At 72.4% G+C, this 55,184-nt stretch carries 53 protein-coding genes and 1 riboswitch; of the genes, 22 read left to right on the top strand and 31 right to left on the bottom strand.

Annotated features, from left to right (window positions below):
- Window positions 1-146: 146 nt before the first annotated feature.
- From ABZ923_RS19045 to ABZ923_RS19020, 6 genes are all read right to left on the bottom strand, one after another.
- Window positions 147-914 carry a hypothetical protein gene (locus tag ABZ923_RS19045; RefSeq protein ID WP_361472794.1) on the bottom strand — a complete coding sequence of 256 codons (768 nt, stop codon included), beginning with the start codon at window positions 912-914 and terminating at the stop codon, window positions 147-149.
- A gap of 372 nt (window positions 915-1,286) precedes the next feature.
- Window positions 1,287-1,904 (bottom strand): RNA polymerase sigma factor, encoded by a 618-nt coding sequence (locus ABZ923_RS19040; RefSeq protein ID WP_361472791.1) that lies wholly within the window; start codon window positions 1,902-1,904, stop codon window positions 1,287-1,289.
- A 129-nt stretch (window positions 1,905-2,033) separates the two neighbouring features.
- Window positions 2,034-2,381, bottom strand: a complete 348-nt coding sequence (locus ABZ923_RS19035; RefSeq protein WP_361472841.1) for a hypothetical protein — start codon at window positions 2,379-2,381, stop codon at window positions 2,034-2,036.
- A gap of 202 nt (window positions 2,382-2,583) precedes the next feature.
- The gene (locus ABZ923_RS19030; RefSeq protein WP_361472789.1) at window positions 2,584-3,159 is read right to left on the bottom strand and encodes a hypothetical protein; all 576 of its coding nucleotides are present in this window, start codon (window positions 3,157-3,159) and stop codon (window positions 2,584-2,586) included.
- Window positions 3,160-3,251: 92 nt separating this feature from the next.
- A complete protein-coding gene (locus tag ABZ923_RS19025) occupies window positions 3,252-3,971 on the bottom strand; it encodes a DUF4328 domain-containing protein (protein WP_361472787.1) in 720 nt (239 codons plus the stop codon).
- Window positions 3,972-4,123: 152 nt separating this feature from the next.
- Window positions 4,124-5,734, bottom strand: a complete 1,611-nt coding sequence (locus tag ABZ923_RS19020) for a family 20 glycosylhydrolase (RefSeq protein ID WP_361472838.1) — start codon at window positions 5,732-5,734, stop codon at window positions 4,124-4,126.
- Between the two features lie 216 nt (window positions 5,735-5,950).
- On the opposite strand from ABZ923_RS19020, the gene ABZ923_RS19015 reads away from it, so the two are divergent.
- From ABZ923_RS19015 to ABZ923_RS18965, 11 genes are all read left to right on the top strand, one after another.
- The gene (locus ABZ923_RS19015; RefSeq protein ID WP_361472784.1) at window positions 5,951-6,526 is read left to right on the top strand and encodes a 2-oxo-4-hydroxy-4-carboxy-5-ureidoimidazoline decarboxylase; all 576 of its coding nucleotides are present in this window, start codon (window positions 5,951-5,953) and stop codon (window positions 6,524-6,526) included.
- Window positions 6,527-6,717: 191 nt separating this feature from the next.
- On the top strand, window positions 6,718-7,098 hold the full coding sequence (gene sdhC, locus ABZ923_RS19010) for a succinate dehydrogenase, cytochrome b556 subunit (RefSeq protein WP_043195476.1): 381 nt from the start codon (window positions 6,718-6,720) through the stop codon (window positions 7,096-7,098).
- 5 nt (window positions 7,099-7,103) lie between these two features.
- The gene (locus ABZ923_RS19005; RefSeq protein ID WP_361472781.1) at window positions 7,104-7,586 is read left to right on the top strand and encodes a succinate dehydrogenase hydrophobic membrane anchor subunit; all 483 of its coding nucleotides are present in this window, start codon (window positions 7,104-7,106) and stop codon (window positions 7,584-7,586) included.
- Between the two features lie 19 nt (window positions 7,587-7,605).
- Window positions 7,606-9,360: a succinate dehydrogenase flavoprotein subunit gene (gene sdhA / locus ABZ923_RS19000; protein WP_361472778.1), complete on the top strand. Its 1,755-nt coding sequence runs from the start codon at window positions 7,606-7,608 to the stop codon at window positions 9,358-9,360.
- A complete protein-coding gene (locus tag ABZ923_RS18995) occupies window positions 9,360-10,139 on the top strand; it encodes a succinate dehydrogenase iron-sulfur subunit (protein ID WP_361472776.1) in 780 nt (259 codons plus the stop codon). The genes sdhA and ABZ923_RS18995 overlap by 1 nt, the downstream gene beginning before the upstream one ends.
- 119 nt (window positions 10,140-10,258) lie before the next feature.
- Window positions 10,259-11,626 (top strand): FG-GAP and VCBS repeat-containing protein, encoded by a 1,368-nt coding sequence (locus tag ABZ923_RS18990; RefSeq protein ID WP_361472773.1) that lies wholly within the window; start codon window positions 10,259-10,261, stop codon window positions 11,624-11,626.
- Between the two features lie 89 nt (window positions 11,627-11,715).
- Window positions 11,716-12,126: a VOC family protein gene (locus ABZ923_RS18985; RefSeq protein ID WP_361472770.1), complete on the top strand. Its 411-nt coding sequence runs from the start codon at window positions 11,716-11,718 to the stop codon at window positions 12,124-12,126.
- Between the two features lie 88 nt (window positions 12,127-12,214).
- The gene (locus ABZ923_RS18980) at window positions 12,215-12,622 is read left to right on the top strand and encodes a hypothetical protein (RefSeq protein WP_361472768.1); all 408 of its coding nucleotides are present in this window, start codon (window positions 12,215-12,217) and stop codon (window positions 12,620-12,622) included.
- Window positions 12,623-12,627: 5 nt separating this feature from the next.
- Window positions 12,628-13,137 carry a DCC1-like thiol-disulfide oxidoreductase family protein gene (locus ABZ923_RS18975; protein ID WP_361472766.1) on the top strand — a complete coding sequence of 170 codons (510 nt, stop codon included), beginning with the start codon at window positions 12,628-12,630 and terminating at the stop codon, window positions 13,135-13,137.
- Between the two features lie 11 nt (window positions 13,138-13,148).
- Window positions 13,149-13,895, top strand: coding sequence for a TetR family transcriptional regulator (locus ABZ923_RS18970; protein WP_361472763.1), 747 nt, complete (start codon window positions 13,149-13,151; stop codon window positions 13,893-13,895).
- 90 nt (window positions 13,896-13,985) lie between these two features.
- A complete protein-coding gene (locus ABZ923_RS18965; RefSeq protein ID WP_361472760.1) occupies window positions 13,986-14,603 on the top strand; it encodes a Uma2 family endonuclease in 618 nt (205 codons plus the stop codon).
- On the opposite strand, the gene ABZ923_RS18960 is transcribed toward ABZ923_RS18965, so the two are convergent.
- The 3 genes from ABZ923_RS18960 to ABZ923_RS18950 form a co-directional block, all read right to left on the bottom strand.
- Window positions 14,604-16,148 (bottom strand): ABC transporter substrate-binding protein, encoded by a 1,545-nt coding sequence (locus ABZ923_RS18960; protein ID WP_361472758.1) that lies wholly within the window; start codon window positions 16,146-16,148, stop codon window positions 14,604-14,606.
- 132 nt (window positions 16,149-16,280) lie between these two features.
- On the bottom strand, window positions 16,281-17,987 hold the full coding sequence (locus ABZ923_RS18955) for a metallophosphoesterase (protein WP_361472755.1): 1,707 nt from the start codon (window positions 17,985-17,987) through the stop codon (window positions 16,281-16,283).
- A gap of 16 nt (window positions 17,988-18,003) precedes the next feature.
- The gene (locus tag ABZ923_RS18950) at window positions 18,004-18,243 is read right to left on the bottom strand and encodes an SCO4848 family membrane protein (RefSeq protein WP_100827849.1); all 240 of its coding nucleotides are present in this window, start codon (window positions 18,241-18,243) and stop codon (window positions 18,004-18,006) included.
- A gap of 91 nt (window positions 18,244-18,334) precedes the next feature.
- On the opposite strand from ABZ923_RS18950, the gene ABZ923_RS18945 reads away from it, so the two are divergent.
- Complete coding sequence (locus ABZ923_RS18945; RefSeq protein ID WP_361472753.1) at window positions 18,335-19,588, top strand: D-alanyl-D-alanine carboxypeptidase; 1,254 nt, start codon at window positions 18,335-18,337, stop codon at window positions 19,586-19,588.
- Here the strand turns inward: ABZ923_RS18945 and ABZ923_RS18940 are convergent.
- The gene (locus ABZ923_RS18940; RefSeq protein ID WP_361472750.1) at window positions 19,536-20,444 is read right to left on the bottom strand and encodes a YihY/virulence factor BrkB family protein; all 909 of its coding nucleotides are present in this window, start codon (window positions 20,442-20,444) and stop codon (window positions 19,536-19,538) included. The genes ABZ923_RS18945 and ABZ923_RS18940 overlap by 53 nt on opposite strands.
- A gap of 85 nt (window positions 20,445-20,529) precedes the next feature.
- Between ABZ923_RS18940 and ABZ923_RS18935 the strand changes: the two genes are divergently transcribed.
- Window positions 20,530-21,285, top strand: a complete 756-nt coding sequence (locus ABZ923_RS18935; protein WP_361472747.1) for a decaprenylphospho-beta-D-erythro-pentofuranosid-2-ulose 2-reductase — start codon at window positions 20,530-20,532, stop codon at window positions 21,283-21,285.
- Window positions 21,286-21,304: 19 nt separating this feature from the next.
- Here ABZ923_RS18935 and ABZ923_RS18930 read toward each other — a convergent pair whose 3' ends face one another.
- The 3 genes from ABZ923_RS18930 to ABZ923_RS18920 form a co-directional block, all read right to left on the bottom strand.
- On the bottom strand, window positions 21,305-21,886 hold the full coding sequence (locus ABZ923_RS18930; protein WP_361472745.1) for a 2'-5' RNA ligase family protein: 582 nt from the start codon (window positions 21,884-21,886) through the stop codon (window positions 21,305-21,307).
- 134 nt (window positions 21,887-22,020) lie between these two features.
- On the bottom strand, window positions 22,021-23,034 hold the full coding sequence (trpS, locus tag ABZ923_RS18925) for a tryptophan--tRNA ligase (protein ID WP_361472742.1): 1,014 nt from the start codon (window positions 23,032-23,034) through the stop codon (window positions 22,021-22,023).
- Window positions 23,035-23,135: 101 nt separating this feature from the next.
- A complete protein-coding gene (locus tag ABZ923_RS18920; RefSeq protein WP_361472739.1) occupies window positions 23,136-24,590 on the bottom strand; it encodes a glycine hydroxymethyltransferase in 1,455 nt (484 codons plus the stop codon).
- Between the two features lie 33 nt (window positions 24,591-24,623).
- Window positions 24,624-24,712, bottom strand: a riboswitch (ZMP/ZTP riboswitch).
- Window positions 24,713-24,814: 102 nt separating this feature from the next.
- Between ABZ923_RS18920 and rocD the strand changes: the two genes are divergently transcribed.
- A complete protein-coding gene (rocD, locus tag ABZ923_RS18915) occupies window positions 24,815-26,023 on the top strand; it encodes an ornithine--oxo-acid transaminase (RefSeq protein ID WP_361472736.1) in 1,209 nt (402 codons plus the stop codon).
- Window positions 26,024-26,029: 6 nt separating this feature from the next.
- Here rocD and ABZ923_RS18910 read toward each other — a convergent pair whose 3' ends face one another.
- Window positions 26,030-26,491 (bottom strand): nuclear transport factor 2 family protein, encoded by a 462-nt coding sequence (locus ABZ923_RS18910; protein ID WP_361472733.1) that lies wholly within the window; start codon window positions 26,489-26,491, stop codon window positions 26,030-26,032.
- A gap of 84 nt (window positions 26,492-26,575) precedes the next feature.
- Here ABZ923_RS18910 and ABZ923_RS18905 point away from each other — a divergent pair, with 84 nt between their 5' ends.
- Window positions 26,576-27,172, top strand: coding sequence for a TetR/AcrR family transcriptional regulator (locus tag ABZ923_RS18905; protein WP_361472730.1), 597 nt, complete (start codon window positions 26,576-26,578; stop codon window positions 27,170-27,172).
- 14 nt (window positions 27,173-27,186) lie between these two features.
- Here ABZ923_RS18905 and ABZ923_RS18900 read toward each other — a convergent pair whose 3' ends face one another.
- Window positions 27,187-28,371 carry a glutathionylspermidine synthase family protein gene (locus ABZ923_RS18900; protein ID WP_361472728.1) on the bottom strand — a complete coding sequence of 395 codons (1,185 nt, stop codon included), beginning with the start codon at window positions 28,369-28,371 and terminating at the stop codon, window positions 27,187-27,189.
- 13 nt (window positions 28,372-28,384) lie between these two features.
- The gene (locus ABZ923_RS18895; RefSeq protein ID WP_361472726.1) at window positions 28,385-28,798 is read right to left on the bottom strand and encodes a hypothetical protein; all 414 of its coding nucleotides are present in this window, start codon (window positions 28,796-28,798) and stop codon (window positions 28,385-28,387) included.
- Between the two features lie 118 nt (window positions 28,799-28,916).
- On the opposite strand from ABZ923_RS18895, the gene ABZ923_RS18890 reads away from it, so the two are divergent.
- Both ABZ923_RS18890 and ABZ923_RS18885 read left to right on the top strand, forming a co-directional pair.
- The gene (locus ABZ923_RS18890) at window positions 28,917-29,759 is read left to right on the top strand and encodes a hypothetical protein (RefSeq protein WP_361472835.1); all 843 of its coding nucleotides are present in this window, start codon (window positions 28,917-28,919) and stop codon (window positions 29,757-29,759) included.
- A gap of 267 nt (window positions 29,760-30,026) precedes the next feature.
- Complete coding sequence (locus ABZ923_RS18885; RefSeq protein ID WP_361472724.1) at window positions 30,027-31,013, top strand: Gfo/Idh/MocA family oxidoreductase; 987 nt, start codon at window positions 30,027-30,029, stop codon at window positions 31,011-31,013.
- Window positions 31,014-31,019: 6 nt separating this feature from the next.
- On the opposite strand, the gene ABZ923_RS18880 is transcribed toward ABZ923_RS18885, so the two are convergent.
- The 4 genes from ABZ923_RS18880 to ABZ923_RS18865 form a co-directional block, all read right to left on the bottom strand.
- The gene (locus ABZ923_RS18880; RefSeq protein ID WP_361472721.1) at window positions 31,020-32,471 is read right to left on the bottom strand and encodes an SIR2 family protein; all 1,452 of its coding nucleotides are present in this window, start codon (window positions 32,469-32,471) and stop codon (window positions 31,020-31,022) included.
- 42 nt (window positions 32,472-32,513) lie between these two features.
- Entirely contained in the window at window positions 32,514-33,980 is a 1,467-nt protein-coding gene (locus tag ABZ923_RS18875; RefSeq protein WP_361472718.1) for a GMC oxidoreductase, read from the bottom strand.
- Between the two features lie 18 nt (window positions 33,981-33,998).
- A complete protein-coding gene (locus tag ABZ923_RS18870; RefSeq protein ID WP_361472715.1) occupies window positions 33,999-35,339 on the bottom strand; it encodes a hypothetical protein in 1,341 nt (446 codons plus the stop codon).
- 112 nt (window positions 35,340-35,451) lie between these two features.
- The gene (locus ABZ923_RS18865; RefSeq protein ID WP_361472713.1) at window positions 35,452-36,849 is read right to left on the bottom strand and encodes a PLP-dependent aminotransferase family protein; all 1,398 of its coding nucleotides are present in this window, start codon (window positions 36,847-36,849) and stop codon (window positions 35,452-35,454) included.
- Between the two features lie 47 nt (window positions 36,850-36,896).
- Between ABZ923_RS18865 and ABZ923_RS18860 the strand changes: the two genes are divergently transcribed.
- Both ABZ923_RS18860 and ABZ923_RS18855 read left to right on the top strand, forming a co-directional pair.
- Window positions 36,897-37,397 (top strand): carboxymuconolactone decarboxylase family protein, encoded by a 501-nt coding sequence (locus ABZ923_RS18860; RefSeq protein ID WP_361472710.1) that lies wholly within the window; start codon window positions 36,897-36,899, stop codon window positions 37,395-37,397.
- A complete protein-coding gene (locus ABZ923_RS18855) occupies window positions 37,394-38,128 on the top strand; it encodes an isocitrate lyase/phosphoenolpyruvate mutase family protein (protein ID WP_361472707.1) in 735 nt (244 codons plus the stop codon). The genes ABZ923_RS18860 and ABZ923_RS18855 overlap by 4 nt, the downstream gene beginning before the upstream one ends.
- A 6-nt stretch (window positions 38,129-38,134) precedes the next feature.
- Here the strand turns inward: ABZ923_RS18855 and ABZ923_RS18850 are convergent, their stop codons facing one another.
- Genes ABZ923_RS18850 through ABZ923_RS18830 form a run of 5 tightly spaced genes read right to left on the bottom strand, consistent with a single transcriptional unit; the run spans window position 38,135 to window position 45,375 of the window.
- Window positions 38,135-39,088, bottom strand: coding sequence for an ABC transporter substrate-binding protein (locus ABZ923_RS18850; RefSeq protein ID WP_361472704.1), 954 nt, complete (start codon window positions 39,086-39,088; stop codon window positions 38,135-38,137).
- Window position 39,089: 1 nt separating this feature from the next.
- Window positions 39,090-41,027 carry an ABC transporter permease subunit gene (locus tag ABZ923_RS18845; RefSeq protein ID WP_361472702.1) on the bottom strand — a complete coding sequence of 646 codons (1,938 nt, stop codon included), beginning with the start codon at window positions 41,025-41,027 and terminating at the stop codon, window positions 39,090-39,092.
- The gene (locus ABZ923_RS18840; protein ID WP_361472699.1) at window positions 41,027-42,265 is read right to left on the bottom strand and encodes a glycine betaine/L-proline ABC transporter ATP-binding protein; all 1,239 of its coding nucleotides are present in this window, start codon (window positions 42,263-42,265) and stop codon (window positions 41,027-41,029) included. Before ABZ923_RS18840 ends, ABZ923_RS18845 begins: the two co-directional genes overlap by 1 nt.
- Window positions 42,262-43,794 carry a GMC oxidoreductase gene (locus ABZ923_RS18835; RefSeq protein ID WP_361472696.1) on the bottom strand — a complete coding sequence of 511 codons (1,533 nt, stop codon included), beginning with the start codon at window positions 43,792-43,794 and terminating at the stop codon, window positions 42,262-42,264. Before ABZ923_RS18835 ends, ABZ923_RS18840 begins: the two co-directional genes overlap by 4 nt.
- 60 nt (window positions 43,795-43,854) lie before the next feature.
- Entirely contained in the window at window positions 43,855-45,375 is a 1,521-nt protein-coding gene (locus ABZ923_RS18830) for an aldehyde dehydrogenase family protein (protein WP_361472693.1), read from the bottom strand.
- 200 nt (window positions 45,376-45,575) lie between these two features.
- Here ABZ923_RS18830 and ABZ923_RS18825 point away from each other — a divergent pair, with 200 nt between their 5' ends.
- Together ABZ923_RS18825 and ABZ923_RS18820 are read left to right on the top strand one after the other, a co-directional pair.
- Window positions 45,576-46,340 (top strand): hypothetical protein, encoded by a 765-nt coding sequence (locus ABZ923_RS18825; protein ID WP_361472690.1) that lies wholly within the window; start codon window positions 45,576-45,578, stop codon window positions 46,338-46,340.
- 109 nt (window positions 46,341-46,449) lie between these two features.
- Window positions 46,450-47,271, top strand: coding sequence for a serine hydrolase domain-containing protein (locus ABZ923_RS18820; protein WP_361472688.1), 822 nt, complete (start codon window positions 46,450-46,452; stop codon window positions 47,269-47,271).
- Window positions 47,272-47,502: 231 nt separating this feature from the next.
- On the opposite strand, the gene ABZ923_RS18815 is transcribed toward ABZ923_RS18820, so the two are convergent.
- The 6 genes from ABZ923_RS18815 to ABZ923_RS18790 all read right to left on the bottom strand — a co-directional run bounded on the left by ABZ923_RS18815 (window position 47,503) and on the right by ABZ923_RS18790 (window position 53,881).
- Entirely contained in the window at window positions 47,503-48,492 is a 990-nt protein-coding gene (locus ABZ923_RS18815) for a malate dehydrogenase (RefSeq protein ID WP_361472685.1), read from the bottom strand.
- 389 nt (window positions 48,493-48,881) lie between these two features.
- Window positions 48,882-50,378 (bottom strand): DUF2690 domain-containing protein, encoded by a 1,497-nt coding sequence (locus ABZ923_RS18810; protein WP_361472682.1) that lies wholly within the window; start codon window positions 50,376-50,378, stop codon window positions 48,882-48,884.
- Window positions 50,379-50,479: 101 nt separating this feature from the next.
- Window positions 50,480-51,145 (bottom strand): response regulator transcription factor, encoded by a 666-nt coding sequence (locus tag ABZ923_RS18805; RefSeq protein ID WP_361472679.1) that lies wholly within the window; start codon window positions 51,143-51,145, stop codon window positions 50,480-50,482.
- A gap of 33 nt (window positions 51,146-51,178) precedes the next feature.
- Entirely contained in the window at window positions 51,179-52,348 is a 1,170-nt protein-coding gene (locus ABZ923_RS18800; RefSeq protein WP_361472677.1) for a sensor histidine kinase, read from the bottom strand.
- 215 nt (window positions 52,349-52,563) lie between these two features.
- On the bottom strand, window positions 52,564-53,037 hold the full coding sequence (locus tag ABZ923_RS18795) for a DUF3017 domain-containing protein (RefSeq protein WP_361472674.1): 474 nt from the start codon (window positions 53,035-53,037) through the stop codon (window positions 52,564-52,566).
- The gene (locus ABZ923_RS18790; protein ID WP_358641990.1) at window positions 53,027-53,881 is read right to left on the bottom strand and encodes a bifunctional methylenetetrahydrofolate dehydrogenase/methenyltetrahydrofolate cyclohydrolase; all 855 of its coding nucleotides are present in this window, start codon (window positions 53,879-53,881) and stop codon (window positions 53,027-53,029) included. The genes ABZ923_RS18795 and ABZ923_RS18790 overlap by 11 nt, the downstream gene beginning before the upstream one ends.
- Before the next feature lie 236 nt (window positions 53,882-54,117).
- Between ABZ923_RS18790 and ABZ923_RS18785 the strand changes: the two genes are divergently transcribed.
- A complete protein-coding gene (locus tag ABZ923_RS18785) occupies window positions 54,118-54,726 on the top strand; it encodes a hypothetical protein (protein ID WP_361472671.1) in 609 nt (202 codons plus the stop codon).
- The last annotated feature ends 458 nt before the right edge of the window (window positions 54,727-55,184 follow it).

The following is a 55,184-nucleotide window of genomic DNA, read 5'->3' as shown; positions in this document are numbered from 1 at the left end:
AAACCGTACGCACGGCGCTGAGGAAAGTACGGGCCGCGCGCGGCCCGTCCGCGCGACGGCCGGGGCCTCTCCTGTGGGGGGTGGCGGCCCCGGCCGTTGCCTTCGCGGAGCCGACCCGGCTCAGAGACGGGGCCCGGGTTCTGTCGTTAGCGCTTGCCGTCGGCCGGCTTCCCGTGGGCACCGCTCTTGTTCTCACGCTTGCCGCCGGAGTTTCCGGGCGCGCCCGCCTCGGCCGTGTTCCCGGTCCGCGTACCGGCCGCCCGGGCGGCGCAGTAGGCCGCGACCTTGTCGGGGCCGCCCGCCGCCGCGACCAGGCGCTGCCACGCCGTCGCCTCCAGGGCGCCGCCCCGCTTCCCCACCCGCGCGTAGGCACGGCAGTGGGCCAGGGTGTCCCCGGCGGTCGTCGGACGCGCGGGCTTCCCCGAGGGCGCGGCGGTGCCGGTGTCCCCGGGCCCGGTCGCCGTACCGTCGGCGCTGGCGTTCGCCGCCGGGGCGGAGGGGGCGCTCGGCGAGGTGCGCGCGGAGCGCGGGGCGGGCCGGCCGCCGTCGTCGGGCCCGGACCGCGCGGAGCCGATCGCCGCGACGGCGACTCCACCCAGCGTGAGGCTCGCCAGGGCCAGCGAGAGGGTGGTCCGCAGGGAGCGGCGGGCGCGGCGGGGCCGCCCGGGCCGCCAGTCGTCCCGGGCGCGGGTCCTGGCGTCGTGCGCGCCCGCCTGGCGTGCGGCCCGGAACGCGGCGACGGCGCTGCGCTCGGCCTCGGCGTCGATCTCCCGGGCGCGCAGCGCGGCGCCGAACCGCGTCTCCAGCTCCGGGAGGCCCGGGGAGGTGCCGGCCGGCTCGGGCGCGGCGACGGTGCCCTCAGGGTGCGCGCGCCGAGGGCCGGACAGCCCGTCGCCGCCGTGCTGTTCACCCATGCCCGTTCCCGTCCTCATCCGGTCCGCCCGGAACTCCGTACACCGACCCACCCACATCCCGAGCGCCCGGACCCGCGGGACCGGCCCCGGGCGCACACCCGCGAGCCGCCGCGGACACCCGGCGGAGCCCGCCGACCGCCACGACCGCCCGCCGCAAGCCGCCGGACGCCACCGGCGCACGTCCGGAGCCTCCGGTGCCGGCAGTCGCCCGTCCGGGACCACCGGCCCCGGCGGGCCCGCGCCGAGAGCCGTCGATCGCCGCGGGCGCGCGCCCGCCGTCACGAGCCCCGCGGGCTCCCGGAGCCGGGGCCCCCGGCCACCCCGGGCGCACGACGAGGGACGCCTGTACATACGTCCCTCGCCCGCTGTCGTTCATCCCGACTCACCCAGCGTCGGCGGATCCGCATCCGTCACACCGTCGGTGCCGAGTTGGCGGGCCAGGCGGCGCAGTCCCCGGTAGGCGGCGGTGCGGACGGCGCCGGGGCGCTTGCCGAGGACGCGGGCGGCGGCGGGGCCGTCGAGGCCGACGACCACCCGGAGCAGCACCGCCTCGGCCTGGTCCGGGGGCAGCCCGCGCACCAGCTCCAGCGCGCGTTCGGTGGACAGCGACTCCAGGGCCTGGTCGTGGGTGCTGTGCCGGCCGGGCAGTTCCAGGGCGTCCTGTTCGAGCTGGGCCGCCCGGGGCCGTACCCGCTGCCGGCGCAGGTGGTCCAGCGCGCGGTGCCGGGCGATGGTCGCGGTCCAGCCGCGGAAGCCGGCGCCGTCGCCCCGGAACCGGCCGAGGTCGCGGGCGATCTCCAGCCAGGCGTCGGAGGCGACGTCCTCCGCGTCGTCGCCGACCAGGCCCCGCAGATAGCCGAGCAGGCCGGGCTGCACGATCCGGTAGGCCACCGCGAAGGCGGACTCGTCACCGTCCTGGGCCCGCGCGACGGCCGCGCCCAGCTCCCCGTCCCGCGGCTGCGGGCGGCGGGGTTCCCCTCCCTGGCCCAAGACCGTCCTCGTTCGTGCCGAGTTCCTGGCCACTGCGTGGCGCCTCCGTCACGGTGCGACACGCTCCGGCCGTGTCTGCCGCCCTCCACGATCATCAGCGTCGGCCCCGACGGAAGTGTCACAGGCAGGTCAGCCGGAGGCGCTCGCGGTCGCGTCCCGGCACAGCAGCCGGAGCGAGCCGTGGCCGTCGTAGCAGCGGCGCGCCTCGTCGATGGGGTCCCACAGCCGGCCGTCGGGGGTGCGCAGCCAGTGCTCGCCGCCGGTCGCCCACCACTCGGCGCCGGTCTGCCGGACGATCACCTCGCCGGCGTAGGCGCCGAAGCCGCGCAGCACGCTCTCGACGGCCGCGTACGGCGGCCCCTCGCGGCGTATCTCCTCGATCATCCGGTCCACCCGCCACAGGCTCTGCGCCGAGTAGTCGAGCCGGACCCGCGCGCCCTCGCGCATGGTCGCCACCGCGTCCGCCGCCCACCGCACGGGCTTCGCCGCGGCGTGCGGCCGGGTCTCCTGCTGCGCTGTCCCGTACCGGGCCGTCACATGAGCTGTCACATCGGCTGTCACATAGGGAAGAGCGAGCCGGGGCGAGGTTCCGTCACCGGGTTCCGGGACGTTTCCCGAAACGTTCCGGAACCCGTCGCAGGACCACCCCAGGTCCGCCGCACGAAGGGCACAGGCCCGGTCATGCCCCCGGTTCCGCGGCGCTGCGCGCCCGGCGGGAGACCACCGCGCGCAGGATCCGGCGGCCCTCCACCGACACCTCGAGCGCCCCCCGCAGGCCCTGCGCGCCGTGCCCGGCGAGGAGTTCCAGCACCGCCGCCTGGCGGCGCAGTTCGGCGGCGACCAGCGGCGGCAGGTCGGCCGGGTCGCCCGCGCGCCCGGCGTCGAGGCCGTCCGCGCCCTGCGGGTCCGAGCCGTCGTCGGTGGCGGGGTCGAGCAGCCGGTGGACGCGCAGCGAGGCGACCGAGCAGGCGTCGGCCCAGGGCCGTACCGCGTCGGCGGTGCGCTCGGCCGGGGCCGACCGGAGCATCCGGCGGGCGAGCTGCGCGGCCTCGTCGGCGGGCTCCGCGGAGCCCAGCGCCTCGCGGGCCCGGGTCAGCTCGCCGGCCCAGTCGGAGTCGTCGGCGAGGCGCGCCCACAGCGGGCGCAGCAGTTCGTCGTCGCCGCCGAGCAGCGGCAGACACCGATCCAAACAAGCCAATCCGCTGGCGGCCAGTCCGCGTTCGTCGGCCTGCGCGATCAGGTCCACCAGGCTCATGCATGCCTCCCTCGCCAGGGCACCGACCGATACGGAGCCCGCACTTCCCCTTACTGCGCGCGACGGAGCGGGAGTGTCACAGCTACGGGTTTTCAGCCAAGCGCGGGGGCCGGCAGCTCCCCGGAGAGGACCTTGCGCTCCTGCATCCGGGTCAGCTGGACGACCACCACGACGGCCAGGACGGCGGCCGCGATGTCGAGGGCGTCGGAGAGCAGCATCGCCTTGGCGGCCTCCTTCAGTTCGTCCGCCGTCTCGGCGTGCCGGGAGCTGGTGTCCGCGAACCGGCCCACGAGGAGGCTGACGAGCCACACCGTCCACCAGGCGTTGACCGGGGAGTGTCCGGAGCGGGACCCCCAGGGGGCGCTGGCGTCCCAGCTGTCGGCGACGATCCGGCGCGGGAACCACAGGTTCACCACCGGGCAGAACCAGGCGCCGATGGTCCAGCCGCGCTTCATGCGGTGCCGGGAGGCGTCGAACACCTCGGCGTTCACCCGGATCCGCCACAGCCAGCACAGGTAGACGACGGCCGTGGCCACCAGCGCGACCCCCTGCGCGATGCCGGCGGCACCGTAGAGGGAGTCCGCGCGGTCCGCCCGGTCGATGACGTCGGCGCCGGTGACGCCGCTCGCCAGCTCGCCGGTGACGTCCATCTCCAGGAAGTCCGCGTAGCAGGCGAACAGGTCGGTGGCGATGACGAGGCCGAGCAGCAGGGCGGCGGCACGGCCGAGCGCGGCCGGTGAGCGCAGCCAGGCGCCGCCGGGCGGGGCCGCGTACGGCGGTGTGGGCATGGGCGCGGGCATGGGCGTGGTCATGAAGGAGTCCCCCGAGAAGACGAGATCCGAGATGGCGCGGCGCGCGCGGCTCTCCCCGAGCCGGCGCGCGAGTACTGGTGCCGGTGCGCGTGCGAACACGCGCGCGGACACCGGAACATACGGTCGGACGCCGTCGTGCGTCCACTCGGTTCTCAGCCCAGCCGGTTCGCCAGGTTCCTGAAGTCGGTCCAGGAGAGCGCCGGCCGGCGCGCGTCCCACAGCTTCTGCGCGGTGGCCCGCAGCGGCATCCGGATGCCCGCGGCGACCTGACCCTCCGTCTGCGCGTTCGGGCGGTCGGACCAGACCGCGAACGAGCCGCCGAGGATCTGCCCGTCGTAGCGCGCCGGGACGGCGGTGGTGCCGCGCAGCACCCGCGGGTTCCACTGCTCGTAGATGCGCTGTCCGGTCGGGTAGACGAAGGTCTGCGGCTGGCCGAGCACGTAGTAGAGGTACTCGTCGTTGTAGTTGAGCACCTTGCGGCCGGCGCTCAGGTACTCCGCCGGCGGCCGGGCGCCGATCTCCTTGCCGGTCCAGTAGGCGACCTGGAGGTCGCCCGCGGGCTGCACGGAGGTGCCGCGGAAGAAGCCGTCGTTCCAGGCGCGCATGGTCCGGTGGTGGGCGCGGACGGTGGCGGCGCGGTCGTCGAGCCAGCCGGTGGCCAGGTCGGCGACGGTCCCGTTTGCGCCGTACCGCTGCCGGGCGGCGGCCGCCAGCTGCGGGTAGGAGGCCTGCGGGTCGCGCACGGTGAGCGCCTGGTACTCGTCGCCGCCCAGGTGCCACCGGCCGCCGGTGAAGAGCCCGGCGTACTCGTTCAGCAGGTCGTCGACGAGCCGCCCGGAGGCCTCCTTGGAGATGTCGATCGCGCCCCTGGTCGCCACCCCGTTCACGTTGCGCAGCTGCAGGTCCGGGTGGGCGGCGAGGACGGCCCCCAGGTGCCCCGGCGAGTCGATCTCGGGGACGACGGTGATGTGCCGGCTGTCCGCCAGCGCCACGATCCGCTTGACCTGCGCCTTGGTCAGGTGGTCCCGGGAGACGATCTCCGGGTGGCTGCCGGACTCGATCCGGAAGGCCTGGTCGTCGGAGAAGTGCAGGCCCAGCTCGTTGTACTTCAGGTCCCCCAGCTCGCGTATCCGGTCCTCGATCCAGGCCTCGGAGTACGGCTTGCGCGCGATGTCCAGCATGAACCCGCGCACCGGCTTGGCCGGCTGGTCGCGGACGACGCCCTCGGGGGCCGTACCGCCGCCGTGGACCTCCTGCTTCAGGGTGCGGGTGCCGTAGAAGACGCCCGCCTGGCCGGGCCCGCTGATGTCGACCCGCCCGTTGCGGACGGTCAGGGTGTACGACTCCTGGTTCCCGCCCCCGCCGCCGAGCGCGAGCCGCACGTCGCCCGCCCGGACGTCGTTCTTCTGCCCCGCGTAGGCGAGCCCCAGCTCCCCGGCTATCAGCCGTCCCTCGTCGGCCAGCCCGGGGTCGCTCACCACCACCCGCTCGCCGCGCTGCGGTTTCCAGCCGGGGCCGCGCGCCGGGGTGTGGGAGCGGACCGCGGGTATCGTGCGCGGCGCCCGCGAGAGCGGGTAGGACCGGCTCGGGCCGGGACTGGCCGAGGCGGTCGCCGGCTGCCCCGGACCGGCCCCGGTGCCGGCCGGCCGCCCGGGGGAGGTCTGCCGCGCGCCGCTCTGCGGTGCGCCGCCACCTCCGTCCGCCGAGGCCCACACGGCGACGCCCGTGCCGAGCACGACCGTCCCGACCACCGCGGCGGCCATCACCGCCCGCTTGCGTATCACCTGTCGCGCCGAGCCCCGGCGCCTGAGCCTGTGCTGGGTCACCCTGCCAACGTACGACCGATCGCCGGATCATCTGTCACCCGGGCGGTCTCAAACTCTTCCGTTCGGGTGAAATTCAGGTATCGCTCGGACACAGCGTGACCACTCTCGATAACCTGACGCACACCTTTCACAGCATCCCCTGCCACGCCACATGTGACGCGAGGACCCACGCTGCCCGCCCACCGCCTGCCGTATCTCCCCACGCCCCTCGACGCCTTCAACACAGCCCGCGCCGACGAGGCCCGCACCCTGCTCCTGCACTGCCTGCACAGCCCGCGCTGGTCCGACCGGATCGCCGACCACCGTCCCTACCCCGACCTGGACTCCCTGCTGGCCGCGGCGGACGAGGCGGCCTACGACCTCTCCCCCTCCGACCTGGCCGAGGCCCTCGCCGGCGAGACCCTCCCGGAGCTCCCCGAGGACACGTACTCGGCGGCCCACATGGCCCTGGGCGCCGCGCACGCCGCCTACGAGGCCCGGTTCGGACACGCGTTCGTCATCTATCCGGGCGACGTCCCCCCGGACGAGGTCATCGACCACATCCTCGAAGCGATCCGGTCACGATTGGCAAACGATCCGGAGGAGGAGCGGGTGACGGCGGCGGAGGAGCTGCGGCGGCTGGCACGGGGACGGCTGCGGGCCCTGCTCAGCGGCGTCGAGCCGTTTTCGATTTGTGGCCACCGCCACGCGGGCGCTACCAGCGCAAACACGCCCACACCCGGCAAATAACCATCGAATCCGCCCCGGCGGCCGCGCCCGCTAGCCCAACCGCGTGCCACTTTGATCACACCGGTAGGCCCCCCGTAAGCACCACGGCGGCACGTGGATACCATGCAGAGGGCCGGTGGACCGTACCCGGCCGGGCCCGACCGACAGTGAAGCCGGCGCGGCCCTAGTCCCCGCTCCCGGAGGGTTCTTCCGTGCCGGCTGGAACGCTGTACCGCGGCCGGGAAGGAATGTGGTCCTGGGTGGCTCACCGAGTCACCGGCGTCCTCATCTTCTTCTTCCTGTTCGTTCACGTGCTGGACACCGCTCTCGTGCGTGTCTCCCCCGAGGACTACGACAAGGTCGTAGCCACGTACAAGACGCCGATCGTCGCGCTGCTGGAGTACGGCCTCGTCGCCGCCATCCTCTTCCACGCGCTCAACGGCCTGCGCGTCATCGCCGTCGACTTCTGGTCGAAGGGCCCGCGCTACCAGAAGCAGATGTTCTGGACCGTGATGGGTGTCTGGATCGTGCTGATGCTCGGGGCGATCTACCCGGTCCTCGGCCACGCCTACCGTGTCCTGTTTGGGAGCTGACGCCGATGTCCACGACTGAAACCGCGGCCTCCGGAGTCGGCCCCGTCGAGGGTGCCCCCGTCTACACCGTCGACAGCCCCGCCCCGGTCATCGAGGCGCCGCGCAAGCGCACCAAGAAGACCCCGAAGTCGACCCGGGGCAACTTCGAGCTGGCGGCCTGGCTGTTCATGCGCCTGTCCGGCATCGTCCTGGTCGTCCTCGTCATCGGCCACCTGCTGATCCAGCTGGTGCTGGACGGCGGCGTCTCCAAGATCGGCTTCGCCTTCGTGGCCGGCCGCTGGGCGTCCCCGTTCTGGCAGGTCTGGGACCTGCTGATGCTGTGGCTCGCGATGCTGCACGGCGCCAACGGCCTGCGCACGGTCATCAACGACTACGCCGAGCGGCCGAACTCCCGGCTGTGGCTCAAGGGCCTGCTCTACACCGCCACGGTGTTCACCATCCTGCTGGGCACGCTGGTGATCTTCACCTTCGACCCGAACATCCGCTAGGCACGGGGCTGCGAGAATCATGAAGATCCACAAGTACGACACCGTCATCGTCGGCGCCGGCGGCGCGGGCATGCGCGCCGCCATCGAGGCGACGAAGCGCAGCCGCACCGCGGTCCTGACCAAGCTCTACCCCACCCGCTCCCACACGGGCGCCGCGCAGGGCGGCATGGCCGCCGCGCTCGCCAACGTGGAGGAGGACAACTGGGAGTGGCACACCTTCGACACGGTCAAGGGCGGTGACTACCTGGTCGACCAGGACGCCGCCGAGATCCTGGCGAAGGAGGCCATCGACGCCGTCCTCGACCTGGAGAAGATGGGCCTGCCGTTCAACCGGACCCCGGACGGCACCATCGACCAGCGCCGCTTCGGCGGTCACTCCCGCAACCACGGCGAGGCCCCGGTCCGCCGGTCCTGCTACGCCGCGGACCGCACCGGCCACATGATCCTCCAGACGCTGTACCAGAACTGCGTCAAGGAGGGCGTGGAGTTCTTCAACGAGTTCTACGTCCTGGACCAGCTGATCACCGAGGTCGACGGCGTCAAGAAGTCGGCCGGTGTCGTGGCGTACGAGCTGGCCACCGGTGAGATCCACGTCTTCCAGGCGAAGGCCGTGATCTACGCCTCGGGCGGCACCGGCAAGTTCTTCAAGGTGACCTCCAACGCGCACACCCTGACCGGTGACGGCCAGGCGGCGGTCTACCGCCGCGGCCTGCCCCTGGAGGACATGGAGTTCTTCCAGTTCCACCCGACCGGCATCTGGCGCATGGGCATCCTGCTGACGGAGGGCGCCCGCGGTGAGGGCGGCATCCTCCGCAACAAGGACGGCGAGCGCTTCATGGAGAAGTACGCGCCGGTCATGAAGGACCTCGCGTCCCGTGACGTCGTGTCCCGCTCCATCTACACGGAGATCCGCGAGGGCCGCGGCTGCGGTCCCGAGGGCGACCACGTCTACCTGGACCTGACCCACCTGCCGCCGGAGCAGCTGGACGCCAAGCTCCCGGACATCACCGAGTTCGCGCGCACCTACCTCGGCATCGAGCCGTACACGGACCCGATCCCGATCCAGCCGACCGCGCACTACGCCATGGGCGGCATCCCGACCAACGTCGAGGGTGAGGTCCTGGCGGACAACACCACGGTCGTGCCGGGCCTGTACGCGGCCGGCGAGGTCGCCTGCGTGTCGGTGCACGGCGCCAACCGCCTGGGCACCAACTCGCTGCTGGACATCAACGTCTTCGGCCGGCGCGCGGGCATCGCCGCCGCCGAGTACTCGGCCAAGGCCGACTACGTCGAGCTGCCGGAGGCCCCGGAGTCCTTCGTCGTCGAGCAGATCGAGCGGCTGCGCACCTCCACCGGCAGCGAGCGGGTGGCGACCCTGCGCCGCGAGCTGCAGGAGACCATGGACGCCAACGTCATGGTGTTCCGCACCGAGCAGACGATCAAGACGGCGGTCGAGAAGATCGCCGAGCTCAAGGAGCGCTACAAGAACGTGGCGATCCAGGACAAGGGCAAGCGGTTCAACACGGACCTGCTGGAGGCCATCGAGCTGGGCAACCTGCTGGACCTGGCCGAGGTCATGGCCGTCTCGGCACTGGCCCGCAAGGAGTCCCGCGGCGGTCACTACCGCGAGGACTACCCGAACCGCGACGACGTCAACTTCATGCGCCACACCATGGCGTACCGCGAGGTCGGCGCCGACGGCTCGGAAACCGTCCGTCTCGACTACAAGCCGGTCGTCCAGACCCGCTACCAGCCGATGGAGCGTAAGTACTGATGGCTACCCCTGTTCTGGACAAGGCGGACGCGGCCGGCCAGCCCGAGCCCGGCTTCGCCGACTCCCCCTACATCACGGTCACCTTCCGCATCCGCCGGTTCAACCCGGAGGTCGCGGCGGAGGCCGTCTGGGAAGACTTCCAGCTGGAGATCGACCCGAAGGAGCGCGTCCTCGACGGTCTCCACAAGATCAAGTGGGACATCGACGGCACCCTCACCTTCCGCCGCTCGTGCGCGCACGGCATCTGCGGCTCGGACGCGATGCGGATCAACGGCAAGAACCGTCTTGCCTGCAAGACGCTGATCAAGGACATCAACCCCGAGAAGCCGATCACGATCGAGCCCATCAAGGGCCTGACGGTCCTGAAGGACCTGGTCGTGGACATGGAGCCGTTCTTCCAGGCGTACCGGGACGTCATGCCCTTCCTCATCACGAAGGACACGAACGAGCCCACGCGTGAGCGGCTGCAGTCCGCCGAGGACCGCGAGCGCTTCGACGACACCACGAAGTGCATCCTCTGCGCGGCCTGCACCTCCTCCTGCCCGGTGTTCTGGAACGACGGCCAGTACTTCGGCCCGGCCGCGATCGTGAACGCCCACCGCTTCATCTTCGACTCGCGTGACGAGGCCGGGGAGCAGCGGCTGGAGATCCTCAACGACCGTGACGGCGTGTGGCGCTGCCGCACGACCTTCAACTGCACGGACGCCTGCCCGCGCGGTATCGAGGTCACGAAGGCGATCCAGGAGGTCAAGCGCGCGCTGATCACGCGTCGCTACTGATCGCCGTACGCCTACGGCTCCTCGGGCCCCGTCCCCGGTCACGCACCGGGGGCGGGGCCCTCGCCGTACAACTGTCCGACCCCTTCGTGCGTCTCCTGGGTACGCGATCAAGGAGACACATGCGCACGCACAGAAAGCTCGCCGTGGCGACGGCCACGGCCCTGTCGCTCACCGGCGGGCTGCTCACCCTCGCGGCCGGTCCGGCCGCCGCGGCGACGCCCGCGAAGTACGCCGACGACTTCAACGGCGACGGCTACCGGGACTACGCGTCCGGCTGGGGCGGCGAGGTCACCGTCACCTACGGCACGGCGACCGGTCCCGGCCCGAAGACGGTCCGGTTCACCCAGGACAGCCCCAACATCCCCAGCAAGGCCGGAGACGCCGGGGGTTACGGCGACGGGTTCGGGAACCATGTCGCGAACGCCGACCTCAACCGGGACGGGTACGCCGACCTCGCCGTCGCCGACCCCACCGAGAAGGTCGGTACGAAGGCCGGGGCGGGCGCGGTCACCATCCTGTGGGGTGCCAAGGCGGGGCTCGGCGCGAAGGCCACGCGGATCCCGGCCAGGTCGAGCATCGCGTTCGGCGCGGCCCTCGCCTCCGGCGACTTCAACGGTGACGGCAGGCCGGACCTGGCCGTCGCCGACGACACGGGCACCCTCTTCGTCTACCGGGGCGGCTTCTCCCAGACCGGTACGACGGGCAGCGTCACCAAGCTGGAGGTCAGCCCCAGCGGCGCCCACGTGCTCGAGCCGAGCGAGATCGTCACCGGCAGGGTCACCAAGGACGGCGCCACGGACCTGTACGTGCTCGGCCAGGGCTACGAGAACGACAAGATGGTGCAGGCCGCGTGGTTCGTGCAGGGCGGCTCCACCATCAAGCGCGGCAAGTACACGACGTACAACGCCTCGCAGGTGGACTTCAGCGCGACCGGGGTGATCGCCGACTTCGACAAGAACGGCTACGGCGACCTGGCCGTCAGCGACAAGCCGTACAACAAGGGCGCGGGTGCCGTGGTGGTGCTGCGCGGCGGTGCGAGCGGCCCGACCACGTCCTACCGGCTGACCCAGTCCACCTCCGGAGTGGCGACCGCGGCCACGCGCAACGACCGGTTCGGGTACGCGCTCTCCGCCGGCGACACCAACCGCGACGGCTACCCGGACCTTGCGGTCGGCGTGCCCGAGGAGGAGTCCGGCTCGGTGCAGAACGCGGGCGGTGTGCACGTCCTGCGGGGCGGCAGGAGCGGCCTGACCGGCACCGGCTCCCAGTGGTTCACCCGGGCCACGGCGGGTGTGCCGGGCAGCCCGACCGAGTCCGAGATGCTCGGGCTGTTCGTCCGCCTGCGCGACTTCGACCGGGACGGCGACGCGGACCTGCTGGTCTCGGGCGACCTCTACCACCCGAGCGTGCTGCTGCGCGCGACCGCCAAGGGCATCACGACGAGCGGCGCCTCGGAGCTCGAGCTGGACCCGGCCTTCCCGCAGTGAGCCGCTGAAGGGTCCCCCGACGAGCCCCACCGGAGTCCGCTCCGGTGGGGCTCCTCGCTTCCCGGGACCACTGCTCTTAATGTGACGACATGTCAGACGAAGAGTCGTACGAACTGCTCGGTTTCGACAACGTGCTGCTCCCCGTCGGCGACCTGGCCGAGGCGGTCGCCTTCTACGAGCAGGCCGGGTTCGCCGTGGGCTTCCGGTTCGACGAGGCCGGGATCGCCCTGCTGAAGGTCGGCGCGGAGACGCCGGGCATCCTGCTGCGCGCCGAGGAGGGACTGCGGCACCGGCCGCCGCACTGGCCCTCGCCGCGGATCTGGCTGGAGGTGCCGGACGCGCGGGCGGCGGCGCGGAGGCTGGCGGCCCTGGGTGTCGCGCCCCTGGACGAGGTGTTCCAGGGGGCCACCGGCTGGACCGTGGAGCTCGCCGATCCGTGGGGGAACGTCCTCGGCCTCACGGACTACACCAAGCGCCCGGCGCTGGCCCGCCGGAGCTGACCCCCACCCCCGTGTTGAACGCGTTCAAAAACAGGTCTACAGTCATCCCTGTCAGCGTTTTTTGAACGCGTTCAAGAAGGGGTGGGGCATGGACCGCACCGTCATCGCCTACGTCATCTACCTGGTCGTCAGCGTCGCACTGACCGTCTGGGTGGCCCGCACGCTCAGCCGCAACGGCCGGATCTTCCTGGCCGACGTCCTGCGCGGCAACGAGAAGCTCGCGGACGCCGTCAACCACCTGCTGGTGGTCGGCTTCTACCTGGTCAACCTCGGCTTCGTGGCGCTGTACCTGGGGGACGACGCGACGATCGAGGACACCCGCGGCATCTTCGAGGCCCTGTCGACCAAGCTCGGCGTGGTGCTGCTGGTGCTCGGCGTGATGCACCTGGGCAACGTGTACGTGCTCAACCGGATCCGCCGGCGCGGGGTCATGGAGCGGGAGCAGCGGCCCCCGGTCGGCCCGCAGGAGTGGATCGCGCCGACGGCCGGGGCGTGACCGGCATGACCTCCGTGACCACCACGGACGGCCGGGGCGCCGCGGGCGCCCCGGTCCGCGCCCTGACCGTCCTGTACGACGCCGAGTGCGTCCTGTGCACCCACCTGCGCGGCTGGCTGGCCCGCCAGCCCCAGCTGGTGCCGCTGGAACTGCTGCCGGCCGGCTCCGCCGCGGCCCGCGCCCGCTTCCCGGGGCTGGACCACTCGGGAAGCCTGGAGGAGGTCACCGTCGTCGGTGACGCCGGGCAGGTCTACCGGGGCTCGCGCGCCTGGATCGTCGTCCTGTGGGCGCTGCGCGAGCACCGCCCCCTCGCCCACAGGCTCGCCACCCCGGCGGGCGCCCGGCTGGCCCGGGGGGCCGTGCTCGCCGCGGCGAAGTGGCGGGACGTGCGGCGGCGCGACGGACAGTGGGGCGGGCGGGCGTACCGGCGGACGGACGGCTGGTCGTACCACCCCCGTACGGGCTGGAGCTACTCCCCGCCGTCCGGCGCCGGGGCCGCTCCCGCCAGTCGTTAGGCTCTTCTACCGTGCCCGCGAAGAACGACGGCCCCGACGCGGCCGGCCCCCAGAGCAGCAAGTCCGAGCAGACCCGTGCGCTGATCCTGGAGACCGCGATGCGGTTGTTCCAGGAGCGCGGGTACGACAAGACGACCATGCGGGCCATCGCGAAGGAGGCCGGGGTCTCCGTCGGCAACGCCTACTACTACTTCGAGGGCAAGGAACACCTGATCCAGGGGTTCTACGACCGGATCGCCGCCGACCACCGGGCGGCGGTCCGGGAGGTGCTGGACCAGGAGACCGATCTGGAGGCGCGGCTCGCGGGCGTGCTGACCGCGTGGCTGGACATCGCCCGGCCGTACCACGAGTTCGCCGTCCAGTTCTTCAAGAACGCCGCCGACCCCGACAGCCCGCTCAGCCCTTTCTCGCCGGAGAGCGAGCACGCCCGCGAGCAGGCCATCAGCGTGCACCGGGAGGTGCTGGCCGGCTCCAAGTCCAAGGTGGCGCCCGAACTGCGGGACGTCCTTCCCGAGCTGATGTGGCTCTCCCAGATGGGCCTGGTCCTGTACTGGATCTTCGACCGCACGGAGGGGCGGGAGCGCAGCTACCGGCTGGCACGGCGGGGGGCCCGCCTGACCGCCCGCGGCGTCTCCCTGGCCCGCTTCCGGGTCCTGCGGCCCCTCGTCCTGGAGGTCCACGAGCTGTTCACGGACTTCCTGCCGGGCATGACGAAGGTGCTGCCGGATCCGGGGCGGGGGCGGGGGCAGGGCGAGTGATCGCTTCCGGGTGAAGGTGCGGGAACGGGACACCTGGGGTTCCGGCTGCCTACGATGATGCTCTCGACACCAGCCCCTAGGAGGCACGCGATGTCCGCTGCATCCGTCGAGCAGCCCTTCGACGCCGACGAGCCGTTCTCCCTGACGGCCATCGCCGACGAGATCATGGAGCGCCATCCGGGCTACCGCGTCGAGATCATCGGAGGCCATCTCCTCGTGACCCCTTCACCGGATGCCCCCCACGCCCGCGTTCTGACCGATCTCATGATTCCCTTCCTCGCCGCCGGACTGCACGGCGCGGAGACCGAGGTCCTCCAGAGCGTCGCGATCAAGCTCCCTACCGGGGCCGAGGACTACTGCATCCCCGACCTGGTCGTCGTGGACGCCGACATCGACGACCACTTCATCGAGAACAACGCCTACGACCCGGTGTGCTTCCGCCTGGTCCTGGAGGTCACCTCCGGCAACTGGCGGGACGACCTGAAGACCAAGGTCGGGGCGTACGCCGAGGCCAGGGTGCCCGTCTACCTCGTGGTCGACCGCAAGCACCAGCGCCTCCACGTGCTCACCGAACCCGAAGGGAGCGAGTACACGAACCACCGTGTCCACGCTCCCGGGGAGACCGTCACGCTGCCCGACTCCATCGGCGCCAAGGTCACCCTGGACGTCGAGCAGATCATCAAGGCCGGGCAGAAGAAGGCCGACTGATCAGATCCAGTTCAGCCGCCACAACCGGAACACCCCCGTGCCGTCCGTCAGGTACTGGCCGCCGCCCACGTCCTCGGTGCTGACCACGTACTCCTTGCGCTGCCACAGCGGGATCAGCGGGACGTCCTCGGCCACGTCCGCCTGGATCTCCTTGAAGTCCTTCGCGGCCCGGCCGCGGTCGGCGAACTGCCGGCTGTCCAGGATGAGATGGTCGACCAGGTTGTTGCTGTACCCGGTGCTCATGGTCGACCCGGTGCCGACGAGCGCGGCGCCGAAGGTGTCCGGGTCGGGGTAGTCGGCCACCCAGCCGACCGCCCAGGCGTCCATCTTCCCGGCGGCCCAGCGCTTCTGGAAGTCCGTCCACTCGTAGCCCTTGACGTCCACCCGGAACAGGCCGCTCGCCTCCAGCTGCTTCTTCAGCTCCGCGGCCTCCTCCGCGCCCGCGCCCCGGCCGGTGCCGTAGCCCAGGGTGAAACGCACCGGCAGGCTCACCCCGGCCCCGGTGAGCAGCTCGCGGGCCCTGCGGGCGCTCCGGGCCGGGTAGGTGTCGAAGAACGACGTGGTGTGGCCGGTGATGCCGGTCGGGATCAGCGAGTACAGCGGGTCGACCGTGCCCTGGTAGACCGTCGCGGCCAGCTGCTCGCGGTCGACCAGCCAGGCCATCGCCCGGCGCACCCGCGGGTCGTGCAGCGGGGAACCGGAGCGGGTGTTCAGGTACAGGTTGCGGATCTCGGCGCTGTCGGACTCGGTGACCCGCTGATCGGGGTCGCTCGGGTTCAGCGCGGAGAGCACCCGCGGCGCCAGGGTCCGGGTGGCGACGTCGATCCGCCGGTCCTTCCAGGCCTGGTCGAGCCTGGCCGAGTCGGCGTAGTAGCGCAGCTCGATCGGGCGGCCGGTGCCGCTCAGGTACCCCTCGTAGTGCCCGTTCGGCGCGAGGACGGCCTTCTCGCCCTTGGTGTACGCCGTGAGGGTGTACGGCCCGGTGCCGTCGACGGCGGCGTCCGTGCGCAGGGCGTCGGCCGGGTACTTCTCCCGGTCCACGATCGACCCGGCGCCGGTGGCGGCCTTCAGTGGGAAGGTGGCGTCGGCGGACGAGAGGTGGAAGGTGACGGTGTGCGCGTCGTCGGCGGTCACCGAGGCGAGCGTGGCGAACAGGGACGCCGGTCCGACGTCGGAGTTGATCTTCTTGACCCGGTCGAAGGAGTACTTGACGTCCTCGGCCGTCATCGCGCGCCCGCTCGGGAAGGTGATCCCGGAGCGCAGGGTGCACCGGTACGCCTTCAGGCCGCTGCCCTCGAACCCGCAGCTCCTCGCCGCGTCCGGGACCGGCTCGACGCCGCCCGGCTCGAAGGTCAGCAGCGTCTGGAACACATTGCTGAACAAGGCCCAGGAACCGGCGTCGTAGGCGCCGGCCGGGTCGAGTGCGGTGACCGCGTCCGTCGTGCCGACGGTGATGGTGCGGCCCTTGTTCCCCGGTAACGGCAGTAACTGCCAACCGCCGATCCCCACGACGGCGAGCACGAGCAGCGTCACGAGAATCCGCATGCGAACAGATCGCATGGTGGTGCCCTCCCCAGCCACTTCCCCTTGAGTGACGCGGCTCACCTAATCACACGGCTTTCACCTCGCGGAAGGGCTTTCTGTCCAGTTGTGGAAGAACTGTGGGTGAGGTTCCGGTCACGCGCGGGTGGCGGCCAGTTCGATCACCGTGACGTCCGACGGCGCCCCCACGCGCGTGGGCGGGCCCCAGGCTCCCGCGCCCCGGCTGACGTACAGCTGGGTGTCGCCGTAGCGGTCGAGCCCGGCGACGGTCGGGTTGGCCGCGGCGGCGAGCAGGCTGCCGGGCCAGAGCTGGCCGCCGTGGGTGTGTCCGGACAGCTGGAGGTCCACGCCGTACCGGACGGCCTCGTGGATCTGCACCGGCTGGTGGGCGAGCAGCACGCACGCGCGGGCCCGGTCCCGGTCGCCGAGCGCCTTGCCGAAGTCCGGGCCCTGCCCCTCGCTCTCGCCCTGTACGTCGTTCACCCCGGCCAGGTCGAAGAAGGGCAGCTCGGTGCGGGCGTTCTGGAGCGGGTGCAGGCCGAGGTGACGGACCTCCTCGACCCACTGTTCGGCGCCGGAGAAGTACTCGTGGTTGCCGGTGACGAAGTAGGCGCCGTGCCGGGCCCGGAGCCGGGCGAGGGGGGCCGCGGCGGGGCCGAGGTCCTTGACGCTGCCGTCGACCAGGTCGCCGACGACCGCGATCAGGTCGGGGCGGGTGGCGTTGACGGTGTCGACGACGCGCTGTGCGAAGCCGCGGCCGAGGATCGGGCCGAGGTGGATGTCGCTGACCACGGCGATGCGGAAGCCGTGGGCCGCGCGGGGGAGTTTGGCCAGGGGGACGGTGACGCGTCGGACGCGGGGGCCGCGGAGGACTCCGTAGGTGCCGTGGCCGACGGTCGCCAGGGCGGCGGTTGCCGCTGCGCCGGCCACGAGGCGGGATACGACCAGGCGCCGCGTGGGGTCCTGGGCGGCCGGTGCCACGGCGGGCGCACCAGGGGGCTCCGCCCCCTGGACCCCCGTCCCCCGCCCACCCACCACCCGACTCGGCCGGCCGAGAGGCGCGCCCACGGGGTTCCCGCCTGGGCCGTCGAGAGGTGCACCCACGGGGTTCTCGCTCGGGCGGTCGAGAGGCCCGCCCGCGGAGTTCTCGTCCGGGCGGTCGAGAGTTGCGCCCGCGGAGTTCTCGCTCGGCCGGTCGAGAGGCGCGCCCACGGGATTTCCACCTGGGCCGTCCAGAGGCGCGCCCACGGGGTTCTCGACCGGGCGGCCGAGAGGCACTCCCGCGGAGTTCTCGCTCGGCCGGTCCAGAGGCACTCCCGCGGAGATCTCGTCCGGGCGGTCGAGAGTTGCGCCCGCGGAGTTCTCGCTCGGCCGGTCGAGAGGCGCGCCCACGGGATTTCCACCTGGGCCGTCCAGCGGCACTCCCGCGGAGTTCTCGTTCGTGCGGTCCAGACGCGAGCGCACGGGGTTCTCGTCCGGGCCGTCGGGACGTGAGGGCGCGGGGTTTTCGGTGGGGTGGGGTCGGTGGGTGAGTGCTCGGTGCAGGAGCGGGCGGATCGCCTCGCCGGCCGCCACCGCGAGCAGCAGGTACAGGGCCAGCGCCAGCCACAGGAAGCCCGGCCAGGACAGGGTGCGCTGGAGCCAGAAGGGGGCGCCCGTGCGTTCCGACACCAGGGCCGCGATCGCCAGGAGCGGGCCGGTGACGAAGAGCGCGGTGCCGGCGCGGCGGGCCGGGCCCGGGCCGCGGGTGGTGTCGCGGACCAGGCGCCGCCACACGTACCAGTGCAGGCCCGCCACGGCGGCCAGGACGGCCAGGGCGACGAGCGCGAAGACGATGATCACCCCGGCCGGTCCCCCGCTATGAGTTCCGGCGCAGTGCGCGCAGCCCGCGCAACCCGATGACCCCGATGACCGTCCCCAATACGAAGGACACGACCGCCAGCAGCAGATGCACCCAGAAGTACGCGGTCGGGTGGCCGTCGTCGAAGGCGAGTCCGCTGCTGTCCTTGATCAGGTTCTTGACGAAGGTGACCCAGATGACCCAGGACCACACTCCGAACGCGAGCAGGAACCAGGAGACCGGGCGGCTGAGCTTCATGAGTCCAGTATCGCCGTCCGGTGTCCGGCTCCGTGTCGGGGGTGGGGCGGCAGGCGGGACTTCGCGGTCCGGTACGGGTACGTTCTCGACCGTGCCCGCACCGAAGACGACCGCCCGCCGATCCCTGCTGGTCACCTCCGCCACCCTGCTGTCGCTGTCCGTCACCGCGCCCGCCGCGCTCGCCGCGCCGACCCCCTCCCCGAGCCCGACGGCCACTCCCCCGGCCCGGATGTCCACGGTGGGGGGCGCCCGGCTCGGGCAGCCGGGCACCCAGGTCAACCTCGCCCCCGGCGTCCCCGTACTGCCCAAGGACCTCACCGCCCGGTCCTGGATCGTGTCCGACGCCGAGTCGGGCGAGGTCCTCGCCGCGCACAACGCGCACTGGCGGCTGCCCCCGGCGAGCACGCTGAAGATGCTGTTCGCGGACACCGTGCTGCCCCGGTTCCCCAAGGGCACCGTGCACAAGGTGACGCCGACAGACCTCAAGGGCGTGGGCGCCGGCTCCAGCGTGGTCGGGATAAAGGAGGGCAGCACCTACTCGGTGCACGATCTGTGGCTCGGGGTCTTCCTGCGCTCGGGCAACGACGCGGTGCACGTGCTGTCCGCGATGAACGGCGGTGTCGCGCGGACCGTCGAGGACATGCAGGACCACGCCGAGGAACTGCAGGCCCTGGACACCACCGTGGTCTCCCCCGACGGCTACGACGCACCGGAACAGGTGTCGTCGGCGTACGACCTGACGCTGTTCGCCCGCTCCGGGCTGCAGAAGAAGGACTTCCGCGACTACTGCTCGACGGTGAGCGCGAAATTCGGCTCCGGCGAGATCCGCAACACCAACCGGCTGCTGAGCGGCGACAGCGACGTGCCCGTCTACCCGGGCATCGCGGGCGTGAAGAACGGCAACACCACGCACGCCGGCGCCACCTTCACCGGGGTCGCCGAACGGGGCGGCAAGGTACTGCTGGTCACGGTGATGAATCCGGAGAAGCACGAGCACAACGAGGTCTACAAGGAGACCGCGAAGCTGTTCGACTGGGGTTTCCAGGCGGTCGGCAAGGTCGAACCGGTGGGCGAGCTGGTGCCGCCGAGGAGCGCCGCCACCACGCGGCCCGACCCGGGGGCGTCCACCGGGCAGGACGCGGCGCAGGCGGCGGGGCGGGGTTCCGGGACCGGCGGGTCGGGTGCGCGGCCGGCGGCGAGCGCCACCACCGCGTCCGGTGCCGGCGGGGCCGGGATCGCCCTGGCCGTCGCGGGCGGGCTGCTGGTGCTGCTCGGGAGCGGGGCGTTCCTGGTCAACCGCCGGTGGCCGCTGCCGGACCTGATGCGCCGTCGGACGCGCCCGTGAGTTCGGCCTGCTTGCTGCCGGTCGCCGTCCAGGAGGCGCAGAACAGGACCAGTTTGGCGGTGAAGTTGATCCACAGCAGCAGTGCCACGGGGACGCCGAACGCGCCGTACATGCTCTTCGCGGCGACGCCCTGGATGTAGCCGCTCAGCAGCAGCTTGAGCAGTTCGAAGCCGATCGCGCCGAGCAGCGCGGCGACCAGCAGGCGGCGGCGCGGCGGCTCGACCCCGGGCAGCAGGGTCAGCACGTAGAGCAGGACGAGGAAGTCGGCGAGCACGGCGACGGCGAACGCGGCGATCTGCAGCAGGACGCTGCCCCAGCTGTGCTCGTCCAGGCCGAACTGCCGGGACAGCCAGCCGACCGCGGCCGAGGCCAGGGTGGACGCGGCGAGGGTGACCAGCAGGGCGCCGCCGAAGCCGAGCAGGATGCCGGCGTCCTTGGCCTTGGTGACCACCGGGTTCTCCTCGCGGTCCGGCAGCTCCCACACCGCGCGCAGGCAGTCCCGTACCTGGCCGACCCAGCCGATGCCGGTGAACAGCAGCACGGCGCCCGCGATGACACCGACCGTGCCGGCGTTCTGCACCAGGGAGGTGAGGTCCAACTGGTCGGACAGGCCCGGGAACTGGTCGGCGATCCGGTGTTCCACGGTCTTCTGGCGGGCCGGGCTGAGCGTGGCGGCGGTGATCGCGGCGGCCACGGTCAGCAGCGGGAACAGCGCCACGAAGCTGACGAAGGTCATGGCGGCGGCCAGCCGGGCCCACTTCACCCGGTCCAGCCGCTCGTAGGACCGCCACGCGTGGGTGGCGGTCAGCCGGGTGACGATCGGCCCGATGCCGGGCAGCTTCTTCAGCCAGTCCATGATCCGAATGTGCCCGGTCCACGGAGACGTCAACACCGCGTTTCTGCGCCCGAACGGGCATATGGGGGCGATACGGTCAACTGTCATGAAGGATGCCACCGAACTGCCCAGGTCCCTGCTCGTCCTCGGCGGCACGTCCGAGATCGCGCTGGCCACCGCGCGCCGGCTGATCGCCCGCCGCACCCGCACGGTGTGGCTCGCCGGCCGCCCCTCCGTCGCGCTGGAGAACGCCGCCGGGAGCCTGCGCGCGCTCGGCGCGGACGTGCACACCGTCGCCTTCGACGCGCTCGACCCCGAGTCCCACGAGACCGTCCTCGGCAAGGTCTTCGCCGAGGGGCCCGTCGACCTGGTGCTGCTCGCCTTCGGCATCCTCGGCGACCAGGCGCACGACGAACGCGACCCGGCCCGCGCCGTGCAGGTCGCCCGGACCAACTACACCGGGGCCGTCTCGGCGGGCCTGGTCGCCGGCGGCGCGCTCCAGGCCCAGGGCCACGGCTCCCTCGTCGTGCTGTCCGCCGCCGCGGCCGAACGCGCCCGCCGCGCCGACTTCATCTACGGCTCCAGCAAGGCCGGCCTCGACGCCTTCGCCCAGGGTCTCGGTGACGCCCTGCACGGCACCGGCGCGCACGTCATGGTCGTACGCCCCGGCTTCGTGCGGACGCGGCGGACGGCGGGCCGGCCGCGGACCCCGTTCGCCACCACCCCGGAGGCGGTGGCCACGGCCATCGAACTCGGCCTGCGCCGCGGCTCGGAGACGGTGTGGGTGCCGGGCGCGCTCCGGTTCGTGATGTCGGCGCTGCGCCACACTCCGCGGCCCCTGTTCCGCAGGCTGGGGGTCTAGCGTCCCGGACGGGGGCGCGTCACGGCGCGACGCGCCGGGCGCACACGTCCGCGTGGCCCGGCTGGGGCGGTACGACGGAGCCGCCGAAGGTGTACTCGCGCAGCTTGCGCCAGACGCCGTCGGCGCCCTGCTCGTACAGCGCGAAGCCGGTGCACGGCCATTCGGCCTCGAAGTCCGCCAGTTCCTCGAAGGCGCGGTCCATCGCCGCGTCGTCGATGCCGTGCGCGACGGTGACGTGCGGGTGGTACGGGAACTGCAGCTCGCGCGCCACCGGTCCGGAGGCGTCCCGGACCCGCTGCTGCAGCCAGGTGCAGGCCTCGGCGCCCCGGACGATCCGGACGTAGACCACCGGCGACAGGGGCCGGAAGGTGCCGGTGCCGGACAGCCGCATCGGGAACGGCCGGCCGGCCGCGGCGACCCGGGCGAGGTGCGCGTCGACCGCCGGCAGGTCGGCCTGCTCGACCTCGGTCGGCGGCAACAGCGTGACGTGGGTGGGGATGCCGTGAGCCGCGGCGTCGCCGAAGCCCGCGCGCCGCTCCTGGAGCAGGCTGCCGTGAGGCTCCGGGACCGCGATCGAGACGCCGATCGTTACGGTCCCCACGTCGTCTCCTGTCGTCGTGTCTGTTTTCTGCTCAGCCGTCGGCTATGACTGTACGGCCATGAGTGTCCTGTGGGCAGGCGCAGCGGAAGTGATGTGCAGCGCTCCGCCCGCTCGGGCCCGTGCGGTCGTACGCCTCAGTGCTTGGCCGGGAGGAAGCCCACGCGGTCGTACGCCTGCGCGAGGGTCTCGGCGGCGACGGCGCGCGCCTTCTCGGCGCCCTTGGCGAGGATCGAGTCGAGCGTCTCGGCGTCGTCCAGGTACTGCCGGGTGCGCTCCCGGAACGGCGTCACGAACTCGACCATGACCTCGGCGAGGTCGGTCTTGAGCGCGCCGTACATCTTGCCCTCGTAGTCCTGCTCCAGCTCGGCGACCGTCCTGCCGGTGAGCGTGGAGTAGATGGTGAGGAGGTTGGAGACGCCCGGCTTGTTCTCGACGTCGTAGCGGATCACCGTGTCCGTGTCGGTGACCGCGCTCTTGACCTTCTTCGCCGTGGCCTTGGGCTCGTCGAGCAGGTTGATGAGGCCCTTCGGCGTGGACGCCGACTTGCTCATCTTGACCGTCGGGTCCTGCAGGTCGTAGATCTTCGCCGTCTCCTTGAGGATGTACGGCTTCGGGATCGTGAAGGTGTCGCCGAAGCGGCCGTTGAAGCGCTCGGCGAGGTCGCGGGTCAGCTCGATGTGCTGGCGCTGGTCCTCGCCGACCGGCACCTCGTTGGCCTGGTACAGCAGGATGTCGGCGACCTGGAGGACCGGGTACGTGAACAGGCCGACGGAGGCCCGCTCGGCGCCCTGCTTGGCGGACTTGTCCTTGAACTGGGTCATGCGGCTGGCCTCGCCGAAGCCGGTGAGGCAGTTCATGACCCAGGCCAGCTGGGCGTGCTCGGGCACGTGGCTCTGCACGAAGAGGGTGCAGCGGTCCGGGTCCAGGCCGGCGGCCAGCAGCTGCGCGGCGGCGAGCCGGGTGTTGGCCCGCAGCTCCTTCGGGTCCTGCGGGACCGTGATCGCGTGCAGGTCGACGACCATGTAGAAGGCGTCGTGGGACTCCTGCAGGGCCACCCACTGGCGGACGGCGCCGAGGTAGTTGCCGAGGTGGAACGAGCCAGCCGTTGGCTGAATACCGGAGAGCACGCGAGGACGGTCTGAAGCCATACCCCTCATTGTCGCAGAGAGACGGGGTGGGTTCGGTGCGTGGGGAACTGCGGGCCGGCGGGGGCCGGTCGCGCAGTTCCCCGCGCCCCTTGAGGGGCGCTTCAGCCGAGGTCGACCTGCGGGTAGAGGGGGAAGCCCGCCACCAGGTCCGTGGCCCGCTGGGAGATCTCCTCGGCGACCTTCCCGTCCAGGACGTGGGCCGCCTTGGAGGGGGCGCCCGACTTGGTGGTGCCCGGCTCGGTGGTGGTGAGGACGCGGTCGATCAGGGCGGCCACCTCGTCCATCTCCGCCGTGCCGAGGCCGCGGGTGGTGAGCGCGGGGGTGCCGACGCGGATGCCGGAGGTGTACCAGGCGCCGTTCGGGTCGGCCGGGATGGCGTTGCGGTTGGTGACGATGCCCGACTCCAGCAGGGCCGCCTCGGCCTGGCGGCCGGTGAGGCCGTAGGAGGTGGCGACGTCGATCAGGCTGAGGTGGTTGTCCGTGCCGCCGGTGACCAGGGTGGCGCCGCGGCGGATCAGGCCCTCGGCGAGGGCGCGGGAGTTGTCGACGATGCGCTGGGCGTAGTCCTGGAAGGCGGGCTGCCGGGCCTCGGCCAGGGCGACGGCCTTGGCGGCCATGACGTGCGGGAGCGGGCCGCCGAGGACCATCGGGCAGCCGCGGTCGACCTGGTCCTTGAGGGAGTCGTCGCACAGGACCATGCCGCCGCGCGGGCCGCGCAGGGACTTGTGGGTGGTCGTGGTGACGATCTGGGCGTGCGGGACCGGGTCGAAGTCGCCGGTGAGCACCTTGCCCGCGACCAGGCCGGCGAAGTGCGCCATGTCGACCATGAGGGTGGCGCCGACCTCGTCGGCGATCTCCCGCATGATCCGGAAGTTCACCAGACGGGGGTACGCGGAGTAGCCGGCGACGATGATCAGCGGCTTGAACTCGCGGGCCTGGGCGCGCAGGGCCTCGTAGTCGACGAGGCCGGTGGCCGGGTCGGTGCCATAGGAGCGCTGGTCGAACATCTTGCCGGAGATGTTCGGGCGGAAGCCGTGGGTGAGGTGGCCGCCGGCGTCCAGGGACATGCCGAGCATGCGCTGGTTGCCGAAGGCCTGGCGCAGCTCGGCCCAGTCGGCTTCGCCGAGGTCGTTGATCTGGCGGACGCCGGTCTTCTCCAGGAAGGGTGCCTCGACGCGGTCGGCGAGGACGGCCCAGAAGGCGACGAGGTTGGCGTCGATGCCGGAGTGCGGCTGGACGTAGGCGTGGCGGGCGCCGAAGAGTTCGCGGGCGTGCTCGGCGGCGAGGGCCTCGACGGTGTCGACGTTGCGGCAGCCGGCGTAGAAGCGGCGGCCGATGGTCCCTTCGGCGTACTTGTCGCTGAACCAGTTGCCCATCGCGAGCAGGGTCGCCGGGGAGGCGTAGTTCTCGGAAGCGATCAGCTTGAGCATGCCGCGCTGGTCGGTGACCTCCTGGCCGATGGCGTCGGCGACGCGCGGCTCCACCGCGCGGATGACGTCGAGGGCGGCGCGGAAGGCCGTGGTCTCGGTGGAGGGGGAGACGGAATTCTCGGGCATCGGGGACCTCCGGACGGTGTGCGTACAGCGTTCACGTTCGGCCCAGGCGCACGGCACTCTTCCCGCTCGGACCGCTCCCTGATGGTCCGTCCCATCCCAGCGCGCCAGTCACGGCCCGTTCGTCAGACTACCGGGCGCGCCGGGCGGCGCAGGTCCCGCGTCCACCATGCGAGCGAGGATATGAAGGGGTTCGCCGTCGTTTCCGGACGTACTCGGGAGAGGCCGTGACCGCTGCTGAAGACCTGATCGCCGCCGCCGACGCGCACTGCGCGCCCACCTACCGCCCGCTGCCCGTGGTGATCGCCACCGGTGAGGGGGCGTGGCTGACGGACGTGGCGGGGCGGCGGTACCTGGACCTGCTGGCCGGTTACTCGGCACTGAACTTCGGGCACGGCAACCGGCGGCTGGCGGAGGCGGCCCGGCGGCAGCTGGACCGGGTGACGCTGACCTCCCGCGCCTTCTACCACGACCGGTTCGCGGCGTTCTGCACGGAGCTGGCCCGGCTGTGCGGGATGGAGATGGTGCTGCCCATGAACACGGGCACGGAGGCGGTGGAGAGCGCGATCAAGACGGCCCGGAAGTGGGGGTACCGGGTGAAGGGGGTGCCCGCGGAGATGGCGAAGGTCGTCGTGGCGGGCGGCAACTTCCACGGCCGTACGACGACGGTGATCAGCTTCTCCACGGATCCGGAGGCGCGGGCGGACTACGGGCCGTACACGCCGGGGTTCGAGATCGTGCCGTACGGCGATCTGACCGCGATGCGGGCGGCGCTCACCGAGAACACCGTGGCCGTGCTGCTGGAGCCGATCCAGGGCGAGTCCGGGGTGATCGTGCCGCCGGCCGGTTATCTGGCCGGCGTGCGGGAGCTGACGCGCGAGCGGAACGTGCTGTTCGTGGCCGACGAGATCCAGTCGGGCCTGGGCCGGACCGGGCGGACCTTCGCGTGCGAGCACGAGGGGGTCGTACCGGACGTGTACGTGCTGGGCAAGGCGCTGGGCGGCGGGATCGTGCCGGTGTCGGCGGTGGTGTCGAGCGCGGCGGTGCTCGGGGTGTTCCGGCCGGGTGAGCACGGGTCGACGTTCGGCGGGAATCCGCTGGCCTGCGCGGTGGCGCTGGAGGTGATCGCGATGCTGCGGACCGGGGAGTACCAGGAGCGGGCGGCCCGGCTGGGCGAGCGGCTGCACCGGGCACTGGGCGAGCTGCCGGCCACGGGCCGGGTGACGGCGGTGCGCGGGCGCGGGCTGTGGGCCGGGGTGGACGTCTCGCCGGCGGTCGGCACCGCTCGGCGGGTCTCGGAGCGGCTGCTGGCCCGCGGGGTCCTGGTCAAGGACACCCACGGGTCGACCGTCCGGATCGCGCCGCCGCTGGTGATCGGCGAGGAGGACCTGGACTGGGGGCTGGAACAGCTGCGGGCGGTGCTGGCGGGCACCTAGGGGCGGTCAGTGCAGCGGGATGTCGGTGTCGTGCTCGTCGGCCGGCCGGGGTCCGAGGATGCGCCGGTCGGCCTCGTCGATGGGCACGTCGTTGATGCTCGCCTCGCGGCGGCGCATCAGGCCGTGCTCGTCGAACTCCCACAGTTCGTTGCCGTAGGAGCGCCACCACTGGCCGTCGGCGTCACGGCACTCGTACTGGAAGCGGACGGCGATGCGGTTGCCGTCGAAGCTCCACAGGCTCTTGCGCAGGGCGTAGTCCCGTTCGCGCTGCCACTTCTCCGTCAGGAAGGCGACGATCTCGTCCCGGCCGGCGAGGAACCGGTCCCGGTTCCGCCAGACGGAGTCCGGGGTGTAGGCGAGGGCGACCCGGTGGGGGTCGCGGGTGTTCCAGGCGTCCTCGGCGGCCTGCACCTTCCGGCGGGCGGTCTCCAGGGTGAAGGGCGGGTAGGGCGGGCGGTCTTCGGGCACGACGCCTCCTCGGGTCGAGAACGAGCGTTCTCCATCAGGCCACTAAAGTAGAGAACGGCCGTTCTCTACGTCAAGGAGCCCCGGATGCCCGCGCCGATCACCGAGGAACAGACCCGCCTGGACCGCGAGGCGCTCCTGGACGCGGCGGAGGCGCTCTTCTACGCGCACGGCATCCAGGCGGTCGGGATGGACCGGGTCCGCGAGGCGTCCGGCCTGCCGCTGAAGCGGATATACCGGCTGTTCGCGACCAAGGAGGACCTGGTGGTCGCCATGCTCCGGCGCCGCGACCGGCGCTGGCGCGCGAGCCTGGCCGCCCACGTGGAGAGCGTCCCGGACCCCCGCGCCCGGGTCCTCGCGGTCTTCGACTGGCTCGCCGGCTGGTTCGCCGAGCCCGGCTTCCGCGGCTGCGCCTGGATCAACGCCCACGGCGAACTCGGCTCCTCCTCCGAGCCGGTGCTGGCCGAGGTCCGCGCCCACAAACAGGCCTTCCACGACCAGCTCGCCGCCTGGGTGCGCGCCACCGGCACACCCCTGACCGAACCGGTCTTCCTGCTCGCCGAGGGAGCCGTCGTCACCGCGGGCATCACCGGCGACCCCGCCCCCGCGCGGCACGCACGGGCGGCGGTGGAGAGGCTGCTCGGGGGCCAGGGGTTCTCGTCGGGAGCAACCAGTGCGCCCTGATCCGGGCGAAACCCCTAGAGGATCACATGGGGCAGGAAGCGGGCGTACTCGTCGGTGATCAGGCCGGTGGACTCGCGGATGCCGAGGCCCGCCGGTTCGTCCCGGACCACCCAGGCACCCAGGACCACGTGGTTGCCGTCGAAGGCGGGCAGCGGGGCCAACTGCTGGTAGCAGCAGGGCTCGTCGCGCAGGACGGCCGGCGCGCCCGGGGGGTGGACGGTGACGCCCTCGCCCTCGCGGCCGAGGAGGGGCTTGGCGACGTAGCCGGTGGTGCCGGGCAGGTCGCGGGGGCCGTCCAGGTAGGCGGGCAGGAGGTTCGGATGGCCGGGGTACAGCTCCCAGAGGATCGGCAGCAGGGCCTTGTTGCTCAGGAGCATCTTCCAGGCCGGTTCGATCCACAGGGTGCTGCCGGTGCCGCCGCCGTTGTCGAGGGTGTCCAGGACGTGCCCGCCGAAGGCGTCGGTGGTGAGCCACTCCCACGGGTAGAGCTTGAAGATGCCGCGGATGAAGCGGAGCCGGTTGTCGACGAAGCGGCCGGAGAGGCTGTCCCAGCCGATCTCCTCCATGGCGAGCCAGTCGGTGGTGAGCCCGGCCTGCTCGGCGGTCTCCTTGAGGTAGGCGACCGTCATCAGGTCCTCGCCGAGTTCGTCGGCCGAGGAGTGCGCGAAGTGCAGCGGGCTGCCGGGGGGCAGCAGGGCCGACTGCGAGCGCCAGGCGTCCACCAGGCGTTCGTGCAGGGAGTTCCACTGGTCGGCGCCGGGGAAGCGCTCCTCCATCCAGAACCACTGCGGGGAGGCGGCCTCGACCAGAGAGGTCGGGGTGTCCGCGTTGTACTCCAGCAGCTTCGCCGGCCCGGTGCCGTCGTAGCGGAGGTCGAAACGGCCGTAGACGGACGGGAGTTCGGCACGGCGGTGCCAGGCCTCGGTGACCGCTGCGGCCACCCGCGGGTCGGTGATGCCGAGGTCGGCGAGGCGGTCCTCGGCCACGATGTGCCCGGCCGCGGCCAGGCACATGCGGTGGAGTTCCTCGACGGTCTCCTCCAACGCCTCGATTTCCTCCAGGGAGAAGACGTAGCAGGCGCTCTCGTCCCAGTACGGGCGCAGCGAGCCGTCGGGGTGGCGGGTGAGCGGGTAGACCAGGCCCTGGGCCTCGACGGTCTGCTGCCAGCCGGGGCGGGGGGTGAGGGTACGGCGTTCCATGTGCGTGTTCCGGTCAGCCGCCGGAGCTGCCCTTGCCGCCGCCGAAGCCCCCGCGATGGACTCCGCTCCCGCTGTGGTGGTCGTCGTCGTCACCGCCGGACGAGCCGCTGCCCGAGCCCCCGCCGGGCTTGGTGAAGGAACCGCCGTCGACCCAGCCGTCCTTCTCCTTGCCCTCGTAGTACCAGGCGGCGTCGACCTGCTTCTTGAGCTTCTTCTTGCCGGTCTTACCCGTCGTCTTCCCGGGCGTGCCCGTCGTCTTGCAGTCCTTGTCGGAGACGACCTTGTACCCCTTGGTGAGGTTGTAGCTGTCGCGGTCGACGCAGCGCTTGTCCGGTTCGGACGAGCAGGCGGTGAGTGCGGCGGCCAGCAGGCCCACGCCGCCCAGGACGACCGTGCCGGAACGGAGTGGCCGGTGTGTGCGCTCCATGGTGGTGTCTCCCCCGTCGGATGTGGAGTTCGGCGGCCAGCCTAGAGATCGGTGTGAGTACCCGCACGAGGGGGTCCGTGATCTCCCGCTCGCCTAGAGTCGCTTCGTGCTGTTCGGAATGGTGTGCGCCCTGGGCGCGGCGGTCTGCTTCGGAACCGCGACGGTGTTGCAGGCGGTGGCCGCGCGAGAGGCGGGCGCCGGGGAGAGCGGCGGCGGGGACGCGGCGCTGCTGCTGCGGGCGTTGCGGCAGTGGCGCTACCTCGCCGGGCTCGCGCTCGACGGGCTCGGTTTCCTGCTGCAGATCGCGGCCCTGCGGTCGGTGCCGATCTACGCGGTGGGCGCGGCCCTGGCGGCGAGCCTCGCGGTGACCGCCGTGGTGGCGGCGCGGCTGCTGGGGGTCCGGCTGAGCGGCCTGGAGTGGGGCGCCGTCGGGGTGGTGTGCGCCGGGCTCGCCCTGCTGGGACTGGCCTCGGGCACCGAGGGCGACCGGACCGGCCCGGACTGGCTGCCGTACGCGATGCTCGCGGCCGCCGTGGGCGTGCTGCTGCTCGGCGGGATCGGCGGGCGCCTGTCCGGCCGGGCCCGGGCACTGCTGCTGGGGCTCGGCGCCGGGTGCGGGTTCGGGGTCGTGGAGGTGGCGGTCCGGCTGATCGACTCGCTGCGGCCGGGCGACCTGCTGGTCAACCCGGCGGCGTACGCGCTGCTGCTCGGCGGCGGCGCCGCGTTCCTCCTGCTCACCTCGGCCCTCCAGCGGGGCTCGGTGACGACCGCGACGGCGGGGCTGGTGATCGGGGAGACGATCGGTCCGGCCGCGGTGGGGGTGGTCTGGCTCGGCGACCGGACGCGGGAGGGCATGGCCGGGGTGGCGGCGCTGGGCTTCGCGGTGGCGGTGGCGGGGGCGTTGCTGCTGGCCCGGTTCGGGGAGGCGCCGGCGGAGGAGGGGGCGGCCGAAGGTGTGTGAGTGCCGAGTGCGGCCCGATGAGCTTCTTTCGCGGGGGCGGCGCAAACAGTCACCGGCCTTATGCACTGATGTGGTAAGTGCGCTGAACACTCGACCGTTTCACCACCGGGAACCCCTGATCGGACGTTTAGCACAGGGCCGCCAGGGGATGATGTCGCCGCGAACAGTAACCGATGCCCAGATCGAGACGTTTCCTGCATGGGTGAGCGACCATATCCGTGTCCCGCAACGCCCTGAAAGACACGATCACCGTCTCTAGGAGCCAGAATGACGCGCTGGGGCATCGTCGGTACGGGAAAAATCGCAGTCGCGTTCGCCGAAGCGCTGCGGGTGACCGACGGCTCGCGACTGGTGGCCGTCGGCACGCGCGACATCAGGAACGCGGCGCGCCTCACGCGTTTGGCACCCGAGGTCCGGGTGCACTGCGGTTACCAGGCACTGATGCGGGATCCCGAGGTCGATGCCGTGTATGTCGCCACCCCGCACACGGAACACCGATCGGCGTCTCTCCTCGCGCTTGAGCACGGAAAGCCCGTCCTGTGCGAAAAGCCGTTTGCGATCAACCATTCCGAGGCAGCGGACATGGTGCGGGCGGCACGCGAGCACGGCGTCTTCCTGATGGAAGCCATGTGGACGAGATTCACTCCTGCGATGCGGGAAGTGATGCGCATGGTCGCCGACGGCACGATCGGCCAGCCGCGCGCCCTCGTGGCCGAACTCGGCTGGTACAGCGACCCGGATCCGACGCACCGCCTGCGGAACCTGGAGCTCGGCGGCGGCGCCCTGATGGACATCGGCATCTACCCGGTCTCACTGGCCCACCAGCTCTTCGGGCGTCCCGTCGGCATCGCGGCGACCAGCACCCGTGCGACCACGGGCGCGGACGAGCAGACCGGGGCCGTCCTCACGCACGAAGGCGGTCAGCTGACCAGCCTGATGTGCAGCATCCAGGTCGACTCCCCCGCGCACGCCGTGATCCTGGGCACCGGCGGACGCATCGAGATGGACCGCTGGTACAACCCCACCGCCTTCGACCTGCTGCTGAGCGACGGCAGCCGGATCCCCCACCAGTTCCCGCACCGCGGCAACGGGATGGAGCACGAGGCGGAGGAGGTCAGCCGGTGCCTCGCGGCCGGCCGGCTGGAGAGTCCGCTCATGCCGCTGGACGAGACCCTGTCCGTCATGGAAACGATGGACGCGATCCGATCCAAGATCGACCTGCGTTTTCCGGCGGACGCGATCTTCGCCGGCTGAGGCGCCTCACAGGACCTCGTGCAAGGCCACCTCGTAGTCGTAGTTGTACGGGTCGTGATCGACGAAGGACACCCGCAGCAAGGCGACCGAGTCCTCGGGATCGTCGGGCAGGTGCCGGTAGTTCATGAGGTTCGAGAGGTACTGCGAGATGGCGTGCGTCCCGATGGCGTAGATTCCGGCGAACAAGTAGATGTGTTTGCTCGGATTCCACGGGTTGCGGTACCGGGCGATGACGCAGTAGTCCGACATCTCGGCGTTCCCGGGTGGCTGCGAGGGATCGTCCGCGATGTATTCCCTGGCCGTTTTCAGGTCTTGGATGTAGCGCTTCCCGTTCGTGTGGCAGAAGCGTACGCAGATGTTTCCGGGACCCAGTTCCTCGAAGACCCGGCGAGTGAATTTGTTGCCGAAGGGTGAGCAGATCAGGACGACATTGTCCCCCATGTACGTGTCCGCCTCCTCCAGGGCCACCTGATCGGCCACCCAGCGGGTCGACACCCCCATGCGCTCCAGTGCGCGTTCCACTTGCTGGGCGACGCGGACGTCACAGTCCGGGTAGAAGACGAACTGCTCACCGTCGTTCAGGGTCGAGCTTATGACCAGCGGCACCCGGTCACCGTTCCGCAGCCCCTTGAAGAACCTCTCGATGTGCACGAGGTCGCTCGTGGCGTTGGCGAGGTCCGACAGGAACGACTTGAGCTGCTCGCTGGGGTTCGCCCCGGGCCAGACCGAGAGGTCGATCGTCTTGATGCCCCGGCGCGCGAGGTCGTCGATCTCCAACGCCGAGGCGTGCGGCACGCACAGGTAGTGCGTCTGCGCCATGTTCCCCATGTTGTACAGGACGTTGTCGTAGATGTTGTTGAAGTCGGGATCGCTCAGGCTGTACCCGACGAACAGGAACATGTGGTGGATCAGGTCGCTCTGGAGCGTGTTGATCGTGACGCTGTTCGCGTTGACGAACCGCGCGTAGTCGTCCCTCGTGATGATCAGTGTCTGCGGCTGGGAGAGTGTCCCGTGGATCTTCCTGACCACGTGCCCGTGGATGTCGGAGGAGGCCCGTGCCGCCTCCTCGCTCGCCACGACGCTGAACCGCTGCCCCTGGTCCCGGAGGGCGTCCTCCAGCAACTCGTCGTAGTTGGTGGTGTAGAAGGTGGTGCAGGGCAGCTGGGCCAGGAGGCGGTGCACCTGCGACCCCACGTTCCGCCGGTCGCCCAGCAGTTCCTGCACCGCGGAGAGCAGCAGCCGGCGGTTGAACCGGTTCTCGTAGTACTGCGGGATCTTGTTCAGCTCGGCCGTGGGGAAGCCCCCGTCGGGGCCCGGGTCGATGTCCAGTTCCAGGGCGAGCCGGGTGACGAACTGCTGCCAGGTCGGCAGGCCCGCGTCGACCGAGGCGCCGGCACCCACGAAGACTGCGCCGCGTCCGCCGCGGAAGGCCGATACCAGGTCGCTGGGAAGGTGCACGGGTGCCTCCGAAGGGATGTCACGCGGTCGTGTCGCGGGTGGTCACAGGGTCGAGGACGTGGCCCTGGCCTGTCCTGCGGCCAGGGCCATGGTGGTCAGCGAGGGGTTCGCCGCACCGGATCGGGGAAAGGCGGCCGGCCCCGCGACGCGGACGGCCGGCAGGCACCGCAGGGCTCCGTAGTCGTCGGCGAGCGGGGACCCGAGCGGCAGCGTGCCGGACTCGTGGTCCACGCTGCCGAGGGGATAGACGTAGGGGAAGAAGGCGATGCCGTCGCCGTCGTCGCCATGTGCCCGGGCCCGGGTGCGGGCCGGGAGGTACTCCGGTGAGCCCGCGGCGAAGTGCCACTCGCCGGTGAGCACCGGGTTCCCCGCCAACCGCTCGGCCAGTTCCCTCAGTTGCCGCGTCTGGTGCCGGATCACGCGGTGGTCCCGCTCGCTCAGCCGGACGTCCACGAGGGCCGGGGCACCGGGGTCCCTGGGGACGCGTACCGCCGAGTCGCCGCCCACCTGCTCGCCCATGGTCCACGCGGTGAGCAGCACCCGGTCGGGATCGGAGGTCTCCGTGACGTCCAGGAAGAGGTTGGATTCCGTGGGGTCCGTCCTGGGGACGTAGCAGAGCGCGTCGCCGGGCAGGCGCGGCAGAGCCAGCACGCGGCGCGGCACGGAGGCGGTGAACCCCTGCACGATGTGGTCGTTCAGGCCTTCCAGACGGCACTCGTCCGTCCCTGCCACCCGCATCATCAGGCGGCCCGCCAGTACGGTGGTCGGCAGCGTGCCCGCCGCGAGGCACACGCGCTGCGCGACGAGGACCCGGCGGCTCCCGCCGGAGTCCAGGGTCAGGGCCACCCGGCCGGAGGCCGTCGGGGTCATCTCCAGGACCTCGCACCGCGCGTGCACCGGAGGCAGGCCCCCCGGGTCCTCCCTGAGCCAGTGCTCGACCGGGGAGTACGGAACGCGGATGCCGGTGGCGCGGTCGAACCGGGCCGCCTGCGGCACCGTCCGGGCGAAGTAGCCCTGGGCGAGGAGCCACTTCAGCACGGCGGCCTCCAGGGGCCCCCGGGAGGCGTCCAGCGGCTCGCCGAGCCAGTCCTCCAACCGTCGTGCCGTGTCGGCGTACAGCCCGCTGCCGCTCACGGAGCCCAGGGCGTCGACGACCGACGGGGGCCATGCCCCGGCCCGCAGTACGTCGTTCTCGATCGGGAGGCACACACCGTGCCAGTAGAGCGAGCGGCCGCCGACCCGGCGCCGGATGCCGGAGGCCCGGTGGAAGTGGGGCGGGCGGTCGCTGGACCAGGAGCGGGCGAAGTACGGATCGGCCGCGGCCGTGTGCCACAGGCGCAGCCCGACGTCCCCGGGAAGGCTGTTCTTGTGCCGGAGATCGCCGGCCGGTCCCGCTTCGAGCACCACACAGGACCGCACACCCGACAGAGCGAGTTCCCGCGCCAGGGTCAGCCCGGCGATGCCGGATCCGACGACGGCCACCTGGCAGCTCTCCGGTAAGTGCATCATCGCGTCGCCCCCCGGTTTTCACTGATCTGCTGTCACATCGCGCCAGAGCGGCTGGGCACCCCGGAAATCGAGGTACTGGACTTTCGTGGGTATTCCGGAGGAACTGTGGTGCGGATCCCGGCCCTCCGCCGGCAGGGAGTGTCGCTGTCTCGGCACCAGTGCGCCGTCCCGGCGCATGATCGGGTATTCGACCTCCAGCACCCGGCAGAGCAACGCCGACACATTCGCCTGGACGTTCCGGCCGGCCGTGGGGACGGGGCTGTGGAAGTTGCGCTCCGGGTCGGCGCGCATGATGTGCAGAATTTCGGCGAGGGCGCTGACGCTTCCCGCCGTGGCGACCGAAGTGAGTCCTGCAACGAACGTGCACCAATGGGACTTTCCCATCGCCGCGGCGAACGGATTCCGGCAGGCAAGAATCATTCCATACGCAGGATACAGGCGGTCGTCGATGTCGTATGCGTCGGATTCGGCCAAGGGAAAAACGCCCGCAAGCCCGTCGAGATTCACATGCACATAGGTCGATCCATAGTTCGCCACGCCTTTTCGTTCGCTCCGCATGCCCATCGCCAGCGGGACGCTGCTGGTGGGTGTGGCGAAAGAAGCGAACACCGTCTCGTACAGGGCGGCGTGCCAGAAATTGACGTCGGGCCCGCCGACCACGACGACGTCGTGCTCCGCGAGCCGGCGGGCGTCGACGCAGTGTTCCGGCATGAGCAGCGGAACCGCATGCCCGGGCTCCGCCAGGGCGGCGGCCAGCCGCGCGGCGAAGGTGAGGTCGCGTACGGCGCCCGAATGGTCCCCGTCCGGGGCCCCGGCCGGCAGTTCCCTGCTGAAGGTGACGTCGGGGACGGGAACACCGAGTGCGGACCGGTCCAGTTGCACGAAGGAGTAGCCCTTGCGGTTGGCACGGATCGGAACCGGTAATTCACCCGGGTCGGGCAGGTCCCGGGAGCCGCTCGGAACGACGATCAATGGCGCCTCGGAGGGAAGCAGGGCGCGCAGGCCCCCCAGATACACCGGATCGTCCACCGCGGCCGAGGCCACACGGCGTACCGGCGCTCCCGGCGCGACTTCCCGCATCGACGACCGCCGCGGAGCCAATTGGGAATCGGTGTAACTGGCGGCGAGCACCACGTACCGCAACTGCGCGGGCGGCACGGCGAAGGCGCCGAGGAAGACGAGTGCGCCGGCGATGCACAGGGCCACATAGGACCACAGGGGCCACACCACTCCGGCCGCCGACAGGAATCCCGCGAGTACGGCGACGGAACTGACCGAACTGACCAGAGCACGCGAAAGGTGAGTTCGAACATGCCTGCGGACACGTTCGGTTCTTGTGGTGAGAAAGTTGCGCCCCATACCCTCCCCCGCGAAAAATCACGCAGCCCCCGAGGGCGCCAAAAGAATATGCTCCTGTTCGGTCCTCCTTTACAACCCCCCTGCGGTTGGCGGGTACAGGCTCCCGCGGGCCCTAGGGCAACACCCGGCACAACGCTTCCAAGGCCCCCGCCCACGCGCTGTCCGGAGGCGTTCCGTAGCCGACGACCAGGGCGTCCAGCCGCTCCGTGACGGCCTGCGGATGGCGGTGGAAGGAGAGGCCGTGGAGGGCCAGGCCCTGCCAGGCCGCGGCCTGGACCACGGACTCCTCGGTGCCCGGGGGCAGGCGCAGGACCGCGTGCAGGCCGGCGGCGATGCCGGTGACCCCGACCTCGGGGGCCCGGGCGGTCACGGCCGCGGTGAGGGCGTCGCGGCGGCGGCGGTAGCGCAGGCGGGAGGAGCGGACGTGGCGGTCGTACGCGCCGGAGGTGAGGAACTCCGCGAGGGTGAGCTGCTCCAGCGCGCCGACGGTGTCCGCACGGCCCTTGGCCGAGGCCACCTCCGCGGCCAGGGCCGGCGGCAGCACCATCCAGCCCAGCCGCAGTCCGGGCGCGAGCGACTTGCTGGCCGTGCCGAGGTAGACGACCCGGTCGGGGGCAAGGCCCTGCAGGGCGCCGACGGGCTGGCGGTCGTAGCGGAACTCGCCGTCGTAGTCGTCCTCCAGGATCAGCCCGCCGGTGCGGCGGGCCCAGGCGACCACGGCGGCCCGCCGGTCGGGGTGCAGGGGCACGCCCATCGGGAACTGGTGGGCGGGGGTGAGCAGGACCGCGCCGGCCGCGCCCGGCTCGCCGGGATCCGTGCCGAGGTCGTCGTAGGGCAGCGGGGGCGTGGCGAGCCCCGCGGCGCGCAGCAGCGCCCAGTGGACGTCGAGGCCGTACGACTCCACGGCCACCGTGCGCACCCCGCGGGCCCGCAGGACCTTGCCGAGGAGGGTCAGGGCGTGCGAGAAGCCCGCGGTGATCACGAGGGTGTCGGGGTCGGTGCGCACCCCGCGGGCCCGGGCGAGGTAACCGGCGAGGGCGGTGCGCAGTTCGGGGCGGCCGCGCGGGTCGCCGTAGCCGAGGGCGTGGAAGGGGGCCGTGGCCAGGGCCCGGCGGGTGGCCTTGAGCCACTCGGTGCGCGGGAAGGCGGCCAGGTCGGGGGTGCCGGGGACGAGGTCGTGGCGCGGCAGGGCGGGGGTGCGGTGGGGTGGCGCGGGGGCGGAGGGTGCCGTGGGGCCGTGGGGGGCGCCGGCCGCCACCCGGGTGCCGGAGCCCTGCCGGGCGGTGAGCCAGCCCTCCGCGACCAGGTCGGCGTAGGCCTCGGCGACGGTGTTGCGGGCAAGACCGAGGTCGGCGGCGAGGGAGCGGGACGACGGCAGCCGGGTGCCCGGGGCGAGCCGGCCGGAGCGGACCGCGTCGCGCAGGGCGTCGGTCAGGCCCCGGCGCACACCGCCCGTCCCGCTCGGTTCGAGATGCAGGTCGACGCCCAGAGTGGCCCAGGAACTCGCCATGGAAATGGACCATACTCCTGGGCTGCCTCGCTCCTAGGGTCGACAGCATGAGCACTGCACAGGAAACCGTCGCATACGCCACCGAAGAGGCCCCGCGTCTGGGCTGGGCCGAGCACGCACCCGACGTCTACAAGGCGATGATCCGCCTGGACAGCGTCGCCAGGCGGGGCCTGGACCCCAAGCTCTACGAGCTGGTGAAGATCCGCGCCTCGCAGCTCAACCACTGCGCGTTCTGCCTCGACATGCACACCAAGGACGCCCTCGCGGCCGGCGAGAGCGTCGAGCGGGTCGTGCAGCTGAGCGCGTGGCAGGAGTCGCGGCACTTCTACACCGAGAAGGAGCTGGCGGCGATCGAGCTGACCGAGGCGGTCACCGTGCTGACCGACAGCTTCGTGCCGGACGAGGTCTACGCCAGGGCCGCCGAGCACTTCGGGGAGGCCGAGCTGGCCCAGCTGGTCGCCGCGATCACGGTGATCAACGCCTGGAACCGGTTCGGTGTGACCTTCCGGATGACCCCGGGGCACTACCAGCCCGGGCAGCACAGGTGAGTCCGGCGCGGGACGGGGTCGAGGAGTTCCGCGCCCTGCACCGGGGGCGCGTCCCGGGGGACCCCCTGGTGCTGCCCGGGCCGTGGGACGCGGCGAGCGCGCGGGTGTTCGCGGCCGCCGGGTTCCCGGCGCTGGCCACGCCGAGCGCGGGCGTGGCCGCCGCCCTCGGCTACGAGGACGGGGCCACCCCCGCCGACGAGATGTTCGCGACGGTCGCCCGGATCACCCGGGCGGTGGACGTGCCGGTGTCGGCGGACGTCGAGGACGGGTACGGGCTCGACCCGAAGGAGCTGGTCGAGCGGCTGCTGGAGGCGGGTGCCGTCGGCTGCAACCTGGAGGACTCGACGGGGGGTGTCCTCAAGGACCCGCACGAGCACGCCGGGTTCCTCGCCGCGGTGCGGGCCGCCGCCGCGGACCGGCTGTTCGTCAACGCCCGCGTGGACGTCTTCGTGCACGGCGACGGCGACCCGGAACGGGCCATCGAGCGGGCCGCGTTGTACGTCGCGGCGGGCGCGGACTGCGTGTACCCGATCCTGGCTCCCACGGCGGTGCTGCCGCTGCTGCGGTCCGGGATCCAGGGTCCGCTGAACGCCCTGGCCCGGCTGGACGGGGACGCCCCCGGGCCCGCCGCGCTCGGCGGGCTCGGGGCCACCCGGGTCACCTTCGGGCCGGGCCTCCAGCGGCGGGCCGCGGCGGCGCTGCGGGAGATCGCCGACGGCCTGGCGGGGTGACCCGGTTCAGGACAGCCACTTCTTCCACACGGCGGGGTGGCTGTCCACCCACTTCTTCGCCGCCTCCTGCGGGTCCATCTTCCGGTCGGCGATCATCAGGGAGACCTCGTTCTGGTCCTCCGTCGTCCACCGGAACCTCTTCAGGAAGGCCGCCGCCTTGCCGCCGGTCTTCGCGAAGTCCGCGTTCAGGTACTTCTGCAGCGGGGTGTGCGGGTAGGCGCAGGCGACCTTCGCCGGCTCCGCGTCGCAGCCCTCCTTGTACGGCGGCAGCTTCACCTCCGTCATGGGCACCTTCTCGAACAGCCACTGGGGTGAGTACCAGTACGTCAGGAAGGGCTTCTTCTCCTTGGCGAACTGCTTCATCTGGGTGATCTGCGCCGCCTCGGAACCGGCGAAGACGACCTGGTAGTCCAGCTTCAGGTTCTTCACCAGCGCCTTGTCGTTGGTGACGTAGGACGGGGAGCCGTCCATCAGCTGGCCCTTGCCGCCGCTCTCCGCGGTGCGGAACAGCGAGGCGTACTTGTTCAGATTCCGCCAGTCGGTGATGTCCGGGTGCTGCTCGGCCAGGTAGGTGGGCACGAACCAGCCGATGTGCCCGGTCACCCCGAGGTCGCCGCCGGGCGCGATCGTCTTCTTGTCGGTGACGTACCGCTTCTCCTGGTCCGGGTGGCCCCAGTCCTCCAGGAGGGCGTCGACGCGGCCCTGGCTGAGCGCGTCCCACGCGGGCACCTCGTCGACCTGGACGGTGTCGACGCGGTAGCCGAGCTTGTGCTCCAGGATGTACTGGGCGACGGCCACGTTGGACTGCGCGCCCACCCAGGACTGCACGGACAGGGTCACCGACTTGGCGCCCCCGGCGTTCGCGAAGGGCGAGGCCTGCTTGGTCATGTCGGCGGCGCCGCAGCCGGTGGCCAGGGCCAGCACGGCGACGGCGGCCGGGAGGGTCGTACGAAGGCGCATGTCAGGCTCCCTTCCCCGGGCGGCGCTCCGTCGGCTGGGTCACCCGGTCGAGCATCAGGCCGAGGCAGACGATGGCGGCACCGGCGACGAGGCCGGTCGCCAGGTCGCCCTGGGCGAGGCCGAAGGCGACGTCGTAGCCGAGGGCGCCGCCGCCGACCAGGCCGCCGATGATGACCACGGCCAGTACCAGGACCACGCCCTGGTTGACGGCGAGCAGCAGCGCGCGCCGGGCCAGCGGGAGCTGCACCTGCCACAGCTGCTGGCGGCCGGTCGCGCCGAGCGAGCGCGCCGACTCCAGCGCGGCCTGGTCGACCTGGCGCAGGCCCTGCGCGGTGATCCGCACGACGGCCGGGAGGGCGTAGACGACGGCCGCGGCGACGGCGGGGGCGCGGCCGACGCCGAACAGGGCGACGACCGGGATCAGGTACACGAACTGCGGCATGGTCTGGAAGACGTCCAGGACCGGGCGCAGCGCACGCTCGACCCGGTCACTGCGGGCCGCGGCGATGCCGGTCGCGAAGCCGAGGACGAGGGTGACGGCGACCGCGGCCAGCACCTGGGAGAGGGTGTCGAGCGAGGGCTCCCACACGCCGAGCACGCCGATCGCGGCCATGGCGAGGACGGCGGTCAGCGCGGTGCGCCAGGTGCCGATCAGCCAGGCCGGCGCGGCGACGAGCAGCAGCACCGACCACCAGGGCAGCCACTGCAGGCCGTCCCGGACGGGGTCCAGGATCCAGGTGGTGAAGTGACCCGCCCAGTCCGCGGTGCCGCCGATGACGGGGACGCCGGAGTACAGGTGGGCGGTCATCCAGTCGACGGCGCGGTTGACCGGCTCGGCGATGTCCAGGGACCAGCCGGCGGGCCAGTCGAGCGCGCCGAGCAGGCGGGCGGCGAGGGCGGCGGCCACGGAGACGGCGAGGGCGTACGGCCAGCCGATGGTCCGGGTGCGCGTCGTCCCGTCCCCGGCGGCGGCGGTCACGCGGTCCAGGACCACCGCGAGCAGCACGATCGGGATGCCGGCCGCGAGGGCCGCGCCGACGTCGACCGAGGCGAGCGCCTGGTAGACGCGGTCGCCGAGGCCGCCGGCGCCGATGACGGCGGCGATCACGGCCATGGACAGCGCCATCATGATCGTCTGGTTGAGGCCGAGGAGGAGTTCCTTGCGGGCCAGCGGGATGCGCGCGGTCAGCAGCCGCTGGCGGCGGGTGGCGCCGAGCGACTCCACGGCCTCCAGGACTTCGGGGTCGGCGCCGCGCAGACCGAGCGCGGTCAGGCGGGCCATCGGCGGGGCGGCGTACACGACGGTGGCGAGGACGGCCGCGGGGACGCCGATGCCGAAGACCAGGACGACGGGGAGGAGGTAGGCGAAGGCCGGGAGCACCTGCATGGTGTCCAGGACCGGACGCAGGGCGCGGTCGAGGCGGTCGGACAGGCCGGCGCCGAGACCGAGGAGCGCGCCCACGACGACGGAGGCGAGGACCGCCACGACCATCAGCGCGAGGGTCTGCATGGTCGGGACCCACATGCCGAGCACGCCGCAGGTCAGGAACGCGGCCGCGGTGCCGGCGGCCAGGCGGACACCGCCGAGGCGCCAGGCGGTGAGCGCGCTCAGGGCCGTGACGCCGGCCCAGCCCGCGGCGAGGAGGGTCAGGTACACCCCGCGGACGGCCAGGATGACGGCGTTGCTGATGTAGCCGAAGAAGTACAGGAACAGGGGGTGGCTGTCCCGGTTGTCGATGACCCAGTCGCTGGCGGTGGCGAGGGGCTTGTCCAGGTGGATCGTCAGCTGGTGGGGCCAGCCGGCGCCGGGCCAGTGGGCGGCGGCCCAGGGGGCGAGGACCGCGGCGACGAGGGCGAGCAGCAGGAGCTTGCCCGCGGCTCGGCTTCTGAGGACGCGGGGTGTGCCGGTGCGCAGGGCCGGGATGCTGAGCGTTGCCATCAGACGGCCTCCGGGCTGGTCCGGGGGCCGGGCGGGCTCGCCTGCCCGCGCTGGGCGGCTGCCGCTTCCTCCGGGACGGGCGCCGTCGTGGCGGCACGACCGCCCGCGGCCACGGCGGCATCGGTGTCCGTCGCCACGGTGGCACCGGTGTGCGCGGCAGCCGGGGGCACGGCTGCCGTGTCCACGCCCGCCACCACGCCGAGCAGTTGCTCGTGGTCGACCACGCCCAGGCAGCGGCCCTTGTCCATCACGCGGGCCGGGGTGCCCGCGCGGGCCACCGCCTCGATGGCCTCGGCCACCGTGGCCTCGGGGCGTACCGCGGGGCCGTCGGCCGTCTCGGCGGCGGAGGCCGGGCGCATGGCCGTACCCACCGTCATCACCTGCTCGCGCGGGACGTCCCGGACGAACTCGCGGACGTAGTCGTCGGCCGGGGAGCCGACGATCTCCTCGGGGGTGCCGAGCTGGACGACGCGGCCGTCGCGCATGAGGGCGATGCGGTCGCCGAGCTTGAGGGCCTCGCTCAGGTCGTGGGTGATGAAGACCATCGTGCGGCCCTCCTCGCGGTGCAGGCGGGCCACCTCTTCCTGCATGTCGCGCCGGATGAGCGGGTCCAGCGCGCTGAACGGCTCGTCGAAGAGCAGCACCTCGGGGTCCACGGCCAGCGCGCGGGCCAGGCCGACGCGCTGGCGCTGGCCGCCGGAGAGCTGGCCGGGGCGGCGCTTCTCCATGCCCTCCAGGCCGACCTTGGCGACGAACTCGGCGGCCCGCTCGCGGCGTTCGGACCTGCCGACGCCCTGGATCTCCAGGCCGTAGGCGACGTTGTCGAGGACCGTGCGGTGCGGGAGCAGGCCGAAGTGCTGGAAGACCATCGCGGCCCGGTGCCGGCGCAGTTCGCGCAGCCGGGACCGGTCCATCGCGCGGACGTCCTCGCCGTCGATGGAGATCGTGCCCGCGGTCGGCTCGATCAGGCGGGTCAGGCAGCGGACGAGGGTGGACTTGCCGGAGCCGGACAGGCCCATGACGACGAAGACCTCGCCCTTGCGGACGTCGAACGAGACGTCCCGGACGGCGGCGGTGCAGCCGGTGCGGGAGCGCAGTTCGGCGGGGTCGAGCGCGGCCAGCCCGGGGTCGGCCGGAATCCGCTCCGGCTTGGGTCCGAAGACCTTCCACAGGCCGGACACCGAGAAGACGGGTTCGGTCGTGGTGGGGGGCTTGCGGGTGGGGACGGTGAGAGTCATCGGGGGTCACCTCCGATCAGGTCGACGGCCTTCTCCCCGACCATGAGCACCCCGATCATCGGGTTGACGGCGGTCATGGTGGGGAAGACGGACGCGTCGGCGATGCGAATGCCGTCGAGACCGCGGATCCTCAGCTCCGGGTCGACCACGGCGAGTTCGTCGTCGGCGGCGCCCATCTTGCAGGTGCCGGCCGGGTGGTAGACGGTGTGCGCGACCTTGCGGGCGTACTCGCTCAGCTCGGCGTCGCCGAGGACCTCCGGGCCGGGGCACACCTCGCGCTTGAGCCAGCCCGCCAGTGGTTCGGTCCTGGCGATCTCGCGGGCGATGCGGATGCCGTCGACCAGGGTCCGGGCGTCGTAGTCGTCCTCGTCGGTGAAGTACCGGAAGTCGAGCGCGGGCTTCACGGACGGGTCGGCGCTGGTCAGGTAGAGGCGGCCGCGGCTCCTGGGCTTGGGGATGTTCGGGGTCATGGAGACGCCGAACTCCGGTCGCTCGTAGCCCAGCCGCTCCGGGTTGTCGGTGAACGGGATCTGGTAGAAGTGGAACATCAGGTCCGGGCCCGGGCTCTCGGGGTCGCGGCGGACGAACAGGCCCGCGTCGGAGTCCATCGCGGAGTTCTCCGGGATCGGCCCGTGGGTCTCCCAGACGATGACCGACTCGGGGTGGTCGAGCAGGTTCTCGCCGACGCCCGGCAGGTCGTGCACGACGGGGATGCCGAGCGCCCGGAGGTCCTGCGCGGGGCCGATGCCCGAGTGGAGCAGCAGCCGCGGGGAGTCGACGGCGCCCGCGCACAGCACGACCTCGTTGCGGGCGCGGATCAGCAGTTCCTCGCCGTCCTTGGTGCGCACGTGCACGCCCTCGGCGCGGGTGCCGTCCAGCTCCAGCCGGTACGCCCAGGTCTCCAGCAGGATCGTCAGGTTGGGCCGCTCGTCCATCACCGGGTGCAGGTACGCCACCGAGGCCGAGGACCGCTTGTTGTTCTCGGGGTGGTAGGCGAGGTCGAAGAAACCGGCGCCTTCGGTGAAAGGCCTGCGGTTGAAGCCCTCGACCCGGGGTACCCCGAGTGCCGACCGGGCGGCGTCGACGAAGTCGCGGGCGATGGCGTTCCGGTCCTTCTCGTCGACGGAGACGATGTTGTTCTTCAGGCGGGCGAAGTAGGCCTCCATGGGGACGGCGCCCCAGCCCTTGGCGTCGGCGGCCTCCCACTCGTCCCAGTCGGAGGGCAGGGGCTTGAAGGAGATGAGGGTGTTGTGCGAGGAGCAGCCGCCGAGGACGCGGGCGCGGCTGTGCCGGATGTGGGAGTTGCCGCGGGGCTGCTCCACCGTCGGGTAGTCGTAGTCGAGTTCGCCGCCGAGCAGGCCCATCCAGCGGCGCAGGGTGAGGACGTCGTCGCGGCCGACGTCGCTCGGGCCGCCCTCGATGACGGCGACGGTGACGTCCGGGTTCTCGGTGAGGCGGGAGGCGATGACGGATCCCGCGGTGCCGCCGCCGATGACGACGTAGTCGTAGACGTGGGGGGTGTGGGACATGGGGGTGCTACTCCGGGGGTGTGCCGGGACGGTGGGGTTCGGGGTCGGCCGGCTCGGGGCTCAGCCGGCGAACCAGCGGACGGGCTTCGGGGCGAGGTTCTGGTAGACGTGCTTGGTCTCGCGGTACTCGGCGAGTCCGGCGGGGCCCAGCTCGCGGCCGGTGCCGCTCCTGCCGAAGCCGCCCCATTCCGCCTGCGGCAGGTAGGGGTGGAAGTCGTTGATCCAGACGGTGCCGTGGCGCAGCCGACCGGCGACGCGGCGGGCCTTGCCGGGGTCGCTGGTCCAGACACCGCCGGCGAGGCCGTACTCGGTGTCGTTGGCGAGGAACACCGCCTCCTCCTCGGTGCGGAAGGTCTCGACGGTGAGGACCGGGCCGAAGACCTCCTCGCGGACGACCTTCATCTCGCGGTGGCAGGCGTCGAGGACGGTCGGCTCGTAGAAGAAGCCGGCCTCGGGGCGCTGCGGCGACGGTTCGGGCCGCTTGCCGCCGCAGCGCAGTACGGCGCCCTCCGCCAGGGCGGAGGCGACGTACGCCTCGACCTTGGCGCGCTGCTGTTCGGAGACGAGCGGGCCGCACTCCACGCCGTCCTCGGTGCCGCGGCCGAGGCGGATCTTCGTGGCGCGGCGGGCGAGTTCGGCGACGAAGCGCTCGCGGACCGGCTCCTCGACGATGAGGCGGGCGCCGGCCGAGCAGACCTGGCCGCTGTGGATGAAGGCCGCGTTCAGGGCCTGGTCGACGGCGGTGTCGAAGCCCTCCTCGGTGGCGCAGGCGTCGGCGAAGACGACGTTGGGGTTCTTGCCGCCGAGTTCGAGGGCGACCTTCTTGACGGTGGGCGCGGCGGCCTGGGCGACCTTGGTGCCGCTGACCAGGCCGCCGGTGAAGGAGACCAGGTCGACGTCGGGGTGTTCGGCGAGCCGGGCGCCGACGGTGTGGCCGGGGCCGGTGACGAGGTTGGCCACGCCGGCGGGGAGACCGGCCTCGGCCAGCAGGTCGATCAGCGCGATCGTCGTCATCGGGGTGATCTCGCTGGGCTTGATCACGAAGGTGTTGCCGGCGGCGAGGGCCGGGGCGATCTTCCAGCTGGCCTGGAGGAGGGGGTAGTTCCAGGGGGTGATCAGCGCGCAGACGCCGACGGGCTCGTGCACGACCACGCTGTGGATGTCGGGCGAGCCGGCGTCGACCACCCGGCCCGGGGCCTCGGCGGCGACCAGGTCGGCGAAGTAGCGGAAGGCATCGGCCACGCAGTCGATGTCGACGCGGCCCTCCTCGACGGTCTTGCCCGCGTCCCGGCTCTCCAGCAGGCCCAGTTCCTCGCGGTCGCGCACGAGGAGATCGGCGACGCGGCGCAGCAGGGCGGCACGCTCGGCGGCCGGGGTGTGCGGCCAGGGGCCCTGGTCGAAGGCCTGCCGGGCGGCGGCGACCGCGCGCTCCGCGTCCTTCTCGTCACCCTCGGCGACCACGGCGAAGGGGCGGGCGTCCGCGGGGTCGAGGATCTCCCGGGTGGCGCCGGCGATCGCTTCCAGCCACTCGCCGCCCGCATGGATGGTTGCCCGGGCCTGTCGTTCCGTTCTGTGCGGCATGATCGGTGTCGCCTTCCGTTCCTGTTCGGTGCCCCTGCGTCACACGGGTGTCTCGCGTGGGGACCGTCGCCGCCTGCCCCGGGCCTCCGCGTTGCATGCGCAATCGGTGGCCGAAAGTGCGCCGCGTCACTGAAAATGCGGTCGAAAACGGACAAAACTACGCTGTAAAGGGGCGCTTGGGGCGATCACGGAGGTGCGCGGTGGCCGGAAGATCCCTGATCGGGGTGGGGGTGAGCGTGCTCCTCGCCGTTTCTCCCGTCCTCTCTCCGGCCCTCGTCACGGCGGCCACGGCCGACGACGGCGGTGACGGGGACGCCCGGGCGCTCGTCCGGGAGGCGCAGCGGAACGTGCTCGACGCGACCTCGCTCCGCCTGACGCTGACGGACCGGGCCGCGGCCGGCAGCGGCGGGAAACTCGCCTCGATGGACCTGACCCTGGACCGAGACGGCAACTGCGTCGGCTCCTTCCGGATGGGCCGGGGCGGCGGCGGCTTCGACATCGTCAAGCGGGGCGACGAGCTGTGGATGAAGGCCGACCGGGCCTACTGGAAGGCACAGCTGCACGACCTGGGCGACGAGGCGGCCGACCTCGTCCGGGACCGCTACGTCCACGGCACCACGCACGAGAGCCCCTTCAATGACCTCGGGCACGCCTGCGACCTGAGGGCACTCCAGAAGGAGCTCTCCCGGGACACGTCCTCCGAGGAGTCGCTGACGAAGGACGGGCGGACCAGGGTCGACGGTCTGGACGTGATCACGCTGCGGGGCACGGCGGACGGCGTTCCCACCACCCTCTACATCACCGCGGACAGTCCGCACCGGCTGGTCCGGTCCGTGCAGAAGGGCAACGGAACCGACGAGACGACGGGCGTCTCGGACTACGGCAAGCCGGTACCGTCCCGCACCCCCGCCCCGGGCGACTCGGTGGACCTCTCCGACCTGCAGCACGAGTCACAGCGCGGCTGAACCCCGGCCGGCGGCCCGCGGCCGGGGTGGCCTGAACCCGTCGGCGGGTCCGGGTCCGGGACGCAGAATCCTTGACGTCGCCCGCAGTTGACCACCGAGAGGACCCGCCGTGCGCCGTATCCCGACCTGTGTGCTGACCGACGCGGGCCCGCCGCGGGTGACCGGCGGACACGCGGTGGACCGGCACGTCCAGATCGGATCCCTCACCAAGGCGCTGACCGGCACGGTGCTCTCCCGGATGGCGGAGGCGGGCGTGCTCGGCCTCGACGACCCCGTCGAGCGGTGGCTCCCGGCGCCGCCCGGCACCGGCATCACCCTGCTCCACCTGGCCCGGCACACCTCGGGACTCCCCCGGCTGCCGCCGCGCCTCGGCCGCCGGGATCCCTACGCGCCCTTCGACCGGGCGGAGTTGCTGCGGCTGGTGCGCACCCTGGACACCGTCGCCGTACGGCCGCCGGGCGAGGAGGAGTACTCCAACCTCGGGTACGCCGTCCTCGGCGCGGCCCTGGCCGCGGCGGGCGGGGCCGCCTACGAGGAACTGCTGGACGCCTACGTGCTGCGGCCGTTGGACCTCACCGAGGTGACCGCCTGCCCGGCTCCCGGGCAGCGGCTGACCGCGCCCGGTCTGCTGCCGGGTGCGCGGCGCAGACCGTGGACGATGGACGGCGCGATCCTGCCGGCGGGCGGCCTGTGGGCGACCCCGCGCGCCGTCGCCGATCTCGTCGTACGGCTGCTGGTGGAACGGCGGTTGGGCGAGCCGGCCGTCGGCTGGCAGTCGGCCGGACCGCTGTACTGGCACAACGGCGCCACCCGGGACGCGTCCGTGTTCGCCGGGGCGATGGCGGACGGGCGCTGGGTCGTGGTCCACCGGCTGAACGGGCGGGCCGAGGACACCGACCGGGCCGGGGTCGACCTGCTCCGGGGCGCGTAGGGCCTCAAACGACGGGCCTCAAACGACGGGCCGGGAACGACGAGGTCCCCTCCCGCTGTTGCGGAGAGGGGACCTCGTGTGTGGAGCGCCGGGCAGGCCTTGCACCTGCATCTCCCCGCAGGAAGCGGGGCGTCTTTCCTTGGACCACCAACGCATCACCTGGTGCCGGTTTCCCGGCGGCCGGTGCGTGATCAACTATAGCGCACCGGCGCCGGGTGACACCACGTCGGATCAGATGAGGCCGAGACCGCGGACCGCCTCGCGCTCCTCCGACAGCTCCTTGACGGAGGCGTCGATGCGGGCGCGGGAGAACTCGTTGATGTCCAGGCCCTGGACGATCTCGTACTTGCCGTCCTTGCAGGTGACGGGGAAGGAGGAGATCAGGCCCTCCGGGACGCCGTAGGAGCCGTCCGACGGGATGCCCATGGAGGTCCAGTCGCCCTCGGCGGTGCCGTTGACCCAGGTGTGCACGTGGTCGATGGCGGCGTTCGCGGCGGAGGCGGCGGAGGACGCGCCACGGGCCTCGATGATGGCCGCACCGCGCTTGGCGACGGTCGGGATGAAGTCCTCGGCCAGCCACTTCTCGTCGTTCACGACCTCGGCGGCGTTCTTGCCGGCGACGGTCGCGTGGAAGATGTCCGGGTACTGGGTGGCGGAGTGGTTGCCCCAGATCGTCAGGCGCTTGATGTCGGCGACCGTGGAGCCCGTCTTCTTCGCGAGCTGGGTCAGCGCGCGGTTGTGGTCCAGGCGGGTCATCGCGGTGAAGCGCTCGGCCGGGACGTCCGGCGCGGCGGCCTGCGCGATGAGCGCGTTGGTGTTGGCCGGGTTGCCGACGACGAGGACCTTGATGTCGTCCGCGGCGTGGTCGTTGATGGCCTTGCCCTGCGGCTTGAAGATGCCGCCGTTGGCCTCCAGCAGGTCACCGCGCTCCATGCCCTTGGTGCGCGGGCGGGCGCCGACGAGCAGGGCTACGTTGGCGCCGTCGAAGGCGACGTTCGGGTCGTCGGTGATCTCGATGCCCTGGAGCAGCGGGAAGGCGCAGTCGTCCAGCTCCATGGCCGTGCCCTCGGCGGCCTTCAGGGCCGGGGTGATCTCCAGGAGGCGCAGCTTGACCGGCACGTCCGCGCCGAGCAGCTGGCCGGAGGCGATGCGGAAGAGCAGGGCGTAACCGATCTGGCCGGCCGCGCCGGTGACGGTGACGTTCACGGGAGTGCGGGTCATGGCGTTCTCCGTATGACAGCTGGCGGTGGGGCGTCCCTGCCCCGGGCGGATGATCGATCTCTTGGCGTCAAGAGAGATCCAGCGGTCAGGCTATCGCGCATCCGGCAGGTGAGACGTCCGGGGCCGTGTGGCTCACCCCACAAGGGGATGAGCAGGGACGTATCGCCGTGCCGGCCGCGTCGTGGACGGGTACGAAGCGGCGGCCGCCCGTCCGGGAGAGGGGGGACGGAGACGGCCGCCGAGGGGGGATACCGGGGTGCCGGACTCCCGTGGGGTACGGATCGCGTGCCCACAATGCGGCCCGTCATGCCGCCCCGCAGGAATTTCCTCCTCCTGCTTTCTCCGTCCACCCGCCCGAGGCCGGGCGGCCCGTCATTCCGTGCGGCCCGTCATTCCGTGCAGCCCGTCTGTCCCGTGGCGAGCGTGGCACAGGCCCTGGCCTGCGCCGGGTTCCGTACGGCGATCATCGGGGTGTATCCGATGGTGTCCCCGGCGGCCGTGATGTCGCCCGTCTGGCGGGCCTTGCCCACGGACACCCGCACGGTGTCCCCCGGTGCGCCGCCGGTGATCCGGCCCCAGGCCGTGCCGCACGCCTTGCTGTAGCGGACCTCCAGGGTGGTCGTCCCCACGGCGGCGGTCTTGGCGGTCGTCACCAGCTCGCCACTGCACCCCATGGCCTCCGCGTCCTTGCCGGTGCAGGCGGCTCCGGCGCACTTCACACCGGGGGGCGGGCTCGGCCGGGCCGACGCCGACGGGGAGGGCGACCTGCCGCCCTCGCTCTTGCGCCCGGCACCGTCCCCGTGGGTGACGTAGAGGATCCCGGCGATGAGCGCGCCCACGCCGACCAGCCCCGCGAAGAACATCGCGACCTGCTGGCGCCGCGCGGACCGGCGTGCGGCGGCGGACGCGGCAGGTGCCTCCCCGGGGCCGGTGGCGCCGGGGGCGGGCGGGCCGGGGGCCGGGGTGGCGGGGCCGGGGGTCCGGACGGTGCCGGCGGGGGTCCTGGCGTCGGCGCAGACGGGCTCGGCCGGGCCGGTGGGCGGCCGCATCCCGGGGCGGGCGGTCGCCTTCGACGGGCCCCGGTAACCGGCCAGCCCCCAGGAGTTCTTGGGGGGCTGGCCGGCGCCGTCGGAGTCGGTACGGGAGCCGATGCCCGCGCCGGACGCCGTGGCCGAGCGCCCGGCAACCCATCCGGGCGGCACGCTGTCCTGGATGCCGGCGTCCGAATCCGCCGGCTGGGCGGGGACCGCCGGCGGGGCGCCGGCGGCACCTCCGCCGCCACCCTTGGCCAACGTGAGGGACGTACCACCGGCCGCACCACCCGCCGGACCCGCAGCCGCACCACCGGTCGCGCCCGCGGAAGCACCACCGACCGCACGTCCAGCCGCCCCCGCCTGCGCACCACCCAGTGGGCCACCGGCCGCACGTCCAGCCGCCTTCGCGGACGCACCACCCACCCGTTCCGCAGCCGCGCCGCCGGCCGGCGACTCCTGCGGCCCGCCGGCCGAACCCGCGGCCGCACTCCCGGCGGGCTCCGGTGTCGTCACCAGGTCGCCCAGTGCCGCGCGGGCCTCCGTGATGCGGGCCGCGGTCAGCGTGCGGTCGTGGCGCAGCTCCGCTCGCGTCCAGGTGCGTTCGGCCACTTCCCACAGGGTGGTCAGGTGGCCGGGGTCGGTGCCGGTGGCCTCGGCGAGGGCGATGACCGCGCCCTTGGGCGCGAGGAGCCGGCCGCCCAGATACCGTTCCCAGGACGTCTTGCCGTAGCCCGTACGGTCGGCCAGTGCCGCGATGCTCAGGCCGCTGTCGTCCACCAACCGCCGCAACCGGCCGGTGAATTCCTTGATCTGCGGTTCCAGATCCTCCGGCAGGGCATTCCAGCGAGGCATCGCCTACCCCCTCTTCCGCTCTTCCCCCGTGTTCCTTGCCGCGCGTTCCGCGCAGACCAAGGATCCCAGTTCCGGAAGGGGCGACGCACAGGAGTGGGTGGTCAGCCGCCCGGGGTCACCAGTCCCGTCTCGTACGCCAGCACCACCGCCTGCGCCCGGCTGCCCAGATCGAGCTTGGTCATGGTGCGGTTGAGGTGGGTCTTGACGGTGGCCTCGCTGATGTAGAGGCGGTCGGCGATCTCCAGGTTGGACAGGCCGCGGGCGGTGAGCTTGAGGACCTCCACCTCACGGGAGGTGAGCACGCCGAGGTCGGGCGGCGGCGCGGTGTCGGCGGGCTCCTGCTGCCGGGCGAAGGCCTCCACCAGGCGCCGGGTGACACTGGGCGCGAACAGCGCGTCGCCGCCGTCGACCGCGGTGACCGCCGCGAGCAGCCGCTCGGGCCCGGAGTCCTTCAGCAGGAACCCGGAGGCGCCGGCGCGCAGCGCCCCGTACACGTACTCGTCCAGGTCGAAGGTGGTCAGCACCAGGACGCGGGGCGGACGGTCGGCGGCCTGGGCGAGGATCCGCTCGGTGGCCTCGACGCCGTTGACGCCGGGCATGCGGATGTCCATGAGGATGACGTCGGGGCGGGTCTCGGCGGCGAGCCGTACGGCCTCCTCGCCGTCCCCCGCCTCGCCCACCACCTCGAAGCCGGGCGCGGCGTCCAGCAGGCCGACGAGTCCGGCGCGGATGAGGAACTGGTCGTCCACGACGAGCACTCTGGTCATCCCGTACGGTCGTCCCCCCGACGTGCGCCTGCCTTACCGCTCCGCCTCCGGCGTACCCCCGCGGCCGCGCTCGGCGGCCGACGTCGGCAGGGTCAGCCGGACCTCGTAGCCGCCCTCGGAGCGGGGGCCGACTGTGATCGTCCCCCCGTAGAGCTTGGCCCGCTCCCGCATGCCAATCAAGCCGTGGCCACTGCCCACCGGCACTCTGGCCGGATCCGCCCCCTCGCCGTCGTCGGTGACACGGACGGTCAGGTCGTGGGGTCCGTACCGGAGTTCCACGCGCGCGCGTGCGGGCCCGGCGTGCTTGAGGGCGTTGGTGAGGGCCTCCTGGACGACGCGGTAGGCGCACAGTTCGACGCCGGGCGGCAGCGGGCGGGCGGTGCCCTCGACGGCGAGGTCCACGGGCAGGCCGCCGGCCCGCACCCGGTCCACGAGTTCGCCGAGCCGGGCCAGGGTGGGCATGGGGGCCCGCTCGGGCGCCTCGGGGTCCTCCTCGCGCAGCACCTGGAGCATGCGCCGCAGCTCCTCCAGGGCCTCGCCGCTGGTGTCCGCTATGGTGCCGAGCGCGCCGCGCGCCTTGCCGGGGTCGGAGTCGAAGACGAACCGGGCGAGTCCGGCCTGCACCGAGATGACCGACATGTGGTGGGCGACGACGTCGTGCAGCTCCCGGGCGATCCGGCCGCGTTCCTCGGCGACCGCGCGCCGGGCCCGCTCGGCCTGTTCGGCCCGCAGCCGCCGGGTGAGTTCGACGGTACGGCGGGCCAGGTGCCCGAACCAGACGAGCACCGAGCAGTAGAGCAGGGCCTGGCCGAGCACGGACGCCATGGACGGGCTGTGGCTGACAACCCCGGCGTACACCCAGACCGCGGTCATGCAGCACGCGCAGGCCAGGGCGGTGCGCACCGGGCGGACGGAGGCCACGGTGTACAGGGCGAGCATGGCGCCGAAGGTGCACACCACCGGCCAGTAGCCGAGGCTGACGAAGCCGATCGCGGCGGCCTCGACGACGGCGAAGACGGCGAGGGGGTGCCGGCTGCGCAGGGCGACCGGGAGATGGGCGAGGGCGACGAGCACGTAGGCGCGGGCGTCGAGTTCCGGCCATCCCTGCGACCGGGACTCCTGCCCGAGCAGGACGGCCACCACGGCCATGGCCACCGCGATCAGCGTGTCCACGACCAGCGGGCGGGGGCTCCTCAGTCGCATCGCCGCAGGGTAACGCGCACGGGCGCACGCCGGAGTCAACCGGGCGCGGTACCGCGGAAGTTGCAGCGCCCGGCCGGCTGCACCGGGATGCGGTACGGCGGTTCAACCCGCGGGCGGAGGCGGTGCGCGGCGCAGGCCCGTAGCGTCGGGGAGGGGGAGACGACGGTGGCCCGCGTCCCCGGGGGAGGCGCGGGCCACCGGCCGTACGCGGGCCGCTACTTGGTGACCGTGAAGTGCAGGATGTCCTTCAGGAACGGCATCTTCAGCAGCGGGTCGGGCTGGATCATCAGCGCCAGCAGGGAGATGACCAGGCCCAGCACGCCGTAGGTGACGATGTCGGTGAAGCGGGAGCGGACGGCGAGCATGCCGACGCTCGGCAGGGCCCAGCGCAGGACCGCGCCGGCCAGCAGGGCGGCGCCGATCAGCAGGGTGCCGGCGCGGAGCATGTCGAGCGCCGTCAGCAGCAGGCCGAGGGCGACCGCCGACAGCACCACGAGCATCGGCCACTGACGGGCGGGCGCCGGGGCGTCGCCGGCCGCGGCCCGGCCGCCGCCCTCGGGGCGTGCGGTGTCCTTGGTGAACAGCGGGAAGCGGCGGGTGACGCGGCGCGGGCGCCCCTCGGCGTCAGGGGCGCTGATAGCGTCGCGCACGGTGGGTTCCGCGGACCCGCGGGCGTCCTCAGCCGGCACTGCGCTCCGCCGCCTCGACCACGTTGACCAGCAGCTGCGCCCGGGTCATCGGGCCGACGCCGCCCGGGTTCGGGGAGATCCAGCCGGCCACCTCGGTCACGTCCGGGTGGACGTCGCCGACGATCTTGCCCTCGGCGTTGCGGGAGACACCGACGTCCAGGACGGCCGCGCCCGGCTTGACGTCCTCGGCGCGGATCAGGTGCGGGAAGCCGGCCGCGGCGATGATGATGTCGGCCCGCTTCAGGTGGGCGGAGAGGTCACGGGTGCCGGTGTGGCACTGGGTGACGGTGGCGTTCTCGCTGCGCCGGGTGAGCAGCAGCGGCATCGGGCGGCCGATGGTGACACCGCGGCCGACGACCACGACCTCGGCACCCTTGATCTCCACGCCGTGGGCCCGCAGCAGGCTGATGATGCCGTTGGGGGTGCAGGGCAGCGGGGCCGGCTCGTTCAGCACCAGGCGGCCCAGGTTCATCGGGTGCAGGCCGTCGGCGTCCTTGGCCGGGTCCATGAGTTCCAGGATGCGGTTCTCGTCGATGCCCTTGGGCAGCGGCAGCTGGACGATGTAGCCGGTGCAGGCGGGGTCCTCGTTCAGCTCGCGGACGACCGCCTCGATCTCCTCCTGGGTGGCCGTGGCCGGCAGCTCGCGCTGGATGGAGGCGATGCCCACCTGGGCGCAGTCGCGGTGCTTGCCGGCGACGTACTTCTGGCTGCCGGGGTCGTCCCCGACCAGGATCGTGCCGAGGCCGGGCGTGACGCCCCGCTCCCTCAGCGCCGCCACGCGGGCGGTCAGATCGGACTTGATCGCTGCTGCGGTGGCCTTGCCATCGAGAATCTGGGCGGTCATGGTCCCATCCTCGCGGATGACCCGGTCCCGGTTCCAATCCGGGTGTCACAGCATGATCAGTGATGTTGCACTTGCACAACACCTGACGTATCCGGCTGGACAAGTAAGAGCCCGTTAAAGAACGATGAGCACACAGTGCCGCGGGCAGTGCCGGGGGGACGGACCGCATCTGTAGAACTCTCCTCCGAACCGTGCCGCGCGTCGTCCCCGCACTTGAGCAACGGAGGAAGACCGCCATGAGCTTTGGCGACCCCCAGAACCCCTACGGACCCCCGCAGGGCCAGCAGCCCGGTTACCCGCCCCAGCCGCCGCAGGGCCAGCCCGGCTACGGCTACCCGGCCGCCCCGCCGCAGGGCCAGCCCGGTTACGGCTACCCGGCCGCCCCGCCGCTGGGGCAGCCCGGCTACGGCGTCCCGATGGAGATGCCCGGCCTGATGAAGACCGCGCGGGTACTGCTGTTCGTCCTGGCCGGCTTCCAGATCCTGTTCGGTCTGATCGCCGGCGTGGCCGTGGGTGCCGTCCAGGACGTGTCCAACGGCGTCGGCACCGGTGACGACACCGACGGCCTGGCCGGTCTCGGATTCCTCCTCGCGGGGCTGCTGGTGGCGCTGGGCGCGCTGTCGATCTTCCTGGGCGTGAAGTTCAAGAACGGCGGCAGCGGCATCCGCATCACCACGATCGTCTACGCCGGCCTGATGATCCTCGGTGGCATCACCAACATCGCGAGCGGCCAGAACGGTTCCGCCACCTTCGGCGGGCTGATCTCGCTCGCCATGGCCGGCATCATCCTCGCGTCGATGGTCACCAGCTCGGCCTCGGCCTGGTTCAACCGTCCGCGGTACTGAGCCGCCCGGCGCCTGAACACCCAGGGCCGCGTCCCGTCCGTCCGGACGGGGTGCGGCCCGGTGTGTTTTCCGGGCCGGACGGCCGCCCCTGGGCGTTCTTCGGGCCGGACGGCCGCCCGCACCGTGCCGACAGGGCCTGCGCGATGCCCGTACGGGAACGGTCGCCGCGAGACGGCCCGGGGGTCGGGGCGGTGCCGACCACGGCCACCCGCTCGACGGCGTCGGGGAACCGGGCACCGTGACACGGCCCTTGAGCGGACAGCCGCCCTCCCGCCCGCCGCCGACGGGCAGTTCACGGGCGTAGGGCCGTGGACCCTCCGAACAGCCGCACAAAGGCGTGGTCCCGCCCGGCGGTCGGCGGGCGGGTCCACCCCCCGGGCGCCCGGGGCGCGCGGCGGGAACCGGGGTGGAAGTGGGGCGGGGCCGGGTAGTTCCTGGGGCCCGCGGGCGTGGGGCGG

It is taken from the genome of Streptomyces sp. NPDC046881 (assembly GCF_040645015.1).
Taxonomy (GTDB): Bacteria; Actinomycetota; Actinomycetes; order Streptomycetales; family Streptomycetaceae; genus Streptomyces.
Note: the sequence above shows the minus strand (reverse complement) of the source record. Positions and strands in the feature narration are given on the sequence as shown.

Bases quoted from the DNA above. Each gene is read 5' to 3' on its own strand.
- ABZ923_RS18875 (WP_361472718.1), bottom strand. From the start codon at position 33,980: ATGATGCACTTACCGGAGAGCTGCCAGGTGGCCGTCGTCGGATCCGGC.
- ABZ923_RS18790 (WP_358641990.1), bottom strand. From the start codon at position 53,881: ATGACCGCCCAGATTCTCGATGGCAAGGCCACCGCAGCAGCGATCAAG.
- ABZ923_RS19005 (WP_361472781.1), top strand. From the start codon at position 7,104: ATGTCCACGACTGAAACCGCGGCCTCCGGAGTCGGCCCCGTCGAGGGT.
- trpS (WP_361472742.1), bottom strand. From the start codon at position 23,034: ATGGCTTCAGACCGTCCTCGCGTGCTCTCCGGTATTCAGCCAACGGCT.
- ABZ923_RS18935 (WP_361472747.1), top strand. From the start codon at position 20,530: ATGAAGGATGCCACCGAACTGCCCAGGTCCCTGCTCGTCCTCGGCGGC.
- ABZ923_RS18890 (WP_361472835.1), top strand. From the start codon at position 28,917: ATGGTGTGCGCCCTGGGCGCGGCGGTCTGCTTCGGAACCGCGACGGTG.
- ABZ923_RS19045 (WP_361472794.1), bottom strand. From the start codon at position 914: ATGGGTGAACAGCACGGCGGCGACGGGCTGTCCGGCCCTCGGCGCGCG.
- ABZ923_RS18870 (WP_361472715.1), bottom strand. From the start codon at position 35,339: ATGGGGCGCAACTTTCTCACCACAAGAACCGAACGTGTCCGCAGGCAT.
- ABZ923_RS18810 (WP_361472682.1), bottom strand. From the start codon at position 50,378: ATGCCTCGCTGGAATGCCCTGCCGGAGGATCTGGAACCGCAGATCAAG.
- ABZ923_RS18895 (WP_361472726.1), bottom strand. From the start codon at position 28,798: ATGGAGCGCACACACCGGCCACTCCGTTCCGGCACGGTCGTCCTGGGC.
- ABZ923_RS18800 (WP_361472677.1), bottom strand. From the start codon at position 52,348: ATGCGACTGAGGAGCCCCCGCCCGCTGGTCGTGGACACGCTGATCGCG.
- ABZ923_RS18920 (WP_361472739.1), bottom strand. From the start codon at position 24,590: ATGCCCGAGAATTCCGTCTCCCCCTCCACCGAGACCACGGCCTTCCGC.
- ABZ923_RS18940 (WP_361472750.1), bottom strand. From the start codon at position 20,444: ATGGACTGGCTGAAGAAGCTGCCCGGCATCGGGCCGATCGTCACCCGG.
- sdhA (WP_361472778.1), top strand. From the start codon at position 7,606: ATGAAGATCCACAAGTACGACACCGTCATCGTCGGCGCCGGCGGCGCG.
- ABZ923_RS18830 (WP_361472693.1), bottom strand. From the start codon at position 45,375: ATGCCGCACAGAACGGAACGACAGGCCCGGGCAACCATCCATGCGGGC.
- ABZ923_RS18985 (WP_361472770.1), top strand. From the start codon at position 11,716: ATGTCAGACGAAGAGTCGTACGAACTGCTCGGTTTCGACAACGTGCTG.
- ABZ923_RS18900 (WP_361472728.1), bottom strand. From the start codon at position 28,371: ATGGAACGCCGTACCCTCACCCCCCGCCCCGGCTGGCAGCAGACCGTC.
- ABZ923_RS18845 (WP_361472702.1), bottom strand. From the start codon at position 41,027: ATGGCAACGCTCAGCATCCCGGCCCTGCGCACCGGCACACCCCGCGTC.
- ABZ923_RS18835 (WP_361472696.1), bottom strand. From the start codon at position 43,794: ATGTCCCACACCCCCCACGTCTACGACTACGTCGTCATCGGCGGCGGC.
- ABZ923_RS18865 (WP_361472713.1), bottom strand. From the start codon at position 36,849: ATGGCGAGTTCCTGGGCCACTCTGGGCGTCGACCTGCATCTCGAACCG.
- ABZ923_RS18850 (WP_361472704.1), bottom strand. From the start codon at position 39,088: ATGCGCCTTCGTACGACCCTCCCGGCCGCCGTCGCCGTGCTGGCCCTG.
- ABZ923_RS18995 (WP_361472776.1), top strand. From the start codon at position 9,360: ATGGCTACCCCTGTTCTGGACAAGGCGGACGCGGCCGGCCAGCCCGAG.
- ABZ923_RS19020 (WP_361472838.1), bottom strand. From the start codon at position 5,734: ATGGCCGCCGCGGTGGTCGGGACGGTCGTGCTCGGCACGGGCGTCGCC.
- ABZ923_RS18905 (WP_361472730.1), top strand. From the start codon at position 26,576: ATGCCCGCGCCGATCACCGAGGAACAGACCCGCCTGGACCGCGAGGCG.
- ABZ923_RS18885 (WP_361472724.1), top strand. From the start codon at position 30,027: ATGACGCGCTGGGGCATCGTCGGTACGGGAAAAATCGCAGTCGCGTTC.
- ABZ923_RS18980 (WP_361472768.1), top strand. From the start codon at position 12,215: ATGGACCGCACCGTCATCGCCTACGTCATCTACCTGGTCGTCAGCGTC.
- ABZ923_RS18960 (WP_361472758.1), bottom strand. From the start codon at position 16,148: ATGCGGATTCTCGTGACGCTGCTCGTGCTCGCCGTCGTGGGGATCGGC.
- ABZ923_RS18785 (WP_361472671.1), top strand. From the start codon at position 54,118: ATGAGCTTTGGCGACCCCCAGAACCCCTACGGACCCCCGCAGGGCCAG.
- ABZ923_RS18975 (WP_361472766.1), top strand. From the start codon at position 12,628: ATGACCTCCGTGACCACCACGGACGGCCGGGGCGCCGCGGGCGCCCCG.
- ABZ923_RS18965 (WP_361472760.1), top strand. From the start codon at position 13,986: ATGTCCGCTGCATCCGTCGAGCAGCCCTTCGACGCCGACGAGCCGTTC.
- ABZ923_RS18805 (WP_361472679.1), bottom strand. From the start codon at position 51,145: ATGACCAGAGTGCTCGTCGTGGACGACCAGTTCCTCATCCGCGCCGGA.
- ABZ923_RS18815 (WP_361472685.1), bottom strand. From the start codon at position 48,492: ATGACCCGCACTCCCGTGAACGTCACCGTCACCGGCGCGGCCGGCCAG.
- ABZ923_RS18990 (WP_361472773.1), top strand. From the start codon at position 10,259: ATGCGCACGCACAGAAAGCTCGCCGTGGCGACGGCCACGGCCCTGTCG.
- ABZ923_RS18950 (WP_100827849.1), bottom strand. From the start codon at position 18,243: ATGAAGCTCAGCCGCCCGGTCTCCTGGTTCCTGCTCGCGTTCGGAGTG.
- ABZ923_RS18860 (WP_361472710.1), top strand. From the start codon at position 36,897: ATGAGCACTGCACAGGAAACCGTCGCATACGCCACCGAAGAGGCCCCG.
- ABZ923_RS19030 (WP_361472789.1), bottom strand. From the start codon at position 3,159: ATGAGCCTGGTGGACCTGATCGCGCAGGCCGACGAACGCGGACTGGCC.
- ABZ923_RS18840 (WP_361472699.1), bottom strand. From the start codon at position 42,265: ATGACTCTCACCGTCCCCACCCGCAAGCCCCCCACCACGACCGAACCC.
- ABZ923_RS19025 (WP_361472787.1), bottom strand. From the start codon at position 3,971: ATGACCACGCCCATGCCCGCGCCCATGCCCACACCGCCGTACGCGGCC.